General features: G+C 39.0%; 48 protein-coding genes, 1 tRNA gene and 4 pseudogenes. 32 read left to right on the forward strand and 21 right to left on the reverse strand.

Annotation, left to right across the window (positions count from 1 at the left end; all coding sequences use genetic code 11):
* Positions 1-79 precede the first annotated feature (79 nt).
* Positions 80-472 (forward strand): helix-turn-helix domain-containing protein, encoded by a 393-nt coding sequence (locus ACFIM6_RS02985; RefSeq protein WP_375611592.1) that lies wholly within the window; start codon positions 80-82, stop codon positions 470-472.
* A 674-nt stretch (positions 473-1146) separates the two neighbouring features.
* Here ACFIM6_RS02985 and dut (ACFIM6_RS02990) read toward each other — a convergent pair.
* The 3 genes and pseudogenes from dut (ACFIM6_RS02990) to ACFIM6_RS03000 all read right to left on the reverse strand — a co-directional run bounded on the left by dut (ACFIM6_RS02990) (position 1147) and on the right by ACFIM6_RS03000 (position 3395).
* Positions 1147-1717: pseudogene (gene dut, locus ACFIM6_RS02990) on the reverse strand (dUTP diphosphatase).
* A gap of 78 nt (positions 1718-1795) precedes the next feature.
* Entirely contained in the window at positions 1796-2326 is a 531-nt protein-coding gene (dut, locus tag ACFIM6_RS02995) for a dUTP diphosphatase (protein WP_375611593.1), read from the reverse strand.
* A 259-nt stretch (positions 2327-2585) separates the two neighbouring features.
* A complete protein-coding gene (locus ACFIM6_RS03000) occupies positions 2586-3395 on the reverse strand; it encodes a VIT1/CCC1 transporter family protein (protein WP_375611594.1) in 810 nt (269 codons plus the stop codon).
* Between the two features lie 1071 nt (positions 3396-4466).
* Between ACFIM6_RS03000 and ACFIM6_RS03005 the strand changes: the two genes are divergently transcribed.
* Both ACFIM6_RS03005 and ACFIM6_RS03010 read left to right on the forward strand, forming a co-directional pair.
* Entirely contained in the window at positions 4467-4817 is a 351-nt protein-coding gene (locus ACFIM6_RS03005; protein WP_375611595.1) for a hypothetical protein, read from the forward strand.
* A complete protein-coding gene (locus ACFIM6_RS03010) occupies positions 4786-5163 on the forward strand; it encodes a hypothetical protein (RefSeq protein ID WP_375611596.1) in 378 nt (125 codons plus the stop codon). Before ACFIM6_RS03005 ends, ACFIM6_RS03010 begins: the two co-directional genes overlap by 32 nt.
* A gap of 1514 nt (positions 5164-6677) precedes the next feature.
* On the opposite strand, the gene ACFIM6_RS03015 is transcribed toward ACFIM6_RS03010, so the two are convergent.
* The 3 genes from ACFIM6_RS03015 to ACFIM6_RS03025 form a co-directional block, all read right to left on the reverse strand.
* The gene (locus ACFIM6_RS03015; protein ID WP_375611597.1) at positions 6678-7202 is read right to left on the reverse strand and encodes a type II toxin-antitoxin system PemK/MazF family toxin; all 525 of its coding nucleotides are present in this window, start codon (positions 7200-7202) and stop codon (positions 6678-6680) included.
* 298 nt (positions 7203-7500) lie between these two features.
* Positions 7501-8073, reverse strand: a complete 573-nt coding sequence (locus ACFIM6_RS03020) for a disulfide bond formation protein B (RefSeq protein ID WP_375611598.1) — start codon at positions 8071-8073, stop codon at positions 7501-7503.
* Positions 8074-8085: 12 nt separating this feature from the next.
* Positions 8086-8691 carry a YqaA family protein gene (locus ACFIM6_RS03025; protein WP_273790911.1) on the reverse strand — a complete coding sequence of 202 codons (606 nt, stop codon included), beginning with the start codon at positions 8689-8691 and terminating at the stop codon, positions 8086-8088.
* 221 nt (positions 8692-8912) lie between these two features.
* Here ACFIM6_RS03025 and ACFIM6_RS03030 point away from each other — a divergent pair.
* Positions 8913-8997, forward strand: a tRNA-Leu gene (locus ACFIM6_RS03030).
* A gap of 724 nt (positions 8998-9721) precedes the next feature.
* The gene (locus tag ACFIM6_RS03035) at positions 9722-9895 is read left to right on the forward strand and encodes a hypothetical protein (protein ID WP_375611599.1); all 174 of its coding nucleotides are present in this window, start codon (positions 9722-9724) and stop codon (positions 9893-9895) included.
* A gap of 701 nt (positions 9896-10596) precedes the next feature.
* Here the strand turns inward: ACFIM6_RS03035 and ACFIM6_RS03040 are convergent.
* The 4 genes and pseudogenes from ACFIM6_RS03040 to fumC all read right to left on the reverse strand — a co-directional run bounded on the left by ACFIM6_RS03040 (position 10597) and on the right by fumC (position 14713).
* The gene (locus tag ACFIM6_RS03040) at positions 10597-11484 is read right to left on the reverse strand and encodes an outer membrane protein (RefSeq protein WP_375611600.1); all 888 of its coding nucleotides are present in this window, start codon (positions 11482-11484) and stop codon (positions 10597-10599) included.
* 625 nt (positions 11485-12109) lie between these two features.
* Positions 12110-12329, reverse strand: a pseudogene (locus ACFIM6_RS03045) (lyase family protein); the annotation flags it as partial.
* Between the two features lie 671 nt (positions 12330-13000).
* Positions 13001-13192 (reverse strand): hypothetical protein, encoded by a 192-nt coding sequence (locus ACFIM6_RS03050; RefSeq protein ID WP_375611601.1) that lies wholly within the window; start codon positions 13190-13192, stop codon positions 13001-13003.
* Positions 13193-13324: 132 nt separating this feature from the next.
* Positions 13325-14713 carry a class II fumarate hydratase gene (fumC, locus tag ACFIM6_RS03055; RefSeq protein ID WP_375611602.1) on the reverse strand — a complete coding sequence of 463 codons (1389 nt, stop codon included), beginning with the start codon at positions 14711-14713 and terminating at the stop codon, positions 13325-13327.
* Positions 14714-14940: 227 nt separating this feature from the next.
* On the opposite strand from fumC, the gene groES reads away from it, so the two are divergent.
* The 4 genes and pseudogenes from groES (at position 14941) to ACFIM6_RS03075 (ending at position 17483) form a co-directional block, all read left to right on the forward strand.
* Entirely contained in the window at positions 14941-15237 is a 297-nt protein-coding gene (gene groES / locus ACFIM6_RS03060) for a co-chaperone GroES (RefSeq protein ID WP_005774667.1), read from the forward strand.
* Between the two features lie 58 nt (positions 15238-15295).
* On the forward strand, positions 15296-16939 hold the full coding sequence (gene groL / locus ACFIM6_RS03065) for a chaperonin GroEL (protein WP_375606493.1): 1644 nt from the start codon (positions 15296-15298) through the stop codon (positions 16937-16939).
* Between the two features lie 72 nt (positions 16940-17011).
* Positions 17012-17217, forward strand: a pseudogene (gene groEL / locus ACFIM6_RS03070) (chaperonin GroEL); the annotation flags it as partial.
* 128 nt (positions 17218-17345) lie between these two features.
* Complete coding sequence (locus tag ACFIM6_RS03075; protein ID WP_375611699.1) at positions 17346-17483, forward strand: hypothetical protein; 138 nt, start codon at positions 17346-17348, stop codon at positions 17481-17483.
* A 774-nt stretch (positions 17484-18257) separates the two neighbouring features.
* Here the strand turns inward: ACFIM6_RS03075 and ACFIM6_RS03080 are convergent.
* The 7 genes and pseudogenes from ACFIM6_RS03080 to ACFIM6_RS03110 all read right to left on the reverse strand — a co-directional run.
* A pseudogene (locus ACFIM6_RS03080) lies at positions 18258-18427 on the reverse strand (integrase); the annotation flags it as partial.
* Positions 18428-18998: 571 nt separating this feature from the next.
* Entirely contained in the window at positions 18999-19211 is a 213-nt protein-coding gene (locus ACFIM6_RS03085; protein ID WP_375610233.1) for a hypothetical protein, read from the reverse strand.
* Positions 19212-19339: 128 nt separating this feature from the next.
* On the reverse strand, positions 19340-19576 hold the full coding sequence (locus ACFIM6_RS03090) for a hypothetical protein (RefSeq protein ID WP_375611603.1): 237 nt from the start codon (positions 19574-19576) through the stop codon (positions 19340-19342).
* Positions 19573-20235, reverse strand: a complete 663-nt coding sequence (locus ACFIM6_RS03095) for a lysozyme (protein ID WP_375611604.1) — start codon at positions 20233-20235, stop codon at positions 19573-19575. The genes ACFIM6_RS03090 and ACFIM6_RS03095 overlap by 4 nt, the downstream gene beginning before the upstream one ends.
* Positions 20236-20929: 694 nt before the next feature.
* Positions 20930-21856, reverse strand: coding sequence for a YopJ/AvrA family T3SS effector serine/threonine acetyltransferase (locus tag ACFIM6_RS03100; protein WP_375611605.1), 927 nt, complete (start codon positions 21854-21856; stop codon positions 20930-20932).
* A gap of 323 nt (positions 21857-22179) precedes the next feature.
* Positions 22180-23106: a YopJ/AvrA family T3SS effector serine/threonine acetyltransferase gene (locus ACFIM6_RS03105; RefSeq protein ID WP_375611606.1), complete on the reverse strand. Its 927-nt coding sequence runs from the start codon at positions 23104-23106 to the stop codon at positions 22180-22182.
* Between the two features lie 323 nt (positions 23107-23429).
* Positions 23430-24374 (reverse strand): YopJ/AvrA family T3SS effector serine/threonine acetyltransferase, encoded by a 945-nt coding sequence (locus ACFIM6_RS03110; RefSeq protein WP_375610230.1) that lies wholly within the window; start codon positions 24372-24374, stop codon positions 23430-23432.
* Between the two features lie 396 nt (positions 24375-24770).
* On the opposite strand from ACFIM6_RS03110, the gene ACFIM6_RS03115 reads away from it, so the two are divergent.
* Positions 24771-24995, forward strand: a complete 225-nt coding sequence (locus tag ACFIM6_RS03115; protein ID WP_375611607.1) for a hypothetical protein — start codon at positions 24771-24773, stop codon at positions 24993-24995.
* Between the two features lie 848 nt (positions 24996-25843).
* Here ACFIM6_RS03115 and ACFIM6_RS03120 read toward each other — a convergent pair.
* The gene (locus ACFIM6_RS03120) at positions 25844-26410 is read right to left on the reverse strand and encodes a hypothetical protein (RefSeq protein WP_375611608.1); all 567 of its coding nucleotides are present in this window, start codon (positions 26408-26410) and stop codon (positions 25844-25846) included.
* A 1852-nt stretch (positions 26411-28262) separates the two neighbouring features.
* Here ACFIM6_RS03120 and ACFIM6_RS03125 point away from each other — a divergent pair.
* The 16 genes from ACFIM6_RS03125 (at position 28263) to ACFIM6_RS03200 (ending at position 39221) form a co-directional block, all read left to right on the forward strand.
* Positions 28263-28784 (forward strand): hypothetical protein, encoded by a 522-nt coding sequence (locus ACFIM6_RS03125; RefSeq protein ID WP_375611609.1) that lies wholly within the window; start codon positions 28263-28265, stop codon positions 28782-28784.
* Between the two features lie 8 nt (positions 28785-28792).
* Positions 28793-29347, forward strand: coding sequence for a hypothetical protein (locus ACFIM6_RS03130; protein WP_375611610.1), 555 nt, complete (start codon positions 28793-28795; stop codon positions 29345-29347).
* 48 nt (positions 29348-29395) lie between these two features.
* Entirely contained in the window at positions 29396-29950 is a 555-nt protein-coding gene (locus ACFIM6_RS03135; RefSeq protein WP_375611611.1) for a hypothetical protein, read from the forward strand.
* Between the two features lie 260 nt (positions 29951-30210).
* Positions 30211-30441, forward strand: coding sequence for a hypothetical protein (locus ACFIM6_RS03140; protein WP_375611612.1), 231 nt, complete (start codon positions 30211-30213; stop codon positions 30439-30441).
* Between the two features lie 1232 nt (positions 30442-31673).
* The gene (locus ACFIM6_RS03145) at positions 31674-32180 is read left to right on the forward strand and encodes a hypothetical protein (RefSeq protein ID WP_375611613.1); all 507 of its coding nucleotides are present in this window, start codon (positions 31674-31676) and stop codon (positions 32178-32180) included.
* Between the two features lie 8 nt (positions 32181-32188).
* A complete protein-coding gene (locus ACFIM6_RS03150) occupies positions 32189-32740 on the forward strand; it encodes a hypothetical protein (RefSeq protein WP_375611614.1) in 552 nt (183 codons plus the stop codon).
* A 57-nt stretch (positions 32741-32797) separates the two neighbouring features.
* The gene (locus ACFIM6_RS03155) at positions 32798-33355 is read left to right on the forward strand and encodes a hypothetical protein (protein WP_375611615.1); all 558 of its coding nucleotides are present in this window, start codon (positions 32798-32800) and stop codon (positions 33353-33355) included.
* A gap of 199 nt (positions 33356-33554) precedes the next feature.
* Complete coding sequence (locus ACFIM6_RS03160) at positions 33555-33902, forward strand: hypothetical protein (RefSeq protein ID WP_375611616.1); 348 nt, start codon at positions 33555-33557, stop codon at positions 33900-33902.
* Positions 33903-34467: 565 nt separating this feature from the next.
* Complete coding sequence (locus ACFIM6_RS03165; RefSeq protein WP_375611617.1) at positions 34468-34719, forward strand: hypothetical protein; 252 nt, start codon at positions 34468-34470, stop codon at positions 34717-34719.
* A 161-nt stretch (positions 34720-34880) separates the two neighbouring features.
* Positions 34881-35075 (forward strand): hypothetical protein, encoded by a 195-nt coding sequence (locus tag ACFIM6_RS03170; RefSeq protein ID WP_375611618.1) that lies wholly within the window; start codon positions 34881-34883, stop codon positions 35073-35075.
* A gap of 387 nt (positions 35076-35462) precedes the next feature.
* A complete protein-coding gene (locus tag ACFIM6_RS03175; RefSeq protein ID WP_375611619.1) occupies positions 35463-35819 on the forward strand; it encodes a hypothetical protein in 357 nt (118 codons plus the stop codon).
* Between the two features lie 228 nt (positions 35820-36047).
* Positions 36048-36413, forward strand: a complete 366-nt coding sequence (locus tag ACFIM6_RS03180) for a hypothetical protein (protein WP_375611620.1) — start codon at positions 36048-36050, stop codon at positions 36411-36413.
* 228 nt (positions 36414-36641) lie between these two features.
* Positions 36642-37007: a hypothetical protein gene (locus ACFIM6_RS03185; RefSeq protein WP_375611621.1), complete on the forward strand. Its 366-nt coding sequence runs from the start codon at positions 36642-36644 to the stop codon at positions 37005-37007.
* 13 nt (positions 37008-37020) lie between these two features.
* Complete coding sequence (locus ACFIM6_RS03190) at positions 37021-38172, forward strand: DUF6990 domain-containing protein (RefSeq protein ID WP_375611622.1); 1152 nt, start codon at positions 37021-37023, stop codon at positions 38170-38172.
* A gap of 88 nt (positions 38173-38260) precedes the next feature.
* A complete protein-coding gene (locus tag ACFIM6_RS03195; protein ID WP_375611623.1) occupies positions 38261-38635 on the forward strand; it encodes a hypothetical protein in 375 nt (124 codons plus the stop codon).
* Positions 38636-38645: 10 nt separating this feature from the next.
* Positions 38646-39221, forward strand: coding sequence for a hypothetical protein (locus ACFIM6_RS03200; RefSeq protein WP_375611624.1), 576 nt, complete (start codon positions 38646-38648; stop codon positions 39219-39221).
* Between the two features lie 939 nt (positions 39222-40160).
* On the opposite strand, the gene ACFIM6_RS03205 is transcribed toward ACFIM6_RS03200, so the two are convergent.
* The gene (locus tag ACFIM6_RS03205; protein ID WP_375611625.1) at positions 40161-40676 is read right to left on the reverse strand and encodes a short-chain dehydrogenase; all 516 of its coding nucleotides are present in this window, start codon (positions 40674-40676) and stop codon (positions 40161-40163) included.
* An 18-nt stretch (positions 40677-40694) separates the two neighbouring features.
* Positions 40695-41258, reverse strand: coding sequence for an NADPH-dependent FMN reductase (locus ACFIM6_RS03210; protein ID WP_375611626.1), 564 nt, complete (start codon positions 41256-41258; stop codon positions 40695-40697).
* A 724-nt stretch (positions 41259-41982) separates the two neighbouring features.
* Here ACFIM6_RS03210 and ACFIM6_RS03215 point away from each other — a divergent pair.
* From ACFIM6_RS03215 to ACFIM6_RS03240, 6 genes are all read left to right on the forward strand, one after another.
* The gene (locus tag ACFIM6_RS03215) at positions 41983-42300 is read left to right on the forward strand and encodes a hypothetical protein (protein ID WP_375611627.1); all 318 of its coding nucleotides are present in this window, start codon (positions 41983-41985) and stop codon (positions 42298-42300) included.
* A 148-nt stretch (positions 42301-42448) separates the two neighbouring features.
* Positions 42449-42982 carry a hypothetical protein gene (locus ACFIM6_RS03220; protein ID WP_375611628.1) on the forward strand — a complete coding sequence of 178 codons (534 nt, stop codon included), beginning with the start codon at positions 42449-42451 and terminating at the stop codon, positions 42980-42982.
* Positions 42983-43274: 292 nt separating this feature from the next.
* On the forward strand, positions 43275-43853 hold the full coding sequence (locus ACFIM6_RS03225) for a hypothetical protein (protein ID WP_375611629.1): 579 nt from the start codon (positions 43275-43277) through the stop codon (positions 43851-43853).
* A 23-nt stretch (positions 43854-43876) separates the two neighbouring features.
* Entirely contained in the window at positions 43877-44167 is a 291-nt protein-coding gene (locus tag ACFIM6_RS03230) for a hypothetical protein (protein WP_375611630.1), read from the forward strand.
* Between the two features lie 380 nt (positions 44168-44547).
* Entirely contained in the window at positions 44548-44922 is a 375-nt protein-coding gene (locus ACFIM6_RS03235; protein ID WP_375611631.1) for a hypothetical protein, read from the forward strand.
* A 12-nt stretch (positions 44923-44934) separates the two neighbouring features.
* Positions 44935-46101 (forward strand): DUF6990 domain-containing protein, encoded by a 1167-nt coding sequence (locus ACFIM6_RS03240; RefSeq protein ID WP_375611632.1) that lies wholly within the window; start codon positions 44935-44937, stop codon positions 46099-46101.
* 918 nt (positions 46102-47019) lie between these two features.
* On the opposite strand, the gene ACFIM6_RS03245 is transcribed toward ACFIM6_RS03240, so the two are convergent.
* A complete protein-coding gene (locus ACFIM6_RS03245; protein WP_375611633.1) occupies positions 47020-47343 on the reverse strand; it encodes a hypothetical protein in 324 nt (107 codons plus the stop codon).
* Between the last annotated feature and the right edge of the window lie 554 nt (positions 47344-47897).

Consider the following 47897-nt stretch of genomic DNA (forward strand, 5'->3'; position numbering starts at 1 on the left):
TTCGCAATAATTGAAGAAAATCATAAAAAGATTTGTTAGAATCAGAAGAAAATATTTCTTCTCTAATAGGACTTTTTATATGGTTACATCTTTTGGTAAAATTTTACGGAAACTTCGCATTGATCACTCAGAACGCCTCTTAGATATGGCTAAGAAATTAGACATATCTGTATCATTTTTATCTGCTGTAGAAATTGGCAAAAAATCTGTTCCTGTAGGACTGGAGGAAAAGATAATTGAACTCTATGCTTTAGATCAAGAGGTAGCAGAAATTTTGAGAAGAGAATCGGATGCTTGTCGCAAAAGTTTTACAATCAAGACTTCTGATCCGTTGAGGCGTAAAACTGTTGGCATGTTTTTTAGAACTTTAAAAGATTTTTCACAAGAGGATTTAGAAGCATTCAAAACATTATTAGAGATGATTAGCGAAGCGCAAAGAAAAGAAAATGCTACTGTTGTAGACAAATGTTAGAAAATCCTATTCCCTAACTTTTATTTACGCGTCCCTCACAGTAAAAAAGCTGTATAAATACAGCAAGTTATTTTTACATAAAACTTACATGTTATCCATAAATGGTATAACGGTAAAGCCCCCGTAAAATAATCAAAAAACCTATCAAACATCACCATCTTTACGCTTAACAAAAGAGCAAGCGAGCACCATTATCGTATTTATATTTTTTTCCAAGACAGTGTTAATATACGTATTCATTGTAGGCATTTTTTCAGTTTTTATCTGTATGCTAGCCACGTTTGGAATGTGAGAAACATGCTTTTGATTGATTTAATATAAATAGGCTTGCCATAAAACAATCTTACAGTATTGAGATTTCTCATTTAAGTTGAAAGACAATTCATTATTATTATAAATCAATATGATGTATAGATTGTCGACATTACAAGCAGTGTGTGAACGCTCAATGGTTAGTGCCAATGTTTTTGTTATGGGGGAGGGGTATCTGGTGATAATGAAGTTTTGTATAGTGCACGAGACGTAATTGAGAGATGCTTGTTTAGAGGTGCGTTTAGTGAAAAAACTTTGAAAGCAAATGCGCACTCCTTCTGCACTTTAAAAGCTCAAAGAATTTCCAGTGAAAGAGTGGTTGGGTATGTGTTATTTTGAGAGTAGCGATTTTTCAGAGCTTCTTAAGTGTGTCCCGTTGAACCAAAACCTCCTGTTCCACGGCTCTCGTTATGGCTTTGGGTATTTTGCTCTGGTTCAATGGCGCAAACATTAACTTGGGATACAGGGGCGATGACTGTTTGGGCAATGGCGCGCATGCCCCGTTTAAATGGAAAAGTCTTCTTGGCCTAAATTGATAAGAAGGAGTTTGACTTCACTTCCGGATAGTCACACTCAATCGTTCTTGGAGTGTTGAGGCATGTAATGCCCGTGTTTTAAGGCTAAGCCAGAGCGTGGACGGATGCGTGCTTCAAACCCAAGGGATAAATGAAAAATGAGACCTGTTGGAATAAGAGCACGCTCCCCAGGTGCAAGAGTGAGCGTTTCTTCTTCTCCAATGGCGGCGCGTAGATCAAGGCCAGCAGAACCAGCCGTTGTATAGTGAGGAAGCTTTCTTGTCCCAAGTGTGGGATGCTGAACAGATAAAGTCTGGGCATGTGAAGGTTGAGAAGAGACTGGAGAAGAGTAAGGATACTTGTTTAGAGGTGCGTTTAGTGAAAAAACTTTGAAAGCAAATGCGCATTCCCTCTGCACTTTAAAAGCCCAAAGAATTTCCAGTGAAAGAGTAGTTGGGTATGTGTTATTTTGAGAGTAGCGATTTTTCAGAGCCTCTTAAGTGTGTCCCGTTGAACCAAAACCTCCTGTTCCACGGCTCTCGTTATGGCTTTGGGTATTTTGCTCTGGTTCAATGGCGCAAACATTAACTTGGGATACAGGGGCGATGACTGTTTGGGCAATGCGCATGCCCCGTTGGATTGAAAAGTCTTCTTGGCCTAAATTGATAAGAAGAACTTTGACTTCACCACGGTAGTCACTATCAATCGTTCCTGGAGTGTTGAGGCATGTGATGCCGTGTTTTAAGGCTAAGCCAGAGCGTGGACGTATTTGTGCTTCAAACCCAAGGGATAAATGAAAAATGAGACCTGTTGGAATAAGAGCACGCTGCCCAGGGCTAAGAACAAGCGTTTCTTCTTCTCCAATGGCGGCGCGTAGATCAAGACCCGCAGAACCCGCTGTCGCGTAGCAAGGAAGTTCTAAACCTTGTCCGTGTGCAAGACGCTGAACAAATAAAGTCTGGGCATGTGAAGATTGAGAAGAGACAGGATGGTTGTTTAGAGAGGCGTTTGTTTCAGTGTGCGACATGATCGAGGCATTTCCAAAATATGAGGTCTAGAAGAAAATGATACTTTAACAAAAGATATCTATAAAACCAAGTCGATAAAGGTGTGTGGATATAGGTTGTCCCCAGAGCTTGCTTATCATCTCTTACTGACCTAAAATATTCCACAACACCACCTAACATTATCAATGGCATTTTTCAATAATGGCATCATCAAGGATGGCTTATGCCTAGGGGCATGCGCTTATTTGAGATCTAAATTGTGGTTACAGATAAGATTTTTTAGATACTACCGATAAGAATACCCGTGGCAAAAACCAGAGCTCCCCCAATGATAACCTGTAAAGAGGCGCGCCAAAAGGGAGTGGACATGAATTTGTTCTGAATCCAGACGATGGCGCCTAGTTCAAAAAAAACAATGATAAAAGCAATAATTGTCGCTACATAAAAAGAGTTGATCAAATAGGGAAGAGTATGACCTAGTCCTCCTAATGTGGTCATAATGCCGCTGGCAAGGCCTCTTTTTAATGGCGAACCACGTCCTGATAATTTGCCGTCATCATGGGCTGCTTCTGTGAAACCCATCGAAAGTCCTGCACCAATTGAAGCTGAGAGCCCTATCAAAAAAGTTTGATGCGTGTCTCCCGTGGCAAAAGCTGCGGCAAAAATGGGGGCAAGGGTGGAAACAGAGCCATCCATTAACCCTGCTAGACCTGGTTGAATCCAAGTCAAAAGTGTTTGTCTTTGCGTTTTCGAAGGTTTTTTTATGGTGTGATTTGCCGCTGTTGTTTTTTGGGAGGGATGGCGGTTCTTGCCTTTCACAAGAGAAGTTTTGTCACATAATGAACCGATAGTGTTTGCACGATTATGGCAAGAAAGGCACAAAAGTTGCTTATAATTTTTAAGCTCTTGAAGCCCCATGGCGGTAAAAACCGCGGCTTCCTTAGAGGAATAAGGTTCTAGAGCTTTTGCATATTTTAAATAGAGCGCCGCATGTTGCTCTTTTAATTTGAGCGCTTTAAGTATCACGTTTTGTGCTGAACGAAAGGACAGAGCTTTACGTTGTACAAATGAAAAAAACGATCTCAACATTTTCTGTTCCTCTGCACTTTAGAATAATTCTAAAACATAAGAAAAATAAACCGAAAGTCAATCTAAAAGTTCAAAACTGAAAAATTGCAAAAAGGTTGCACTGAGAAAAAAGGTGCTGGGATGTTGAGAAAGTACAAGGAGATTTATCAAATGGAGACGACAGGGGCGCATGAAAGAAATGATTACGTGAAAAAATTTAAGAGACAATGTGCTTTATTTTGCTAAAGGGGCGTTTGAATGGAGCATTTCAATGTATTGATGCTCGAGAATATAGGAAAGGAATAAGCTAGCATCATCATTCATTTTATGCGTTCAAAAGACTGTAACAGCTCTTAGAATTTGAAATGATTCTTTTAAAGGAGATCTTTATTCAAGGGATAAAAGCCCATTTCGCGAGGGGGCCTCGTGAAGAGTATAGAAGGGTAGAGCGGCAAAATTTCCATGAAATAATATAAACTCCATTGAGTCTTCTTAATCTTTACGCTTCATAAAAAAGCAAGCCGGCATCATCATACACCTTAGCTCCCAGTGTTACGACAGTCTTTAGCACTGTTCATTATAGGCATGACATTTTATTGTACAGTTTTACGCCACTCATTCTGCTTGTGGAGGTGTAAGACAGTATTCTTATGATATTTACGCGCATTTTAGCGTTGTTACAGCTTTTGCATTTAGGTGGATTTGTTAGCGTGTAACGAATTATCTTTTGTGCTGTAATTGCGGGGACAGATAAAGGTGGGAGTGCATAAATGAAAGAGATATTATCATATCAAATTGTTTGATCACGCATAAAAATTTATGCTTTATGAAGGGGCATTTGTCGCCTTGTAACTTGCCTGATATCTTGTATGAAAGCCCAAAATTCAGTAAAATTCTCTCACTTCAAAACTTCTTATCTTAAATCAATTCAAATCATTTTCTTGTGTATCACAAGGAGGAGTGTGGGTGCTGTGTTTTTATTTAAAGTATGGGATGAATTGAAATGTGAGAAGTGCATAATCTCTACGCGTTAACAAACGTTTTTGATGTTTTTAAAAAAGAGCGAAATTGTGCAGAAAAAAGAGGAACTCTATGGACATTGATGATAGTTTAGAATGGTTTTTGGGTTTGCACAAACTAACAATACCGCAGGCAGCGCTTTTAATAGTTGGATTAAATCCAGGAAAGTGTTTGTTTCACGATGAAATGGAACCAGAAAAGAGTGATATTTACGAAGATAACCTTTCCGTATCATCAGAGAAAACTGCTTGTTTCCGAGGAGCTTATAATGCCATAGTTCAGGCAGGAAAAGACGATCAATTAAAGATAGAATGGTCGAGTTTTTCTAATTATATAGAGACATATTCCTCATATGTTCTCGTTGATGATTTAAAAGAATGGCTTTCGTCGCGTGGTCTACGTCCTGCGTTTTTTTTTTCCTGAGGATGATTCTGCTGAGACTAAGGATCAGAAATATTATGCGTTTCAAGATCCAACGCATCCACGTTATGCTCCAAAGCTTGCTGCTATTGTTGCGGCATGGGAAGCGGTGAGTGAGGCTGAGGGTGGTAAAACTGTTAAAGGAACGCTTATAAAGTGGCTTAGTGAACATGCCGTTCAGTACAAGTTGGTGGATGATAATAATTTACCAAGAGAGAAGCTCATTGAGGAATTAGCGGCTGTTGCGAATTGGGAACCTACCGGAGGGGCTCCTAAGACACCTGCCAGCTCTCTTTTATCAAAAGAAAAAAAAATAAAAAGATCACTAAAATTGTGCTGCTTTTTTTGATAATTTTGAAGGTAATCTCTTTTTCTGGGGGAGATTTTTACTTTTCTTCCCTAGATTATAAGTAATTGTTTTTCAATAAAAATAATTTTTATAATGTTCCAATGACTGTTCAGATGGGGAAAAATAGACATTTTGGGGCAGTAAAATTTACCCTGTAGTTTTCGTAACTTACCTCTCTATTTTTGTTTGATTTTTTTGGGCATTTTAAAATCCAAATCAATTAAAATGGAGTGCAACATGATTAAAGTTAATCTTTTTTTTACTATGCGTAAAAGTGTGAAAATTTTTCGAGGAAATGTACGGATATTTGGCAATGTGTTGCGGATGAGGTGGTACATAAATCGTTTAGAGTAGGTGTATTGTCGTGTTGGTTAAAGTTTGAACTTACCCTTGTTATGGAAAAGGTCAAAGCTGAGCGTCATGTGCGCTCTCCATAAAGAAATCTTGTCATCTATGAGCGAATGAGGATTTCTCTTGAAAAATTTGCACAATAGTAAAACTCGTTAGCAAAACCCGTTCTTTGGCGTAACAAAAAGGATGTCATAAATGATTATCTCATCATAAATATGCTTTAAGAATAACCCTTGCGTGGCGAAAGTCTATGGCGTAGTCGCTATAGACTTTTGCTCCGTGTGTGGTGATCAATGCTCTTGTTTATCTCTTGTCAATGCAAGTGCCCATGAAAGTGATGGGTGTCTATTGCTCCATTGTGATGCTTGGTTGTTCATGTTTAGAAACGACAAGTGTATTAAACGCGATAGGGCTGATAGAAAGGAAAACGTATCTTGTAAAAATAGGTGTGTCTTTAAAATAAAGCTGATAAACGAAATTATTTTTTTATCTACCTTTTATATGGTGAGAGAAAGGTATTCAAAGTGCAAGCATACGCAATTTAGCAGTAAATCCCAAAATAGCTTAACATATATCGTTTTTCGGAGAAGAGGGAAGAAAATCTATCTGCAAAAGCTATGTTAGGTCATGTGACCGGTGAAATAATGTGGTTAGGGCAATAAACAATTGTTTTTGGTGAAGAGATAGAAATCGGTTGGGTGTTGATTTCTGGTTTATTAGAGAATTTTCTTTGTTATCTCGTCAAATACGATCGTTTGAGGTGTGGTCATATAAAGCGAAGCTTTTTTTCAATCTTGGAAAGATATTCCCATTGCGGAAAATCATATAAAGTTTAAGCAACGGCAGCACGATTTTTTGTGCAATGAAATGATAAGTATGTACAATATCTCGGTAATCTCCATGGGAAACTTTACCGGATCCAAGGTGTGGATATTGTCTTCTGCTTATCCCAAATCGCAAATATTTCAAAACAACAACGGTGGAGAATGAATGTTGGATATGTTCTAGGGAAGGTTGCAAAAAATGGCAGTTTTCAAAAAAATACCAAAAATGACGAAAGGAGCGGTTTCCCACTCCTTCGTTCCTATCTCCCCTTGCGGGGAAGCGGCCACCATTACTGATGCCGTGTATGCTGATATAGGTACACTTATTTTTCTCAAAAGTCAATAGTGTAAATGCGGTAAATATTTGAGCATCAGAGCTACAACTTTATGAAAATCTTCGCAGGATAATCTTGGAACGGTACGTGAGCAACTTAAACGACTTACAGAAACTGTTGTGACATAATTGCAGATAATCCATGCTTTTTTATTCTCTATAGGAGATTGTATTGGATACGCAGCGGGATTATTGGGTTGTGATTTCGTTGAAAAAGGTAAAACTGTCACATTTCCATATAATTTTGCATTCTTAGAAAGCACTAAAACAGGCCGCTTTTTCCAAAATTCAGGGAGTATCGAATCATGAGGAAAATCACACCAAAAAACTTGTCTGATGCGTGGTGCCGATTTGATTCGTGGTTTTATATGAGGTGGTTTTTGGTAAGGCGCATTTAAATCTCTTTCTTTTATATGCTCACGCCATGCATTATGATCATGTTCCATCATAACACATGGTTCTTCAAGTTTGGTTATATCTAAGGAAATAGGTGATAGGGTAGAAGGCTCTGTGTTCTTATCTTCAGCCATAGCAGACCATTTATATTTATTGGTCCCCTCACTTATTATTTTACGGCTTTTCTATCACGAGTTTTTATCAAAATGTTGCTTATAAGTACAGAGAGGTGAAACCATAAAATGGATGTCTCTGCTTATTTTTGTCTTTTGAGTACAACGCTAGAGGAGGGATGTTGGTGACTCGTTGGTGTTGGTGGGTTGGTTTGGCGGTGGGTGGTTTTGGGTGGGGATTGGTGACTGGAGGGTTGGTTGGTTAGAGGGGAAGCGATTGGAGAGAACGAGTGTACGCGGTTTCGTTTCTATTTTATGGTTAGAGTTTTTTATGGATTGAAAGGAGCCCTTTTGAAGTAATATAGAGGCTTATAAGGGAGAAAAATAGGCTTGAGACGACATTCCAACCGGCAAATGAGAGAAAAAGAAAGCGTGCGGATGCTTCAGAACAAGAAGGGGGATGAATGCTATTTAATTGGTTAAGCAGCTGGTTAATGTCTGAGGTTTTTCTGACTGCGCTTAAACCACAGCTGAGGGGAGCTTCCCAAAAGCCATATTCAACACCCGCATGATAAACGGCTAAAACAAGGCTGATGCACATTAAGACAAAAACACAAAAAAATAAAAGTTGTATCCAAGCAGTTATGCGAAAAAAACATGCTCCAAAACCTGCTAAGAGCAAAAATGGTATGGCTCCATAATAAGGAAAACGCTCTATGAGACATAAATCGCAAGGAAGATATCCTCCGAAATATTCAAAACCAAGGGCAATACCTATTGTGGCAGACAAGCAAAAAGCGAGAAAAAAAGCCCATAAACTTTGTTCTTTTCTGCTGGGTTCAAGATGAAGGTGTTTGTGTAAAAGTGGGTGAGAAGACAAAACGCATGCCATTAAGTCTGTTCCTTATAAAAGCTTCCTGTTTAAAAAAGCTATGAAAATCCCATAAATTAAAAGGAGGCTAACACAACCAATGAGAACAATCCATTTGAAATGCTGTACTAGAAAATTCATTGCTTTTTGTCCAAAATGTTTAATCAGCCACGCGAGAAGATAAAAACGAGCGCCTCTAGAAAAAATACAAATAAGCATGAAAAGTTCAAGACGTACACTCATAACACCGGCCAAAATTGTGACAATCTTGATGGGGGGAAGATGAAAAAAACCTGATGTTATCAGTAAAATGATGAGAAACTGCAGGGTTGCACTATTTTTCAGAGATTCAAAACTTTCAACCTTACCATAAATTTCTAAAATGGGTTTGGCAAGGGTATCATAGGCAAAATGTCCGATAAACCAACCGGCAATGCCTCCTAATACAGAACAGATTGTCGCAATCAAAGCATAGCGATAAACCCGTTTTTGATGGATAAGAAGCATCGGAATATATAAAACATCTATGGGAATTGGAAAAACAGAACTTTCAATAAAGGCAATGAAACCAAGCCAGTGTGGTGCTGTACGCCGATTTGCTAAAGAAATCGTCCAAAGCTTTAATTTGTTTAATATCATGAGGCTTTTATAAGTTTAAGAGGTAAAGACTTTACAAATGAGATTGCTATAAATCCGGTAGAGAAATCCAATAAAGAAAGTATTTCATAAAATAGATAAGAAAATGATATGAATTCTTAAAAAATGAGAAGTCTTCTGTTGACGAATCTGTTCTTCTTCATATAGTGCAAAGGAATAATCGACAAGTCTGTCTTTTATAGTCCTGTCTTTTATAGCAGTGTGCGGGTGTGGTGGAACTGGTAGACGCGCCAGACTCAAAATCTGGTTCCGAGAGGAGTGTCGGTTCGAGTCCGACCACCCGCACCACTTCATAAATATTTCCCTTTATCCTGTTATGGCGCATCACTTTGGTTTATAAAACATGGGATTTATAGACCGTGTTCAATGTTTTGCATGTTGAATGAAAAACCTCGAATACCGTAGGATTCTCTCATTTCAAGTCTGCTTATAGTAAATCAACCAAAATCATGTCGCTCGTACGTTACAAGCTAGATGAGCTCTCGCGTGGAGTGAAATTTTACAAAAAATGAATAAAAATGCCTCTTATGCCGTTTCAAGGGCATCATTGGAGGTAAAGTGTATGATGGATGGTGCCAGCTTGCACTTTTATGAAGTGTAGAGATGGTGCTCTATAGATTTTATATTCTTGTAGGTGCTGTCGTAAAATGGGCTTGAGGGTTTTGAGAGCTGTTTCTTTAAAACACGCATGTGAATTGGCAATCCAAGTGTCTTGAATTTGAGTGTGTTTGGTTTGAAGCGTTGTCGTATGACATGAGGGGCGTGATCGCCAAAAAGATATGTGAGCAACAAAAACATGGGGTAGTGCGTAATCCCCACTCTTTAAAAGACAGGAGCTTTAGAGGCTTAAAAAATAGTGCTTTAGAGGCTTTATAGATTTTATATTCTTGTAGGTGCTTTCGCAAAATGGGCTTGAGGGTTTTTAGAGCTGTTTCTTTAAAACACGCATGTGAATTGGCAACCAAAGTGTCTTGAATTTGAGTGTGTTTGGTTTGAAGCGTTGTCGTATGACATGAGGGGCGTGATCGCCAAAAAGATATGTGAGCAACAAAAACATGGGGTAGTGCGTAATCTCCACTCTTTAAAAGGCAGGAGCATGAGAGGCTTAAAAGATTTTGCTTTAGAGGCTTTTGAAAGTCGTAAAGCAGAGGGAAATGGTAAGATTAGAAATTGGTTTTTACCTTGACAACTTCATGTGCTCCCTAAATGAAGCTGTCTCCCCGTTATAGAAATTACATAAACAGAGAACCGCAATATCCTCTCTCCACTCTGGCATACAATAGCGGTAAAATACTGTCGTTTGAAGTGTGGTCATATAGGGCATACTTCCTTGAAACGTTACAGTATTTTTTTCGGTGTGTGTTGGATATTCTTCAGTGTTTGTCTTGCTTGAGATTTAAGGGCATTCCATGAGGAGGAGCCCAAAGAAGCCCGCCCAATATCCCCCAATATCCCCCAAGAGTCTCCAAGGGTTTTTGTGCTTTTATAAACGGACATGGTGTTTAAGAATGGGTGTTTAAAAATGGGTGTTTAGAATCTTTATCCTTTAAGAGCGGGGAGGCCAAGTCAACATCATCTTATAAAACTGCAATTGATGCACAATATCCATATTTATTTTAAAGAAATATCTCTTAAATAACGGCTCTCATTTATTTTACGATGGCGCCCAGTGGTATGATGGTAAAGCTTTTATATTCCAAAGGCATTACATGAAAGGCTGAGAGGATAGAAATTTGCTTTAAGAGAGGGAGAGGCTTTATTGTTTCGTGACTATTTGTTTAAAGTTTAGTACAGGTTTTTAGAATCTACGTCTTTTTAGGGGGAAAGGGGCATTAAAAAACCCCGTTTTTAACAGGGTTTTTTAATCGTTCAACTTTTCTAAAAAACTTAGAATTTATAAGCGATACCAAAGCGAACATCATGCGTTTGAGAAGAGATTTTAAGGTTATCGTTTGCAAATTTCTTTTTAAAAAAATCTGAATAACGATATTCTGTCCGCATAATGATATTATCTGTCATTGCAAGATCAAAACCACCACCAACAGTGTAACCAAACATTGTTTTTGTCTCATCTAACACATTGCCAGAAGCAAAAATTGTCGAATCTTCTTGCGATTTTGATAAAAGTGACATGATATATTGCATCTGTCTATAGGCTATACCCCCTGCAATATAAGGCATAAGACGATGGGAAGCAAAACCTATGCGCGCGCGCGTGGCACCAGACCACGTTTCTTTCAATGTTACACTGCTAACAACAATGTCACCATAGTTGGATATCGTTTCACCCTGAGCTGCAGGTTTTATGATAGGAATCCCAGCTTTTTTAAAGGCAATGTTAATGGAGTTTGATTCATCTAGAATTTTCTTTCCATTGTCTGTTTGGGTGCTTTTCCTCCCAGACCAGACCATATCGGTATCAAAACTGAAAACAAGATCTCCCAGATCAATATTAGAACCTGCATACAAACCTGCTCTCAATCCTGATAGTTTCGGTGATAAATCTCTATCAACCCAAGCCCACTTTCCGTCCCTGGCTTCTTGTGCATAATTTAGAGTATTTTTATTGGAAAAATATCCAATTTGTCCTCCAAAATAAAAACCAGACCAAGAAAAAGGCGCAGAAACAGTAACCGGTGAAATACGTGATGACGAAACATCTTGCAATGAAACCTTCGGTTCTGATTGCTTAAAGATTACTGTATCTGCTGCTTGCGCTGTTGAAGCGGTAATGAAGGTGAAAATAGATAGTGCAACTAAACATTTTGTTTTCATAAAAACGTCCCCAATTTATTTCAGATACAAATCGCATTATATACGAATTGGTTAAAAAAATCTATATTTAATATCATTATGAAAACTAAAACATTCAAAAACTCTATAATTATCCATATTTAAGCGTTCTTGAAACTTGTTTTCATGCTATTATCCCGCGTTTATATTGATTTTTCAGTATTTTTATATACTCTTTCAGTGTTCTCTGTGTTTTAGAAAAAATTATAGTATAGTAAACAAGCTTTCTATTTGTTAAAAAAATATTACTTTATATACATTAAAACACTTTTTGTTATTAAGTGTATTATCCATTATGATTGACACCAATGTGCTTAAATATTCAATTTATCGTAAAAATGCATATTGGCACCGTCATATTCGTTGCTCGTTTTTGATATTGCATAGCTTTGTATTGCGATAGCCTTTTGAGCACTTGAGGGGATGGGCGACTTTATTTCTTTTTTATCTATATGCCACTTTTGCTTATAATAATCTAAGCGAATAGTTTTGATTGATTGAATGGAATACGAAGAATCAGAAGGAGTAAAGTGCGAGAATCTCAAGTCTCATGAGGTTTCTTATGCGCCATGTAAAACGGATAAACTCTCCGTTCCGTTCGCTTAAAGCCGGAACGTGGATGAGAGCCTAAAAACTGAATGTCGTTGGCTATTTTAAAGAGATTAGCGCGTGCATTCAGGTTTTTGTGGAAATGGGTGAGGGCGCCATAATGGGCAAATGCCTCCAATTTCTTGCGAGCTGTCAAGGATATCCCCGTTAGAGAGCTGATTGTTTCAGCAAAGGTCAAAACCTTTCGGTGCATTGAATTTTGTTCCAACAGCTGTTCCTCTATTGAGCACCCCCATCTTCACGCTTCATAAAAGAGACATTTTTCAATGTTCCTAAACCCATTTCATGACAGCGATTGTGAATGATATAATAATAAATCTATTGAGCACTCCCATCTTCACGCTTCATAAAAGAGACATTTCGCAATGTTCCTAAACCCATTTCATGACAGCGATTGTGAATGGTATAATAATAAATCTATTGAGCATCTCTTTTACGCTTCATAAAGGAGCACGCCGGTACCATTACTATATTTGCCAGTTCGTGGGGTGTTGTGACAGTCCTCTCCACAATGTTGTGACAGGAGGCCCCTTTGTCCGTTGTGACAGTCCTTGGCACTTGAGGTGGTTCATTAGAGGCGTTTGTAGTTCTTATCGGATACAATTTCTATTCACATATTCATTGCGTTTGTGATGTGCAAGTCAGTGATTTTGATTGATGCAACATGGGACCGATTTAAAATGAGAAAATCTTACGGTCTTTAGGATTCTCATTCAATATGGATAACGCTAGATTATCATTATAAATAAACACATTATCTCATTGAGATAAGAGTTATCTACCCAATGTTATCAATAATGATAACATTGTAAAGCGTAACTACGATGAATTCATTAATCTTTTTATACTTCGATTGAAATTATGTCTATTAATACCGATTTTTTTGAGCTCATTCTGTTTGGTTGATAGCTAATAGATTTTCAAAATCAAAACGCGAAGCTAGAATGAAAAACACCTTAAGGTCATATCCATTTAAATCACTTTCTGCCAGTATAGCCATTGGGTGTTGAGCTATGACTATCCATGCCTTTGCAAAACCGTTGTGCCTTTTAAGTACAATATAAGCAACAAAACCACCCATAGCATAAATGCGGATCAGAGCCTAAAATGAACGCTGTGGGTAATTGTTATCGGTCATCATCGGGGTGTTTACACCCCGATCTTTTGACAGAAAGATTTGTTTAAGATGTTTGCATCTTTTTTAGTGGGTTGTTTATTGGGGAGCAATCATCTTTTTAGGATCAACTAATCGGTCATAATCCTCTACAAAAACACCTGCTTTTAATGCTTCGGTGCGCAAAGTTGTATCATTTTTATGCGCTGCTTTGGCAATTTCAGCAGCTTTTTCATAGCCAATTTCTGGTGCAAGAGCTGTGACTAACATGAGTGAGCGCTCCATGAGTGAGTGAATATGAACACGATTAGCTCGTAATCCTTGAATGCAATGCATATCAAAAGAACGCATGCAATCACCAAGAAGGGTAATTGATTGTAAAACGTTATAGCCAATAACAGGTTTATAAACGTTGAGTTCAAAATGTCCTTGGCTTGCGGCAAAGGTTACGCTGGTGTGATTACCAAAGACTTGGCATGCGACCATGGTTAAGGCTTCACATTGCGTGGGGTTGACTTTGCCGGGCATAATAGAAGATCCTGGTTCATTTTCAGGAAGACTGAGTTCCCCTAAACCGGAACGTGGACCAGAGCCTAAAAACCGAATGTCATTGGCAATTTTAAACAGATCAGCAGCGAGAGCATTCAAGCTCCCGTGGAAATGCGCAAGGGCACCATGATGGGCAAGTGCTTCAAATTTATTGCTGGCAGTTTGGAACGTTATTTCTGTGAGAGTGCTCACTGTTTGCGCAAAAGCAACGTCAAAACCTTTTGGCGCATTCAGCCCTGTGCCAACAGCCGTACCACCTTGAGCAAGCATTTGGACATCGGTTAGAGCATTTTCAATACGCTGAAAATTGGCTTCTAATGCGGCACGATAGCCTGAAAATTCTTGCCCTAAGGTTAAAGGGGTTGCATCTTGCGTATGGGTGCGGCCGATTTTAATGATATCTGCAAATTCTTGCTCTTTTTGTTTTAATGTCGCAATAAGAGCTTCAAGGATTGGCAGTAAGTGTTGGCGTGTTTGCAACGTGGTGGCAATGTGAAGCGCCGTGGGAAAGGAATCGTTCGATGATTGGCTCATGTTGACATGGTCATTGGGATGAACTGGTTTTTTGCTTCCAAGTTTTCCTCCCAAAATCTTACTAGCACGATTAGCAATGACTTCATTGACATTCATATTGCTTTGTGTGCCAGAACCTGTTTGCCAGACGGACAGTGGAAAATGCGTATCAAAATCGCCAGCAAGCACTTCATCAGCGGCGGCAATAATTGCTTTTCCAATATTTTCTGGTAGTTTTCCTTTGCCCATATTTACAATCGCTGCTGCTTTTTTGACAAGGACTAAGGCATAGATGATGGCAAGAGGCTGCTTTTCACTGCCAATATTAAAATTATGCAGAGAACGTTCAGTTTGTGCGCCCCAATAACGATCTTGACGTACCGAAATCGTTCCAAAGCTATCCGTTTCCTGACGTGTTTCAACCATGATAAGATCCTTTTTTGTTCACGGGTTCTCAAAAAAGATAGATAACGCGAAAGTGCAATAAGAGGCAAGACTTTGAAGCTTCATTTAGAGAAATTATTTTTATGGCTATTCTTGACATTGAGAGATGCCGATTTTATATCTAACACATGCTAGCACTCGTAATTTGAGAGTGCTAGCAAGAACTTTTAAGATTAATTCAATTATGTTCAGTTTTAAGGATTTAAAACATGGCTAATATACAATTCCGCCCACTTCACGACCGTGTCGTTGTCCGTCGGGTTGAATCTGAAAATAAAACGGCTGGTGGGATTATCATCCCTGATACAGCAAAAGAAAAACCCCAAGAAGGCGAAGTGATTGCTGTTGGCAATGGCGCTCTCGATGATAACGGAAAGCGCGTGCCTTTAGAAGTCAAAACAGGAGACCGTATTTTGTTTGGAAAATGGTCTGGAACTGAAGTCAAGATTAATGGGGAAGACCTCCTCATCATGAAAGAATCTGACATTATGGGAATTATGGGCTAATTGAAGCACTTAGTTTTTCATTGTGTACTATTTTGAGAAAACTCCAAGGAGAAATTAAATGGCTGCTAAAGAAGTCAAATTTGGCCGTGAAGCGCGTGAGCGTTTGTTGCGCGGTGTCGACATCCTTGCTAATGCTGTTAAGGTGACACTCGGCCCTAAAGGTCGCAATGTGGTGATTGATAAATCATTCGGTGCGCCTCGTATCACAAAAGATGGTGTATCCGTTGCAAAGGAAATCGAACTGGAAGATAAGTTCGAAAATATGGGTGCACAAATGTTGCGCGAAGTTGCTTCTAAAACCAATGATATCGCTGGTGATGGAACAACAACAGCAACTGTTTTAGGACAAGCTATTGTGCAAGAAGGTGTTAAAGCTGTTGCTGCGGGCATGAACCCAATGGATCTTAAACGTGGGATTGATGCTGCTGTTGAAGAAGTGGTGGCAAACCTCTTCAAAAAAGCAAAAAAAATTCAAACTTCAGCAGAAATTGCACAGGTGGGAACAATTTCCGCTAATGGCGCTGCTGAAATCGGTAAAATGATCGCTGATGCTATGGAAAAAGTGGGCAATGAAGGCGTCATTACCGTGGAAGAAGCTAAAACCGCTGAAACGGAATTAGAAGTCGTTGAAGGAATGCAATTTGACCGTGGGTATCTTTCCCCTTATTTTGTCACAAATGCTGAGAAAATGGTCGCTGATCTTGATGATCCTTACATTCTCATTCACGAAAAGAAATTGTCTAATTTGCAATCTCTTCTTCCTGTGCTTGAAGCTGTTGTTCAGTCTGGAAAACCACTTCTCATTATCGCTGAAGATGTGGAAGGTGAAGCTTTGGCAACGCTCGTTGTCAACAAATTGCGTGGTGGTTTGAAAATTGCTGCTGTAAAAGCTCCTGGATTTGGTGACCGTCGTAAAGCAATGTTAGAGGATATCGCTATCTTGACATCCGGACAGGTTATTTCTGAAGATGTGGGCATTAAACTTGAAAATGTCACTTTGGATATGCTTGGACGTGCAAAGAAAGTGAATATTTCTAAAGAAAACACCACCATTATTGATGGTGCTGGACAAAAGGCTGAAATTACTGCTCGCGTCAATCAAATCAAGGCTCAGATTGAAGAAACAACTTCTGACTATGACCGTGAAAAATTGCAAGAAAGACTTGCTAAACTCGCTGGTGGTGTTGCTGTTATCCGTGTGGGTGGTGCAACAGAAGTTGAAGTGAAAGAAAAGAAAGACCGTGTTGATGATGCTTTGAATGCAACACGTGCTGCTGTTGAAGAAGGTATTGTTGCTGGTGGTGGTACCGCATTGTTGCGTGCAGCAAATGCGTTGACCGTTAAGGGAAGTAATCCTGACCAAGAAGCTGGTATTAGTATCGTTCGTCGTGCTCTACAAGCACCAGCGCGCCAGATTGCAAGCAATGCTGGTGAAGAAGCCGCTATTATTGTGGGCAAAGTGCTGGAAAATAATGCTGACACTTATGGTTACAATACCGCAACTGGTGAATTCGGTGATTTGATTGCTTTGGGAATTGTTGATCCTGTGAAAGTTGTGCGCTCTGCTCTTCAGAATGCGGCTTCAATTGCGAGCCTTCTGATCACAACAGAAGCAATGGTTGCTGAAGTTCCAAAGAAAGATACACCAATGCCTCCGATGCCTGCTGGTGGAATGGGTGGAATGGGCGGAATGGATTTCTAAGCTCTTATTCCATAGAAGTAATAAAGAAACGGGCCTTCTGTGCCCGTTTTTTTTTATGCTTTTTCATGTTTTTCAACCGGTGAATTCGGTGATTTGATTGCTTTCAAGAATTGTTGATCCTGTGAAAGTTTTTGCGTTCTGCTCTTCAGAATGCGGCTTCAATTGCGAGCCTTCTGATCACAACAGAAGCAATGGTTGCTGAAGTTCCAAAGAAAGATACACCAATGCCTCCGATGCCTGCTGGCGGAATGGGTGGAATGGGCGGAATGGATTTCTAAGCTCTTATTCCTAGACGTAATAAAGAAACGGGCCTTCTGTGCCCGTTTTTTTATGCTTTTTCATGTTTTCCAATCGGTGAATTTGGTGATTTGATTGCTTTCAAGAATTGTTGATCCCGTGAAAGTTTTTGCGTTCTGCTCTTCAGAATGCGGCTTCAATTGCGAGCCTTCTGATCACAACAGAAGCAATGGTTGCTGAAGTTCCAAAGAAAGATACACCAATGCCTCCGATGCCTGCTGGCGGAATGGGTGGAATGGATTTCTAAGCTCTTATTCCTAGACGTAATAAAGAAACGGGTCTTCTGTGCCCGTTTTTTTATGCTTTTTCACGTTTCATACAGTTTTTCCTTTTATGACAGTTCCTTTATCTTATAGGATTGTTCTATTCTCCACTGGTTGATCTACCGTCATTGTGAATGAATCTCACTCTTAATCCATAGCTTTTTCTCTTGTTTTTATGAAATGTTTCTATTGTGCGGGGATCGTGGTTTCCTTTGAAAATATTTTGCTAATAAAAATACAATTCTTTGATTTATAGTCAGTTATTCCTAATACAGTTCTGTTTTTTCATTTCAGATTTATGCCTGCACCGTTAAAAAATCTTGGGTTTGTGCTTCATAAGGTGAGAGGTCACTACGGTTTTTATGAACCAACGCAATCATTAAAAGTCAGTAGTTAAGAAGAGTCAGTAGTTAAGAGTTAGTACCTATTGAGCGTTGGAAAGACAGAGTTGAAAAGAGCATGATGGGGCTGGTTTGTTTTTTATGAATAAGATGCTGGTATTTCAAGCTTTTGCATAGGAGAATAAGCATCTCTCTGTTTCGTTGATCTCTGAAATGGGGAGACTGCTCCATTTGAGAAGCTTAAAGATAAAAGCTAATTTTTCGCCTTGCTCTCATCTTTTTTTCGGTAAGCTCATCACCTAAACTGGAGCCAAACCCATATTGTTATACTCAAGTTCTGTTTGTTGCCTATATTGTGACAGAAAATTCTTGAGTGGGGAGCCATTTTTGAACTAAGGGGACCATGACAGTTAGCCGAAAAAAATCATGACAAGACAGTAGACGTGCTTGTGTTAGAATTTTTAATGCTTCTGATGATAAAGGCACGCGAAATTCTGTTGTAGCCTCATGCCTTCTTTTCATATTTTCGAGCCAAGGATTTTCCATATATTCTCTTCAACTTGACCTTTATGCATAGAACATAAGGGAATTGGGAGGGTGGAAATTGAGAGGCAGGGTATTGGGAGGGTGGAAATTGGGAGGCAGGGAATTGGGAGGGTGGAAATTGAGAGGCAGGGAATTGGGAGGCAGGGAATTGGGAGGCAGGGAATTGGGAGGCAGGGAATTGGGAGGCAGGGCATTGGGAAGGTGAGAGGAGCCGGCTTGCTTTTTTATTCAACGTAAAGATGAGAGGCTTTATGTAAGGCTACCATTACATTGCTTGTTTATGCACTTCTTTAAAAGAAATGTCTTTTAATACAAATTCTTGGCAATGCTATTTATGAAGAGTATAAAATCATTTGGATATCAATAGTTTATTAAAAAAATGTATGTTGGTATGATCCTTTTCTTATGTTACCAAAGTTGCTGACTTACGCGTTGGTTAAAAATCTCTCTTCATACCCCTAAATTCATTTCATGAAAGTGTTTGTGAAGAGTGTATAAAAATTTCTCGTGAGACATGAAAAATCATCAATAAAATCTCCATGTTTTCAAAAAATAACGAATGGCTTTTTATCTTTTTAAAAGATTTAACACGTCTCACGTTTTTTATTTATTTTAGAGCTGAATATTCGATTTTTGTGTAAAAATACTTCCCAGCACATCTACGATCCGTGAAAAATCAAGTGCTAATAAAAAAATGATGAATATAATCCATTTCGTATAGCGTGACATCATTTTTACACTTTTATACGTTGTGATGATTTCTTGTAGGACTTCTTTTTCCTTTTCTGTAAGCTCTGTTTGTTTTTCCGTTTTTTTTCTAGCCATGTTTCCACCCACACATGTGTTCCCCTTGTTTGTTATGCTTTAAAATATCTCTTGCGAGATTTGAACTGATGATATTGTGATCTTTGTTGTCTAAATAAATGGGCATCCAACCAACGCAAGAAAAATGCTCATTGATTGTTTTTATCGCGCAACCAGTGAGTAAGAGCAGCGCGTATATCAGCATCACTTTTTTGATTAATTTCATTTTCCACCTCTAGCCGTGTTGTTGATGACTTTAGCGTTTTTTCTATTTGCTTTTGTTGTTCAACCTTCTTTCCAAGAGTGAAAGCTTTTGCTAAAGCGATAAAAAAAGCGGTCAGAGCCGCTCCTGTTATCATCAGATTTTTTTTCAACCACCACATCATAAGCGCTGCTCCCGAAACCGTTTTGCCACAAAGAAAATGCCAACGCAGGCGGCTAAAACCATAATGGTTGCTAATGCCCATTGGATGGGACCATTGCCTGCCAATAAGCCCCCAAGTCCAGAAAAAGAACCAATAATCGGTGTAAGCGCTTCTGCTTTGAAAAATCCCATTGGAGCTTGCGTTTCTACAGTTTGGTAGTTGGGAGAAACATAAGCCCCTTTTGCCCATAATCCCGATTCTGCTGCACGACGGTGCACTAAACCGTGAAGACGTTTTCCTCCTGCTTTAGTCCACTTTTGTAACTCAGCAGGGACGGCTTCATATTCGCCATTATTGAGTTTTTTGAGCAGGGTCGAATTACAAAAAGCCGATGTTCCTATATTATAGCAAAACGATACGAGCGCGGCGAATTGTTCATCCGTTAAAGAAACCGTCACATGTTTTTCAACGGTATTTTCAAATTGTCTTAAATCTTGAGAAAGAACTTCTTCTGCTTGTTTTTCAGTAATGATCATGCCCTTGTGAACGAACGGTTTACCAGCCGCGCTGGTATGACCATAGCCAATTGTCCACACCCCGATGGCATCTTTATAGGCTTGTAAACGCAATCCTTCCCATTGTTTAATGAGCGCAAGCCCTGCTGATGATATTTTTCTCATTTGCTTCTCCATAAAATAAAGCCTCACGTTAACGTGAGGCTGGTTGACAGATTAAAAATGAATTTTTCACGCTTCAAAAACAGAAGAGATGTGAAACTTTTATGAAATCAAAAGGTTGGTTATGACATCTTAGGGAATGGGGGAATGGTTGGTCAAAAGGGATAATAGTTGGGTAAGTGGAATAATGGCTGGGCAAGAGGAGTAATAGTTGGGCTGGTGTTTTCCGTTAAGAGAGGTTGTAGATTTTAAGAGCTTTTCCTGGTGTTTTTGATGGAGCCTTCTTGGGGTGCGGGCGGTTGTTTGGTTGATGCACGATAAGTGTGGTCTATTGCGGTTGTTTGGTCGTATGGCATTGATGTGGGGGTGTTTGAGATACGAAGTGGATACTCTCAGAAAAACAAGACATATGCTTTTACTGAAGACGAAAGCATTAAATATTTTATGTATCAAACGTTTTGCTTATCCAAAGAGTCTCATTGTTACACAGAGCTTTGGGCTAACAAGAGCTGTGGAATTTTGATACAATTTTAAGAGGGGCTGGTTTTTATAGGACAATGGTGCTTTTTCTTTAAGAGGAAAGTTGTTTGTGCTATTTTTGTTTTATGAGCGCAAAAGCTGGTTTGCTTAGAGAAATCTTAGCCGTAAAGCAGCATCTCTTCGTTCTTTGATGAATAGGAATATGGAAAAGCCTCAATTACATCGTTAAAGATTTGTATTCAGTAATCCTTTTTTGGTGAGAGGAAATAGAAACAGTTTTTCCCTCTGTTGTTTTTAAGTTTTTTTCAAATCTCTCTCTCAGGGTTTCGCCTTTTTTGTTGACTGTTTCATGTTCAGCTTCCGGATGGACTTTTAAATATTGTTCTAGACGTCTTCTTCCTTGCGCATGTTTATAAAAAGTGGTTGGAAGATAGGAATCTAACTTTTCAGCAGATAAAGATGAGTTGGGTTCACATAATACACCCTTAACATTATCTTTGTGCAATCTTGCTAATTTATCAGATTCAAGATGAAGCTTTTTGGCAAGGCTTAAGCTGAACATCCCGCATTCAGAAGAGCTTCGCTGAATATCCATTTCTGCCGTGGTAAAAGAATAAGGAGGCAGTTGAAGACATTGAAGGGTTTGATTTATTTTTATCCCTAGTTTGCAAGCTGTGATATTCTGAAATGTTGTAGGTTCAAGCATAATCAAAGAGATTTTGTCATCAACTTTTTGATAATCAAGGACGGCAAAGTGGATTTTGCTTCCCGAATTGACTATAAATCGGGCAGATTTTGCGTCGCTCTCAACGACTTCTTTTAGTGCGTGCGAAAACTCTTCTGCTGTAAGAGCCAATTTGAGATTCATTTCTGGATATTTGCTGTTTGCTTTTTCTACGAGAGCCGGCATCAATCTAATATCTGTGTTTTCATAATAAGCGTTAATCCAACGGCCGGTGACAAGATCATCTTCTAAGCCTGTAATAATATCTTTTAATTCGTCAGAACTCGGTGCAACATGTTCTTCTTCTGTTTGGATGGAACTTTGCATCAAACGTGCAATAAGGTCTTCTAAAGATTCATTTGCACCTGCTCCTTCTGGTGTTTGTGAGGAATGAGGGAGGGAAGAATCTTGTGGCTTCATAATCTTAGCCTCTATATTGATGATTGATAAATGATATTATTTCTTCAATTTTGGCTAAACAATGTTTGCAGGAAAGATTTTTATCTAAAAAAACAAAGAGATGAAATCATCTTTATTTTAAAAAATTTTGTTACGAAAGACAAAATCCCCCGCTTTTCAGAGTCAAAGGTAAGGTATCTTTTTGTCTTTTAAGAGGTCACGTTGCTTACTGTTTGCATCTTTACCTCAAAAGAAGATTTGCTAACAGCAACTTATATCTTACCGTAAAGCCGCAGAGCTTCATTCTTTGTGGATGTGGAATATGGCTATGGCCAAAACGCTTATTACATCATTAGAGATTTGTATTCTGTTGCTCTTTTTCTGTGTTGTGAAACAGAAACAGTTTTTGTCTCTGTTGCCACCAAGCTTCTCTCAAATCTTTCGGTTAGGGTTTCGCCTTTTTTGTTTACTTTCTCCTGTGCTGCTTCTGGATTGGCTTTTAGATATTCCCCAAGACGTCTTCTGCCTTGCACGTGTTTGTAAAAAGAGGTTGGAAGATATGTATCTAATTTTTCAGCAGGTAAAGGCGTGTCTGGTTCACATAACACATCCTTAATATTATCCTTATGCAGTCTTTCTAATTTATGAGCTTCGAGATAAAGCTTTTTAGCGAGCGCTAAGCTGAACATTCCACATTCAGAGGAACTGCGTTGAATATCCATTTCTACCATGGCAAAAGAACAATTGGGCAACTCATGCGCTTTAAGAGCCAATTGTGTTCTTAATGCCAGCACTGCTGGTTTCATATTGTTGAGTGTTGTAGGTTCAAAAAATATCACGGAGGTTTTGTCATCGATGGTTTGATGATCAATCACTGAAAAATGGATTCCCCTGTCCTTTGTGTGAATGATAAATCTAGAAGATTGAACGCCGTTTTCGATGGCTTCTTTGAGTGCAAGGGCAAAGTCGTGAGATGACGCTGCCAATTGAAGACGCATGCCGGGATATTTACGATTTGCCTGATCTACCAAGGCTGGCATTAGTTTAAGGTCTGTACTTGCATAATCAGCTGTGAACCAACGACCCGTTGAGATATCATTCTCTAAACGGGCAATGATACTTTTTAATTCTTCACGATTGAATGGGATATTTTTGCCTTTTTCGCTACTGGGTTGTTCTAAATGTGCAGTAAGAGTGTCTAACGATGCATTTGCACTTGCTCCTTCTGGTGTTTGTGAGGAATGAGGGAGGGAAGAATCTTGTGGCTTCATACTATTAGCCTCCATATTGATAATCGATAGGTGATATTATCTTCTTCAATTCTGGCTAAACAATGTTTGCAGGAAAGATTTTTATCTAAAAAAACAAAGAGATGAAATCATCTTTATTAAAAAAAATGGTTACGAAAGACAAAACCCCACGCTTTTCAGAGTCAAAGGTAAGGTATCTTTTTATCTTTTAAGAGATCACGTCGCTTACTGTTTGCATCTTTACCTCAAAAGAAGATTTGCTAACAGCAATTTATGCCTTACCGTAAAGCCGCAGAGCTTCATTACTTTGTGAAGGTGGAATATGGCTATGGCCAAAACGCTTATTACATCATTAGAGATTTGTATTCTGTGGCTCTTTTTCTGTGTTGTGAAACAGAAACAGTTTTTGTCTCTGTTGCTACCAAGCTTCTCTCAAATCTTTCGGTTAGGGTTTCGCCTTTTTTGTTTACTTTCTCCTGTGCTGCTTCTGGGTTGGCTTTTAGATATTCCCCAAGACGTCTTCTTCCTTGCACGTGTTTGTATAAACGAGCTGGAAGATATGGATCTAATTTTTCAGCAGGTAAAGGCGTGTCTGGTTCACATAACACACCCTTAATATTATCTTTGTGTAGTCTTTCTAATTTTTGAGCTTCGAGATAAAGCTTTTTGGCAAGGCTTAAGCTGAACATCCCACATTCAGAGGAGCTTCGTTGAATATCCATTTCTACCATGGCAAAATGAATATTCGGAAATTGGTGATGTTCAATGGATTGTCGCGTTCTTAATGCAAGTAATGCGGGAAGCGTGTCACGCAGTAAGGTCGGTTCAAAAAAGATCAAAGATGTTTTATTATCAATGGTTTGATGATCGACAACCGCAAAATGAATTCCCCTATCTTGTGCGTTAACGATCAGCCTAGAAGATTTTATGCCCTTTTCGAGCGTTTCTTTGAGTGCAAGGGCAAAGCCGTCAGGGGGGCTTGTAAGTTTGAGATTCATCTCTGGATATTTACGATTTGCTTGATCGACCAAGGCTGGCATCATGTACAGATCTAAAATATCATAATAATTTTTGATCCAACTGCCATCGGCATTATGCTTTTCTAAACCGGCAATAATATCTTTTAATTCTGCACGATTAAAAGGGGTGTTTTTTATTTTTTCAATGTTAAGCCGTTCTAAATGTGCAGTAAGAGTGTCTAATGATGCATTTGCATGCGCCCCTTCAGGTGCACTTGCACCTTCTGGGGTTTGTGAGGAATGTGGTGGGGGAGAATCTTGTGGCTTCATAATCTTAGCCTCTATGTTGATGATCGATAAGTGATATTATCTTCTTCAATTCTGGCTAAACAATGTTTTGAAAAACAAGCCTTTGCATCTTGAAAGGTGAGGCGATGAGAGCATAATAATGCTGTTTTCATATTTTTATGCGTGTATTGCTCATCATTGCTGTGATGTATGATATTGGTATTTTATGGGGGGATTATTAGGGCGTTCTATTGAGAGCCCTTATTGAATACCACTTGTTTTGAAAATCTCAAAATTATAGAGTTGTTGGTGATGCAAATTGTGTAATGCAAAAGAAAACAGTCAGAAAAGGACGAAAGATACCTTCAAACCGTAAAGTTTTAAACATTGCCGCGAAACACACTGTTTTATAACAGTCTATGATAATGCGAAAATTTTATGATGAAATCTGGACGCAGAAAACCCCTTACCGCATCTACCATTAAATACGATTTTTCATATTCTGTCAACCGCAAAACGATTATTTTTCCTCCTTTATCGCGGGAAAAATCTACAGAAAAAAGCTCATTCATTAGCTATGCAGCAAAATATCTTGTTTTAATGGAAAAGTTTTTGATGTGGCAAAAAACATTTTCTCCTTTGAGAAAGGCGTGGACAAGATGAAGGGAGAATTGTGGTTTTGAAATCCGTGGTATTTTATTGATGGAATTAGGAAGGCGGTGGTTGGAAGGTGTTTGTGGAACAAAGCTTTAGGTGTTGGCGATTTGTGGGGGTGATTGGGGTTGTGCTGGCTGTCGTATTAGTGGTGGTGTGATAGGTGTGGAGGGTTATCGGTGCAGTTGTTGATGAGGGAGGAGATTGTTGGTAGGGGCTTTTTCTTTCGTTTAAGGGATGATGCTTTTAATTGTGTCAAAAATCAACGGGTTGTTTTAATGATAAGCTATTGATTTATAGTGGATATTTTATCGTTATTTATCTTGAATGAGAAACCCAGATTATGCTGAAATAAAAGCCATAGCTCTTGTCCGTCATAAGATCAGAAGAGCCATATAGAATTGTACAAGAAAAGACGTAAAATGACGATAATGAATTGTCTGAAGAGCTAAGGATGTTGCGATATTGGGTGAATTGTATGATGAGGGTGGTTTGTTACAATGGGGGTAGAGGGAAGAATGTTGCTGTTTTTTAAAGAGGGGGCAATATTTATCCTGTCCATGCCGTGAAATATTGTCCTTTGAGGCATGGATTAAGTGAGGCACTGGTAGGTATAAGGTTAAGTCTCTTTGACAGTTGAAGTATTTTTTTAAAGGGCGTGGTGGATATTTTTAAGCTTGTTTGTTGTGCGCTTTAAGCTTGTCAATCCCATGAAATTTTATGAAAGGGCAAGCTCAGAGGTTCTCAAGTGTCATTTGCCAAAGGGGGACTTTATAAAGGCGCTGGTTATAAAGAGGCATGTTATAAAAGAAGGGGGAGAATCTTTATCCTGTGAGGGGGAGGAAATGATGGGTGTTTTAGCCAAGGCTCTTTTGGGTAGAACTGTCAAAATGTTTATAAAGGGCATCAAGAATAATACGCAACGAGCCAACAAGATTAGGCAGCGGTTGATCTTCTATAACAAGATAGTGTAATGCCGCATGAAAGTTGTGTTGACGATGTAGATATTGTGCTTCTTTAATCGCTTCTTGCATAGCTTCATAGTGTTCCGTTGCTCTTTGGATCCATTGCTTTTTTGCTTTCTCATCTGATGCGCTGTGCGTAAAACCATCATAATAACCGTTTGGTAAACCTTTTGCACATAAATAGTCGTTTCTAATTTGCAAGTATTGTTGCGCCGTGTCATATTGCTCTTTACTGATGCCTGATGAAGCCTCTTTATAGCCAAGCAAACAAAGACGCCCAATATAGGTTCCGACAAGCGGATTTTTCGCTTCTTCGAAGCTTAAACCAAAGTGTTTTGCACGCATTTCAATCGCAGATTGAAGCGCAGATTCGCTGGAATTTTGGGCACGTGAAATACGGCCTTTGGGCTCTCGCTTTCCTGTTATTTTCGATCTACCGCGTTTTTTACGTATTTTCATGAACTTAACCATTTGAATGAAAAAGAAACTGTCTGTTGATGGGGGACAGTGATGTAAAAAGCACTTGGCGCAAATATTGGGGGGAGCAAATACTTAAGAGGGGGAAAATACTTAAAAAGAGGAAAATACTTAAAAGGGGGAAAATACTGGGGGGGGGGAGTGAGCAAATACCGGGAAATATCAGCCGTTGCAGATCAAAAAACAAACGATACTAAAGGCGTTTTAAATGCAAAGAAAAGCAACGGTGTGGGGCGAAAAAATCATCTTTAAGGTGGTTTCTTACCTTTTTTATCTTATCCCTATCAGTCTTATCTTCCGCCCCTGTCATGCTTATTTTTTTATTGCTAGCGGATTATTTGCTTTCTAAATATTTCTTAACTGTTCTTGAGAGATTGAAGGAAAATTTTTGTCAAATGTGAATGAAAAAATAACAATGGATTTCAAGGGCATGTCATCGTCTTTCTAATAGGAAGTTTTTTCTAATGGGATTATTTGTCTCTTTTTTCACGAGCGCTTTGTGGAAATTTTTCAATTCCACTTTTGAAAGGTCATTGTTTTCTTAAGTTGGAAGCTTTTTATTTGGGTTCTCTTATTTTTTTGTTGTTGGGCGCTTTCCCAAGATATTTGATATACATCACGCTGTTAAGCATACTTTTATCCTTTATAGGAGATATATTGTCTTCTGTTGAGTGGCAGAGAGCGGCAAAAAGCAAACCTCCGCATTCTATTATAATAGCATAAGATGCCCTATATTTTCAAATAAAATATCGTTTATCGGCTTAAAATAAACTGTGAATGATCTCGCTATTTTGTTTGGTGTATCCTTTGTAAGTATCCTTTATAGAGTATAAGTTTTCCGTTTTAATGGATCTCATCATAAGACGAGGGGATGTCGTTTAAAGGACGGAATGCATTATCGAAAGAGGCTGTTTTTATAAGAAGAAAATGCCTTTATAAAAAGATGCTTTTATAAGAGATGCCTTGATGAATGTAGGGGCTATACAAATGTAGGGGCTGTGAGATATTTCATCTTTAATGAAGAATTTTTAAAATGAAGCCTTTTTGATTAAGAAGCTTTCAAATGAGGATTAAGGTTGTTTGTCGCACGTTTTTTATACTGGATAATCGATTGCTTGTTTGACTTTGTTTTGTGTTGTGTTGCTTTTTAAAGAGCCATGTCTTAGGGCTCTCTTTTGCCCATTTTTCAAGGGTGCTCATGAAGGGTATAACGATAAAGTCCCCAATGAAATCCATATAAAGTTTGAATAATATAAAATCTATTGCACACTTCCATTTTTACGCTTGTGAAGAAGAAAGTCTATAGCATCACACATTTTGCCAGTTCTCATTGTTGCGACAGCCCTTGGCATTTGAGGCGCTTCCTTAGAGGCATTTATCATCCTTTCTTAATGTTTTACTCTATACGGCTCTTTCTGCTTGTAACGCGCAAGAGACATGGTTTGGGTTGATTTAATATGGAATAGGTTTGGAATAAGACAATCCTACGGTATTTAGGGTTCTCATTTAATATGAAAAACAATAAATTGTTATAAATCAGCGTATTGTTTGTAAACTTTACACATCAGATATTTCTTAGATTGAATATTTTTGCTTGTTGAGTTTTGTGAAACATTGTCTTTTGAAGTGTGGGTAATAGATAAGAGGATACAATGGCATTTGTGCTTGTAAGGTTTAGGGATTGTATGTTGTCACGTATGAGAAATTTTAAAAATAGACTTAAAGGGGCTTATAGCGCGTGTTTCATGGTGAAAAGAGTGCTAGATAAACCGGTTTTGCTGGTTGCATGTTCTCAAAGAGTGAGTGGGCATGTTAGAAGTGAGAAAATATCCGTATGATCGAAGATAAATCACAACACCAATCTGCCCATAAGGGAAATACGGCTTTTGCGTCACAGCTCGTGTTAAATCAGTGTGCGGTTTTCAAAAAATGGACGGCTCTCTCAAGAAAAGATTACGTCATCATTTTGTGTTTGGCTATCCTCTTGTTGGTGCTTTTTGCCGCGACTGTCTATATGAATCCTTTGGAGTTTTTTCACGTTATATCCAAAGAACAGTTTCAAGCACTGGGACAAATGGAACAAGGAGATCTTCGAAAAATGATTAAGGAGATCTTGAAACAGCCTTTTGAAAATAATCCTGCAATCGTGTTTTTGCGTGACGCGGGATGGAATAGTGTTTGGGCTTTTTTATGTCTCTTGCCGCAAATGATTTTTGGTGTTCTTGTGGTGTTCTTTCCACTCTTTTTTGTCTTTAACGCTATCTCTAAACGGGAGGTGAAGGAAATGATGAAGCTGTGGGATACATTGCCAGAGCAGCAACAGCTAGACAACCAATTTCTCAACAGAACACAATAGGAAAATAAGTGGCTGCTTCTTTTATAAGTACTTTTGTAATTTTGACCACAGTATGGTGGAGTACTGTCATGTTTCTCGGGGAGATCATGATACTTTTTTCTACTCTGATGACAATCTTGGTACTTTATTATTCTTTGATAAAACGGACAATATTGTTGTGTGGGATGCGGCGGAAATTAAAAAAGGGTGCATTACAGAATTTGGGGCATAATCAGAAAGTCAGCATAGGACAAAATACAGTTTTTGCAACAGAGCTCAGCTCCCTTTCTTTTAAAGAATCTTTGGAACTTTCAAGAAAAGATTATTGTATCATCTTTTTTCTAGCTTTCATTGTGATTGTGGTTTTCGCAGTTTTGCTCGCTTTTTTTGCTTTTTTTCCAAAATCTGTGATTTTTTTACACAATTATATGCCTCTATTGTTTAAGGTTGGCGTTTTTGGCATGCAGCTGCTGTTTTGGTTTTGTGCGTGTATTGTTGTCGCTTTACCTGTCATTTTAATCTTCCATAGTCTCCTTCATTATGGCGTGAAAAAAACAATAAAGAAATTAGAAATGGTTGCTTGAGAAGAGAATAAAAATGATGATTTCACATCAATGCGATAGGGGAAACACGTGACTATTGTTATAAAATTTTTGGCTTTTTTAGGGTTCACCATCATTGCCATTGTAATGTTTATGGTTATGATCCGGCTTCCTTACCGGTTGATCAAACATATCAGGTTATCTTTTAAACTCTCTCAAGACTTGAAAAAGAGTACAACGCAAAAAAAGCAAGCCATACAACAATTGTGCAATGATCTGGGAGAAATAAAAAGACACAATCTCGCCCATAAGACCCTTGATGCGACAATGCGCTTTCTTAACTTCAAAGAATTTCTGCCTCTTTCTTCAAAAGAATGTAAAATAATCTTTTTTATCTTTATCCTCTTTACTGTTTTGCAATCTGCTTTCTTTGTCGCAAATTTGGTATGGTGGAAGAGCGATATGGTCGGCGTTATCATGCAGCTGTTGAGCATTCTATGGTTTGGGCTTCTTCTCTTTTTTCCGATCATTGGGATCATGTGTATAAAATTAACGAGAAAATTGAACAAAAAACTTCAACAATTGAAAGAAGCAATACAACAACGCGATCAGGCAATTCGTATGAAGAATGGGCGTGGAGGATAAAATGACCAGTAGTCTTATAACATTAATGGCCTTTTCTTTCCTGTTCTTTATGGTCTTAAATGTTTTATTGTGGGTGCCAATCGTTGTCATTTATTACCTGTTTATCAAGCGTGCGCGGTTGTATTGCCGCGTGAAAAAGGAACTGAAATGCGTGCTGAATGAACGCGATATCGCCTTAAAACAGATCTCTCAAAAATAAAAAACAGCTTTCTCTTGTTTGGCAAGACTATAAAAAAATATGCTATCTTTCTACGGTCATAGTGACAGCTCCAACGGTTATAACTGTTGTCGTTAAGATATGGAGAGGGCAGGACTTTGTTTCTTTTGTCGTATTCGAGCCATTGGCATGGATGTTTGCCTGTACTTTTTTATTCTTACCGATTGTTTTTATTATGCGCTTTATCGTGACACGTCAGTTGAACAAAATGATACGGCAATTAGAAGAAGAGGTTGAGCAGAAAGGAGCTCTCCCATCATATTATACGGTGTGAGTGAGGGGAAAAGTGAGTGAGGGGAAAAAGTGAAGAGAGGCTTTCGTTGAGCCTTGCTTTTGACTTGTTCATTAAGGAGCATGGGGTGCACTTCTCGTTTTATGCCTTTTTATATTTGTGTCGTGTTTTTTTAAAGAATTGAGGCTCTTGCTTGAGTTGGTGCTCTTGCTTGAGTGCGAGAGGAAAGTGAAGAGAGGCTTTCGTTGAGCCTTGCTTTTGACTTGTTCATTAAGGAGCATGGGGGACACTTCTCGTTTTATGCTTTTTTTATATTTGTGTCGTGTTTTGAGAAAAATTGAGGCTCTTGCTTGAGTTGAGGCTTTTGTTTGAGTGGGGCTTTTGCTTGAGTAGGATTCTTGCTTGAGTGCTGAGGGGAAAGTGAAGAGGGGCTGCTCTTGGGTTTCACTTGCTGTTTCTGTTCTCTTAAAGAGAGAAAATCTTGTAACTTATTTTCTTTTTATCAAGCATAAAAATGTGTTTTACCAAGCGATATTGAGAGCGAAAAATCTATACTTAAAGCAAAAGATATTCTGGTGTTTGGGGAAGAAGAGCCCATTTTCTTGCAGGTGGAGAGGTAAGACGCATAGAGAAGACGCGCCAAAAGCACACGTTTTGCTCCATAGAAAGTGTAACAGTGCTTTTAAAGAGCCTGGGGTAGAGGGGGAAATTGAAAGAAAAGAGGGACATCTATTTATTTACGAGACCGTGAAGGACAGTTTCTCTCTCTCTGGATGAAAAAGGTTTTGTGCAATTTGGTTATGGAATTGTGAGAGACGCTGGTATCCATGCGGCGGCTTGCCAAATGATTAATCCTTATCATTTTAGGGCTTTATCATTTTGGGGGGCCAGATTGACAACGAGGCATTGAGGCAAAGGGGTGGATTTTAAGGCAAAGAGATTGAAAATTTTTGAGGAAAAGGTAAGCGTAAGGCGTTTACGTCGTGCACTTGAGGAAGCTTGAGATAAGGGCAATGAATGAGGTTGATTTGGGACTGAGGTTGATCTTGTCTGCGTGCTTGGCTTTCAATAGAACACCCTTCCTTGGGAAAAGGGGTGTTTTGGGGCTTGTAAGCGCGCATGTATAAGCGCGTATAGGGCAAATGAATAAAATACGTAGAGGGGATTTATAGTACTTGCATTACTCTGAGAAGGGTGCTAAGCGAATTTACCGCGCTGGTGGCGTGCTATCAAATATTGAAGAGTGGGAATTTTAGAAGTGGGGGAGTATCCGTATGATCGAAGATAAATCACAACACCAATCTGCCCATAAGGGAGATAAGGCTTTTGTATCGCAGCCAGTGTTGGATCAATCGGCAACTTTCAAAAAATGGATGATGCTTTCAACAGGCGATTATATCATCATTTGTTGTTTGGCTATCCTCTTGTTGGTGCTTTTTTCCGCGTCTGCCTATATGAGCCCTTTGGAATTTTTTCACGTTATATCCAAGGAACAGTTCCAAGCACTGGGAAAAATGAAACAAGAAAGTTTTCAGGAAAGTCTTAAACACCCATTCCAAAATCCTATAATTCAGCATGTTCTTGATGCGGGGTGGAATAGTGTTTGGGCTTTTTTATGTCTCTTGCCGCAAATAATTTTTGGCGTTCTTTTTGGGTTGTTTCCGCTCTTTTTTGTCTTTAACGCCGTATTTAAACGGGATGTGAAGGAAATGATGCTACAATGGGAAAACTTACCAGAGCAGAAACAGCTAGACAACCAATCTCTTAACAGAAGACAATAGGGGGAAAAGTGAGCGCTTCTTTAATCATTGGAATGTTGATTGCCGTAGGGACGGTAATTTTTATTTGTTCTGCAATTTTTATGGTATTCCTTTCTACCGTGGTGACAATCGTTGCACTTTATTATTCTTTGATAAAACGGACAATCTTGTTATTGGTGACGCAGCGAAAATTAAAAAAGGGTGCAGCGCAGAATTTGAGGCATAATCAGGCAGAGGGTAGGGGACAGAATACAGTTCTTGCAACACAGTTGCGTGCCTTTTCTTTTCAAGAATCTTTGCTTCTCTCAAAAAAAGATTATTTTATGATCTTTTCTATCGCCTTCGTTATGGTTGCACTTAGCACAGGTGTTGTCGTTTTTTCAGCTTTTCTTCCAAAATCTGCGGTTTTTTTGCACAATTACGTGCCTATGATAGTGCTTCACATTATTGATTTTGTCATGCGACTGCTGTTTTGGGTCTGGACATGTATTGTTGTTTCTTTACCTGTCATTTTAATTCTCCATAGTCTCCTTCAGTATGGCGTGCAAGAAACAGTAAAGGAATTAGAAACATTTGCTTGAGAAGAAAATAAAAATGATGATTTCACATCAATGCGATAGGGAAAAAAAGGGAGCATTATGATGCAGCATTTGGCTTTTTTAGGGTTCATTATCATTGCCATTTTAATGGTTATGGTTATGGTTAGGCTTCCTTACCTGTTGATCAAATATATCAGGTTATCTTTTAAACTCGCTCAAGGCTTGAAAAAGAGTACGACGCAACAAAAGCAAGCCATACAACAATTGCGCAATGATCTGGGAGAAATGAAGAGACACAATCTCGCCCATAAGACCCTTGATGCGACAATGCGCTTTCTTAACTTCAAAGAATCTCTGCCTTTTTATTCAAAAGAATGTAAAATAATCCTTTTTATCCTTATTCTCTTTTCTGTTTTGCAATCTGCTTTCTCTATCGCAAATTTTGTATGGTGGAAAAATGATAGTGTTGCCTTTATCATGCAGCTGTTGAGCCTTATATGGTTAGGGGTTCTTCTCTTTTTTCCGATCATTGGGATCATGTGTATAAAATTAACGAGAAAATTGAACAAAATACTTCCACAATTGGAAGAAGCGATCCAACAACGCGATCAGGCAATGCGTATGCAGAATGTGGAAGGGGGACAAAATGACGAGTAGTCTTATAACATTAATAGCCATTTCTTTCCTGTGTTTTACGCTCTTAAATGTTTTAATATGGGCGCCAATCGTTGTCATTTACTACCTGTTTATCAAGCGTGCGAGGCTTTATTGTCGCGTGAAAAAGGAACTGAAATGCGTGCTGAATGAACGCGATATCGCCTTAAAACAGAACTCCCCAAAATAAAAAAGCAGCAGAATGTTTGATAAAAAGCAGCTTTCTCTTGTTTGGCAAGACTATAAAAAAATATTCTATCTTTCTACGGTCATGGCGACTGCTCCAATAGTTATAACTGTTGTCGTTAAGATATGGAGAGGGCAGGACTTTGTTTCTCTTGTCGTATTCGAGCCACTAGCATGGATGCTTGCCTGTACTTTTTTATTCTTACCGATTGTTTTTATTATGCGCTTTATCGTGACCCGTCAGTTGAACAAAATGATACGGCAATTAGAAGAAGAGGTTGAGCAGAAAAAAGCACCCGTCATATTATACGATGTGAGCGAGGGGAAAGTGAGCGAGGGGAAAATGAGCGAGGGGAAAAAGTGAAGAGAGGCTTTTGTTGAGCCTTGCTTTTGACTTGTTCATTAAGGAGCATGGGGTGCACTTCTCGTTTTATGCCTTTTTATATTTGTGTCGTGTTTTTTTAAAGAATTGAGGCTCTTGCTTGAGTTGGTGCTCTTGCTTGAGTGCTGAGAGGAAAGTGAAGAGGGCTTTTATTGAGCCTTGCCTTTGACTTGTTCATTAAGGAGCATGGGGGACACTTCTCGTTTTATGCCTTTTTATATTTGTGTCGTGTTTTGAAAAGAATTGAGGCTCTTGCTTGAGTAGGATTCTTGCTTGAGTGCTGAGGGGAAAGTGAAGAGGGGCTGCTCTTGGACTTTACTTGCTGTTTCTGTTCTCTTAAAGAGAGAAAATCTTGTAACTTATTTTCTTTTTATCAAGCATAAAAATGTGTTTTACCAAGCGATATTGAGAGCGAAAAATCTATACTTAAAGCAAAAGATATTCTGGTGTTTGGGGAAAAAAAGCCCATTTTCTTGCAGGTGGAGAGGCAAGACGCATAGAGAAGGTGAGCCAAAAGCACACGTTTTGCTCCATAGAAAGTGTAACAGTGCTTTTAAAGAGCTTGGGGTGGAGGGGGAAAATTGAAAGAAAAGAGGGACATCTATTTATTTACGAGACCGTTATTTATTTACGAGACCGTGAAGGACAGTTTCTCTCTCTGGATGAAAAAGGTTTTGTGCAATTTGGTTATGGAATTGTGAGAGGCGCTGGTATTCATGCGGCGGCTTGCCAAATGATTAATCCTTATCATTTTAGGGCTTTATCATTTTGGGGGGCCAGATTGACAACGAGGCATTGAGGCAAAGGGGTGGATTTTAAGGCAAAGGGATTGAAATTTCTTGAGGAAGAGGTAAGCGTAAGGCATTTATGCTGTGTACTTGAGGAAGTTTTTGATGAGGGCAATGAATGAGGTTGATCTGGGACTGAGGTTGATCTTGTCTGCGTGCTTGGGCTTTCAATATGGGGGCACCACCTTGGGGAAAGGAAATTGTTCTATCTCTCAAGTGGCTTCTTCTTTACTTGCACACCCTTGTGGTTTTGACATTGCTTGGTGATGTTAACATTTGGCAGCTTTCTCATAAAAGCTTTATGGAAGATGAAAGTTTGGGTTTTGAAAAAAATATCGAAAAAATCAATTTGGGCCGGTTTTGTTGATGATTTAAATCGTCATAAAGACAAAGCAACCTCGTTACGATTTTCTTGCACTCGTTTGCTTCTTCTTTGGAAAGCAGCTTATCTTCCTGAAAATAAAAAGAGCACTTAGAATTTTAGAGTCAGAGACCCAAATTTGTGCAATAGAAGAAGATATTTTTATGAAAATTTGATCGAGGAGAAAAGAGAAGCCTTAAGATAATAGGGGGTACACTGTGAGTGATGAAAACATGATGTTTGAAGTTGATGAAAAAAAAGCACCCCTGATATTGTCTTTATAAAAAATGAGGGATACAAGCGCTTGATATTGATGAACCCTCATTCATTGTGAGGACGAAAGCTTCGGTTCATGAAAATGGCTTAAAAATTGAGACAAATGAGGGGTAAAAAATGAGGGGCAATGGAAAAAATGCACCATTGGATGAAGAATTACGGTCTTTTTCGCTGGAAGAAGCGTTTCTGACACGCAAAAATTATAAAGTCATCTTTTGCATTGCTTTCATTGTGTCAGCTTTTATAATGGCATTCTTTATGTTTTTTAAGTGGGATTTGACAGGGTGGTGGAATTATATCCTGTTCATTTTAACATTAATATTGGTTTTTATATCAGCGCTTCTTTTTGTACTCATTCCTGTTGCCTTTGTGGTCGGTATCATCTTTACGCGTTTGTTGAAAAAAAAGATCGATAAGTTGGATCAAGAAATCTGGCAGAGAAGAAAAACGGCTTACCAACAAAACAGCGTGTGAAGGGAGGGCAGAAAATGAATACTGGTCTTTATATATTCTCATGCGTTGTAGGAGAGACCTTCTCTTCGTGCGATGTTTGAAGGTGATGAAAAAATGCACCCTTGATATTGTCTTTATAAAAGATGAGGGATACAAGCGTTTGATATTGATGAACCCTCATTCATTGTGAGGACGAAAGCTTCGGTTCATGAAAATGGCTTAGAAATTGAAACAAATGAGGGATAAAAAATGAGGGGCAATGAAAAAAATGTATCATTGGATGAAGAGTTACGGTCTTTTTCGCTGGAAGAAGCGTTTTTGACAAGCAAAAATTATAAAGTCATCTTTTGCATTGCTTTCATTGTGGCAGCTTTAAGAACGGCTCTTCTCTTCTTACTCGTGTGGCTTGAGTGGAAGTTGGCGGGGTGGGAAGGGAATGTCATAACAGTTCTCTTTTGCATCGTGCAGGTTATATTAGATTTAATTTTTGTACTCATTCCTGTTGCCTTTGTGGTCCGTATCATCTTTACGCGTTTGTTGAAAAAAAAGATCGATATGTTGGATCAAGAAATCTGGCAGCGAAGAAAAACCGCTTCTCAACAAAACAGCGCGTGAAGGGAGGGCAGAAAATGAATACTGGTCTTTATATATTCTTATGCGTTGTAGGAGCACTTCTCTTCGTGCGATGTTTGAAGGTGATGAAAAAAAATGCACCCTTGATATTGTCTTTATAAAAGATGAAGGATACAAGCGCTTGATATTGATGAACTCTCATTCATTGTGAGGACGAAAGCTTCGGTTCATGAAAATGGCTTGAAAATTGAAACAAATGAGGGATAAAAAATGAGGGGCAATGGAAAAAATTCACCATTGGATGAGGAATTACGGTCTTTTTCGCTTGAAGAAGCGTTTCTGACACGCAAAAATTATAAAGTCATTTTTTGTATTGCTTTCATTGTGGCAGCTTTAAGAATGGCTCTTCGCTTCGTACCCATGTTGCTTGGGTGGAAGTTGGCGGAGTGGGAAGGGGATGTCGTGGCAGCTCTCTCGTTAATTATGGAGCTTATATCATGGTTTATTTTTTTGTTCATCCCTGTTGCTTTTGTGGTTCGTATCATTTTCACGGTTCTGTTGAAAGAAAAGATCGATATGTTGGAGCAAGCAATCTGGAAGCGGAGAAAAACCGCTTCTCAACAAAACAGCGCATGAAGGGGCGGGGAAAATGATAGATATTAAAATAATGGATATTGTTGTTGTACTCTCGTGGGGTGTGGGCTTGACGCTTTTCACGCTGCTTTCTGCCGTGGTCATGATGTTTATTTGGGCATTGTATTACTCTACTTTCAAGCGGGTGAGGCTGTATTGCCAAGTGACAAAAGAATTAAGCCGCGTGCTTGAACAACCTGTCGTTTTTGAGCCGTCTAGTGGGGAAATGCCGATGATTAAGCCGTTATCTGAGGAAAAAGAGTTTTCTCTTTCTGATGAAGAAATCTTAACGATGGAAAGTGCAACGGCGCTTTTAAAGAGTTTGGGGTGGAAGGTGGAAATTGAAGGAAAAGGAGATCATTTGGCCACCTATTATTTACCAGATCGTGAAGTGCAGTTTCTTTATAATGCTGAGAAGGGGTATCCGCGATTTGATTGTGCAATTGCAGTGGTTTCTGGTATCCATGCGGCGGCTTGCCAAACGATAGACCCTTATAATTCTGGAGGCTTGGTTGCTCTTGAATTGAGTTTTGATGTGAAGGGGTTGGAAATTTTTGAAGAAAAGGTAAGCGTTGGATGTTTACGTCGTGCACTCGAGAAAGCTTTAGATGAGGCAATGACTGAGGTTGATCTTGGCAAGATGCTTCACTCTCAATATAGAATCCTGCCTTGGGAAAACAAAACTGTGGTCCCTCGGTTGGCTTCTTATTCCCTGCGTTATCTTGCGGCTCTGGCTTTGATGGGCGATGTTGAAACTTTACACTCTTATCAGAAAAGCTTTATGGAAGGTGAGAAGCTGGGCTTTGAAACAAGCATCGAAGAGGAGCATCTGGAACGCGCAATGGTGATTGCTCAGGCGGTAGAAAAGACAAAGCAACCCAGTTACGATTTGCTTCAACAGGCGGCAAAGGATTTTTCCATGGAGGTAGAGAGCTATGAATGTTTTAGAGCTACAGATCCCAATTTGTGCAATAGAAGAAGAGATTCTTATGAAAATTTGATCGAGGAAAAAAGAGAAGAATTAAGGCAACAGGGATATTTTGTTTACGAAAAGGACGCGATTTGTGAAGTTGATGGAAAAAACTATCGTCCTCATATTCTTTACATAAAGGATGGGGAGTTAGAATATATGGATGTAGAAATTAGGATTGATGAAAAAATTTATTGAGAAAAATAAAGAGTTTAGATAATTTAAAAAGAGCTTAAACCTAAAAATAATGCGTAAAAAGCGCGAAGCGTAAAAGCAGAGGGGAACAATGCAGGAGAAAAAAGCAACATTTGAAGAGTCTTTCTTTTCATTTAGAAAATTTATGGTGTCTTCAGTGGAAATGCGTAAAGGGGTGGGACGGTGTAAAATAATAGGGCACCGCTTTTTTATCATGTTTTGTACATGTCTTATCATGATGGCTTTAGAAGTTCCTGCGGGTGCAAAGTCTCTGGTACAGCCGTTGCAATGGACAAGATGGGAAGGAATTGGTTCTCTTATTTTTCTCTTACCAGTGTTGATATGGTTTTGTCTTCTCACACCCCTTCCTATTTTGTGGGGGATTTGTCGTTTTAAAGAACGTAAATTGGAAAAAATAAAGAAAAAACTAAAAGAAAAAATAAAGCAGCAAGAGATTAATCAATGAGGTTATACGCATGAGGGGTGAGATCGCGTTTTTTATTTTGTTTCTGCCAGTTGAATATTTTCTTCTAAATGCAGTTACAGTTTTTGCCATTTTTGTGAATATGATTATTGTGGCGCCTTATTATTCTTTAATCAAGCGTTTGAGGCTCTATTACAGAGTGAAAAAACAAAGAGGTTTGATGAAAGAACATCCACAGCGTTTTTGTTTCTTTGAAAAAAGCGGAAAAGGGAAAGAGAGAGTGCCGCAAAACTTAGCACTAGAAACAAAGATAAGTTCCTATTCGTTAAAAAAATGGCTCGCTTTTTCACGCAAAGATTATATCCTCCACGCATGCCTCTCTTTCATCATTATGTTTTTCAAAGCTTATGTCTATGTGATTTTCTCTAAAGGGATAGCTGCTAAGGTAGATGAGAGCAGATTTGAATATATTATCATTCTCTTGTTTTTCTGGTTTTTTTTATCGGTATGTATTTTTGCAACGATCCCTGTTGTTGTGATCCTTCGTGAAATTTTAACTCATCGATTGAAAAAGAAGATTCAGCAGTTGGAAGAAGTGACTGAAGCAACCCAATCAATCAATTTATAAAGGGAAGGGGATAAAATGCATTACGAAATAGCGGCATTTTGGACGGTGATTTTGATCATTCTGCTGGGGGGTGTTTTTGATTTTTTCTTAACAATACCCATTGTGGCACTGTATATTTCTTTTATCAAGCGTTTGATCTCGTATTACAAGGTTACCAAACAATTAAATGCAGCGCTGAAAAAGCGCATGTAGTGCTCGTGTCATGGGGGGCATAAGTTTTAGATCATGCCATTGCTTCATGACTTGGGAGGAGGGCATCGATTGTTTTTCTCATTTTACGCTGATCTCTGGGGGAAAAGGGCTGTTGGCAATGAATAGGCTGGTGACAAGCTTGTAATAGGCTTGTATAGGCTTTAATGGGGCGGTTTATCGGAAGTTTTGTTGTTTTCTGTGAATTTGCAAAATCGTAAAAACGTGAAACTGCAAAAAGGCGTGTGGTTGCTCAAGAGCCGTGATGGTTGTGGGGAGGATATGGGGAGAAAAGGTGCCAATGGAGGCGTAATGGTTGGATTGTGCAATGCGTCAAAATTGGAATGGGGTAATGGGGAATTGGGGTAATGGAGGGCGTTGGGGGAAAAGGGTTGATGGCAATGAATAGGCTGGTGACAAGCTTGTATAGGCTTTAATGGGGCGGTTTATCGGAAGTTTTGTTGTTTTCTGTAAATTTGCAAAATTGTAAAAACGTGGAACTGTAAAAAGGTGTGTGGTTGCTCAAGAGCCGTGATGGTTGTGAGAGGGGGATAAGCCCGTGTGAGAAGGGTTAGAAAAACGTTTGGTTTTGGAGCTGTTGATATAGGCATGCTGTTTAGAGGCGTAAGGGAGGGGGATTGTTCGTTCTCAAAGCCTATGATGTAAGGAGAGTATGGGCTATTCAAGAGGGTGTTCGGGTATGGATAGAGATTGAAGGGGCACTGCTTCTTTGCAAAGCAGAGGTATTGATCATAAGTTTTGTTTATTCATATGGTTTTTTATGGCATCCAGTACCTGTTGGCTTATCTCCTTATGGGTCAGCCATCGTAAACCTTTGGGCGTTGTTTTTTGTCCTAATTGAATGGGGATAAAATCAACCTTGTTTTTGCGCGCGCACTCGAGGATCATTTGATCATGCATGTTGGAACCAAAAATATGAAGAATACATGGCGGTTTAGGCAAAAGAGCCAACTGCTCAATTAATGCGCAAGAAAATGCATAGGCGGGCGAATGAATCCATAATATGCAATATTTTAGATCATGCCATTGCTTCACAGCTTCTAAAAATTGCGCCTTTGATGCCGCACAATCATAATCCAACGACACGCACAACTGTTTGTTGTGCAATGCCTCAAGCTGGACTTTATGGGAAAGAAAGCGTGCAGCAATAATCACTTCTTGCGGCTCTAGTAATTGATACAAAGGGGCTAGCATCCCTGTGCCCCCTACCACTAAATAACGATAGTGCGCATCCTTTTTTTTCATGCCCCCTCCCTTATTACTTTAAATCCCACCTCTTTGCTTTAAAAATGTGTACATTTCATCAGCAAGTCTTTCACAACGGGTTTGTACCTCTTCACTTATAACTTTCCAAGTACGACCTTCATCATCTGAGGAAAAATCTTCGTTGGAAGAGGCGATTTGACATTGGAGTGTATAACCATAAAGCGTGTGCACCACCGGCACTAAATGTTCACACGGTTGTGCGCATTTTTTGGCCGTACTCCCATGAGAGATAAGTCCAACAGGTTTATTTAAAAAGGCATTATAGCTCAAATTATCAAGAGCATTTTTTAAAACACCCGAATAAGATCCTTGATAAACAGGGCTTGCTAGAATAACGCCATCAGCCGCGGCAATGGTTTTGACAAACTCACGGACCGCAGCACTTGGATTAGCCTCTACCTGCTGATGATAATCGGGATCTGTCATCGGCAAGGGCTGTTCACGCAAATCAACCCAATGAAGTGATGCACCCCGCTTTATGAGGCAATCCGCTAAATAACTGGCTAAAGTTCTTGTTAAGGAAGGTTGACGCACAGACCCCAAAATAATTGCTATATTCAACAGGATTCTCCTTTATCTTTTCCCCACAAGCCTATAACGCAAGGCTTATAAAGAAGTGTGAGTAAAATGGCGCGTATCATTATGCTGTTTATAAAGAGCAATTGTGATGATATCGCATGATCATAGAATCAATCCATGCTAACAAGATTGTTGACAAAACAATACCTCAAATTTGCAAGGGAATGTTAGTGCTTTCATTAATATTAAAATGCTTGATCTCAAGAATTGCGGCTGTCTCTCTGTCTTAGAAGCGCTTTTATGAATATATTCTAAGCTATTGGCTTGCAAGAACTCTAATGAAAAATGGAATGTATCGTCATATTTTGAATGTTCATTGATCCTTTTTAATTGGAATAAGAAAGTTGTAAGATTTTCTCATTTCAAATGCTCTTATTGCGCGATCAATTTGCGCATCAATGGAAGTTGCTTTTTTCATGTCTTAAGTGGGCGGAAAACAATAGAGAAAAGAATAAAAATGCTTCTGTCTTTTCAAGGGATAAAGGCTATCGTAGAAGCTAGATAGGGCTGTTTGTAGGGGGCAGCGGTATGGCTGTTGTAGGGGCAGAGCGGTATGGCTGTTTGTAGGGGGGGTGCGGGTAAAGGCTGTTGTAGAGGCAGCGGTATGGCTGTTGTAGGGGCAGTGGTATGGCTGTTTGTAGGGGCAGAGCGGTATGGCTGTTTGTAGGGGGCAAGTGGGTATGGCTGTTTGTAGGGGCAGAGCGGTATGGCTGTTTGTAGGGGGCAGAGCGGTATGGCTGTTGTCGGGAGCCTTAGGGTAATGGGGGGGGCCGTGTTGAGGAACGAGTTATGGCATGGCTTGTTGCAAGGGGAGGATAAGGCTATTGTAGAGGCTGCAGGGGGCGTATATGAATGGTGCTGGATTACATTTTTTATTGAAATAATAGGGGTGATAGAGTTTATAGTAAGGGGATATATTCATGAGAGCGCTATTGTTATCCCTTTCATGGGGGATGTTCATGAAATGGGGGTGATGCGCGTTGGTTTGCAAGTGTTGAGAGATTTCTTTAAAACAAGCACGTGAATTGGCAAAAATATTGGCAACATGAATATGCAATACGAGTATTCTCTGAGGTATTCTGTTTGACCATAATGGATGCAATTGTGCTTGAGAGATTATGCGTGTCCTTATAAAAGTTAGGGACAAACAGTTGCATAAAAGGGAAGAGCAAATGAAGGGGGAAAATTCCACATTTTATAACAAACGGTGCTCTCTTTTTTTTGGAAAATCATTTCGTTCTTATAAAGATCATATGATTATTTGTCTTATTTCTATCCTTGTTGGGATAGGTTATAAAGCTCTTTTGATTCCATTAGAAGCCAAGTGGCCGTTGAGTGTATCACAGGATAGCACTCTTTTGGCGCTCTTTGTGCTGCGTGAAGTCATCATGGTTGTTGTTGTTGCCTTGATGCCTGTTTTATTGGTGCTTTATCTCATCTTAATGTATTTGTTGAAAAAAAAGATTCAGCAGTTAGAAGAGGCTATCCAGCAACGGGGTCACACAATCGATCAACAAAATAATCCAGTAAAAAACAATAGAGAAAAAATAATCTGTTTTTTTATCGTATACTTTTGGTTGATATTTCTGCTAAACGTCTTTTTTCCTGCGGGTGTTGTCATGCTCATTTTAGAATTTTATTATTTTGTTTTCAAGCGCGTGAGAACGTATCGTAAAGTGAGACGGGCATTAAAACGCGTAAGATAAAGAGAGTGACAAGGCGCTTTTGTAGCTATCGTGAGGGGTAAGAGGCAATGTTTAGAAGCTCTCGTGACACAAGAAGAGGGGATGGTTGGAAAATCATCAGGCAAAGAAGAGAGTCTATTTTCGTTTGTAATGAGGAGGATGCTCTTAATCATTGGGAAGAGCAACCACGCTTTTAGAAAATTGGGGTTTTTTGTTGAAAACAAGGGAAGCGCCATGCATCGCACTTTTCGTGGTTCTTAAAAGAGCGGGCATGAGATAAAGAAATGCGTTTTTCATAAAAAAAGGAAGAGCAATGAAGGGGAAAAAGTCAGAATTTTATTCAGCATTTTATAATGAACTACGCTATTTTTTTGGGAAAGATTATTTTTCTGTGCGAGAGCATGTTGTCATTTGGTTCCTCTCGCTCATTATTGAGTTGTGCAACAGGATTTTCTTTCTCTCATCTTTGGGTAGCCAAGAGAACTTGACAGGGTGGTGGGATACACCTCTTTTTCTCTCTCTGTATGCGTTTTGGAAAGTTATTACAGTGTGTGTTTGGGTCTTGTTTCCAGTTCTGTACATACTCTTCATAACATTGTGGCTTTTGTTGAGAAAAAATACTCAAAAATTGAAAGAAATAAACCAGCAACGGGGTAAAATAACCGATCAAAAGGATTGGTATAAAAAAGGCGATAGAGAAAAATGGAGTGATATTCTTGTTACAATATTCGGTCTCGTGCTTATGTGCGTGACATTGGTGGTTGCTTGTATTCCTATGATGATTTTACAACTTTATTATGGTGTCTTTAAGCAGGTGAGAACGTATCGCTGTTTAAGAAAAGAACTGAAAAACGTCTTGCAAGAACAGGATACAGCGCTTGAGAAGTCATGAGAGGGAAAAATAATGAAGAAATTATGAGAGATTCAGCCTTTATAGGGATTGCTCTCTATACCATTTTGCCTTTGATATGTTTTGGTGTTTTTTATGGGGTGTCCGTAAACATTGCTTTAAAGGAGCAGTGTTGGGTGGCATTGAGTGGAAGAAAAGCCGATTATGGATCAGTGTTGATTAAAGGGAATAAGAGCCCATGGGGTTTAGAGCCTAGAGTGAGCGCTTGGGACTTACTTTATCGTTTGAGGCGTGAGGAAGGAACGGTTTTGCTCGTAGGGGCGCGCGGTATATGGGTTGTTTTCGTATTTTTATGAGCCTTGTTCATTCAAGCTTTGAAATGAATCCTATTGAAGTGGGGATGCAGGGTCATTTTCTTGAAAATAGGAGAATTTTTAGGAAGAAAAAGCTGAATTGTGACTATTGTTTATAGATTGGTACGGTTTGAAAATCTTTATTGTTTGCAATGTGAGGAAGGTAAGAGGGTAGCAAGGTAGCAGGAATATTATAGTTTTTATTATGACGTAAGCCATAACGACCTGTGTACTTTTCTTGATTTCGGTGATATTTGGGTTTTGCATCATCATAATGCGTAAATTGGAAAAAAAGATCCAGAAACGAGAAGAGGCAATCTCTGTGTGATAGCAAATAAGCTCTCTGTCACACGGGGTCTTTTCAAAGAGTGAGAGGGGAATACATGAAGGAGCAAAATTGGGCATCAGAGCAAGAAACGCATAAAGGAGCGCATTCTTTTTCGCTCCAGCACGTGTTGCTCTCAGCAAAGGATTATAAAATTATCTTTGCTATTGCGGTTCTCATTGTCATGTGGAGAATGGTTCTAGAAATACCAGGTGTATTAAATTGGCAGCTGACAGGGTGGCAATATGTTGTGCATGCCGTTCTCTTTAAAACAACGGTCGCCATAACGGTCTGTGTCATTATTTTTATTCCGGTTATGTTACGGCTTCGCACCAAAGTGACGGGTGAGTTGCAAAAAAATATTCAGAAACTAGAAGAAGCAATCTCGGTGCGAGAGCACATAAGCTCTCTGTCGCACGGGTTGTGTAAATAGTGAGGGGGGAACATGAACTTTGATCCTATAGCCGTATTTCTATTAGATCCCGAGTTCTGGGTATTTATTGTTATTTGCATGATCATTATCATGCTTGTTTTAGCTCTTTATACCTCTGTCTTTAAACGGATGAAAATGAATTTCCAAGTGAAAGGCGAGCTGGAAAGAGTGCTTCAAGAAAATGATCTTGCAACGCAGCAGTTTTGGAAAGATGAAGCCGTGCTGCAGGAGAGGCGTTTGCAACTAAAGGAAAAGGAAAAAGAACCCTTTGTCGGTTATGATGATGATGAAATTCTCACGATAGAAAGTGCAACAGCGCTTTTAAAAAGCTTGGGGTGGTCTGTGGACATCGAGGGAAAAGGAGATTATTTGGCAACCCTCTTTTTACCCGATCGTGAAGTGCAGTTTCTTTATAACGAAAAACACGTGGAAGAATTTTCCCCGTTTGATCGCGGGCTTTTAATTATGAGCGGTATTTTTGCGGCGGCTTGTCAGACGATTAATCCGCATAATTCTGGGATTTTGCCAACAGTATTTATAAATTTTGTGTCCAATGGATTGGAAATTTTTGAAGAAAAAGTGAGCGTCCAGCTTTTAAAGAAAGCACTCGATACAACTTTAAAATGGACAATGGAAGATGATTCTTTGCTTGAAATGTTTCGCTCTCAATATGGTATTCCCCCTTGGGAAAAAGACTCTTTATCTTGGGCACCGGATGCTGACGTAGAGTTTGCACCTTATGCTTTGCTGCATCTTGCTGCTCTTGCTTTGCTGGGCGATGTTGAGACTTTAGCTTCTTATGACGAAAGTTTTACGGCAGGGGAGAAGCTTGGCTTTGATGAAACCATTGAAAAAGTTCATTTGGAACGCGCGATGGTGATTGCTCAAGAAGTGAAAAAGGAAGGAAAGTTCAGTTACGATCTACTGGAACGGGTTGCTGAGAAGTGGTCTATAGCCATGGACTATCAGTTTTTCAGAGTGAGACCCCCTGATACGTGTAATCAAAAACGAGATTTTCATAAAAAAATAGTCGAGGAGAAAAAACAAGAATTAAGGGAACAAGGATATATTGTGAGTGATGTACCATGCGTCTTTGCAGCAGAAGGGGTAAAACATTCTCCTGATATTACTTATATTAAAGATGGTAAAATCGCATTTATGGATATAAAAATTGATTAGTTTATTCTCCTGTTGAAGAAAAGCACTTTTATTTAAAAGATGTGAAAGCGCCATGATTGAGACGCTTTCACACCTTTCTTACCAGAGCAAAATAAAGGGCTCGAAAAATCAAGAATAATAGCCAAGATTTTAAAAAATAGACTGGAAATGGCTTGATCCTCAAGAATAGGGGAAAAAATCAATTATAAATTCTACTCTCTTCTTTAAGATGGTTTTGTTGTTTTGTTAGAAAATTCTCATAAATCATTGCTTATTCAAGCGCCTTATTTAAGCGGTATGAGGGGAAGGTCCATTGACTAAAGGCGCTATGGGGAAGCTCTATTGACTAAAGTGCTATGGGAGGGAAGCTAGGGGGTAGAGCCGAGGGTAGAGCCTTTGTCATTTGAGGTGAGAGGAAGGCAAAAAATGGCATTTTTGAGCAGTGTTAAGCTCTTTTGCCTTTGAGGTGTTTTTTGTCTTTCTAAGAAGTCCTTGCCAATGAAGCAGCGCTTGTTAAGCTTCAACAGTGTTTCAGTATGGTGATATTGATATAAAAAGTTATGGTGTTTTTGTGTTTTTCAGTCTGTTTCATGGAGATCTGGAAGCCAATTCGATGACGTAGGGGATGCATGGTCATTTTCTTGAAAACAGAAGAATTTTTGGGAAGAACAAGAAGATTGCGGACCCTTATTTACTAAAGTGCTATGGGAGCGAAGCTAGGGAGTTAGAGCCTTTGTCATTTGAGATGTGAGACAAGTAAAAATGGCACTTTTGAAGGCGATGATATTTGGCCAATAAAAATAAAAACACAATAAAAACTAAACTAAAACAAAGGAAAAATTAAACTAAAAAAGGCCCTATTTTATAAAGGGCCTTTTTATTTAAATTTTACAATATATACAAAATGTATATAACCTTACTTTAAGAACTTTTTGTATCTTATATTCTAGTAGCAACAAGTTGTACGAAATATATAATAAGTGATCCTAAAAAACCAGCTAGTGCATTCAATAAATTTTCTGCTTTATCGTATATATCGTCGATTGATGCTTGTTCTGATGCGCTTCTATTACTGACTCTCAGTATATTCAATGTATCCGATGTGTCCCTTACTTGTTTAACAAAATGTAAATTTGTTTTATCAATAGTATAAGGAGCAACAATAGGAGAGGGTTGTTTATTGACTATACGATCAGATTTTTGAATCGCGAGAGCTAAACCACTTGTAATAGCCCCAGCTATGAAAAAATATCTGATATTCATAGTTTTTCTCCTATATTTATTTCGATAAATAAATATCGATACGTATCATATATAAATTCGATTTAAATAACTATAGTAAAAATACAACAATCACAAAAAAGAATAAACTTTGTCTATATTTTGACAAAATTTACTCTTAATTGCCTTAATGAATTCTTTCAGATTCGATTTTATGAAGGCGTAAAAAAGTTTGAAAGCTCTGTAGGCAAGTGGAATCCCATAAGGTGGGTGATACAATGGTTGCTAGCAAACTTCTTTTTGTGCCTTTGACCAAGGATTCATAAAAATGAGGGTTCATAAAAATGAGATGCGATGAAAATTGAGTAAAACCCTTGAAGGGAAGGATTCACTCTATTGAAGGCGGAGTGCATCTTTTCCATGGATTGGATACTGCCTTATGAGGGTTGAGGCGGTCTCCGTTGAGGGGAAGGATGCACTCTTTTTGAGGGCTAGAGTGCATCCTCTTATAGATTGGATACTGCCTTTATGAGGGTTGAGGCGGTCTCCGTTGAGGGGAAGGATGCACTCTTTTTGAGGGCTAGAGTGCATCCTCT

Source organism: Bartonella sp. AA9NXGY, assembly GCF_042196845.1.
Classification (GTDB): Bacteria; Pseudomonadota; Alphaproteobacteria; order Rhizobiales; family Rhizobiaceae; genus Bartonella.

Coding starts and splice junctions, on each gene's coding strand:
- ACFIM6_RS03000 (WP_375611594.1), bottom strand. CDS start 3,395: ATGTTGAGATCGTTTTTTTCATTTGTACAACGTAAAGCTCTGTCCTTT.
- ACFIM6_RS03185 (WP_375611621.1), top strand. CDS start 36,642: ATGAGGGGCAATGGAAAAAATTCACCATTGGATGAGGAATTACGGTCT.
- ACFIM6_RS03200 (WP_375611624.1), top strand. CDS start 38,646: ATGAGGGGTGAGATCGCGTTTTTTATTTTGTTTCTGCCAGTTGAATAT.
- ACFIM6_RS03040 (WP_375611600.1), bottom strand. CDS start 11,484: ATGAAAACAAAATGTTTAGTTGCACTATCTATTTTCACCTTCATTACC.
- ACFIM6_RS03025 (WP_273790911.1), bottom strand. CDS start 8,691: ATGATATTAAACAAATTAAAGCTTTGGACGATTTCTTTAGCAAATCGG.
- ACFIM6_RS03225 (WP_375611629.1), top strand. CDS start 43,275: ATGAAGGGGAAAAAGTCAGAATTTTATTCAGCATTTTATAATGAACTA.
- ACFIM6_RS03145 (WP_375611613.1), top strand. CDS start 31,674: ATGATCGAAGATAAATCACAACACCAATCTGCCCATAAGGGAGATAAG.
- ACFIM6_RS03155 (WP_375611615.1), top strand. CDS start 32,798: ATGATGCAGCATTTGGCTTTTTTAGGGTTCATTATCATTGCCATTTTA.
- ACFIM6_RS03230 (WP_375611630.1), top strand. CDS start 43,877: ATGAGAGATTCAGCCTTTATAGGGATTGCTCTCTATACCATTTTGCCT.
- ACFIM6_RS03170 (WP_375611618.1), top strand. CDS start 34,881: ATGGGGGCACCACCTTGGGGAAAGGAAATTGTTCTATCTCTCAAGTGG.
- fumC (WP_375611602.1), bottom strand. CDS start 14,713: ATGGTTGAAACACGTCAGGAAACGGATAGCTTTGGAACGATTTCGGTA.
- ACFIM6_RS03105 (WP_375611606.1), bottom strand. CDS start 23,106: ATGAAGCCACAAGATTCTTCCCTCCCTCATTCCTCACAAACACCAGAA.
- ACFIM6_RS03005 (WP_375611595.1), top strand. CDS start 4,467: ATGGACATTGATGATAGTTTAGAATGGTTTTTGGGTTTGCACAAACTA.
- ACFIM6_RS03120 (WP_375611608.1), bottom strand. CDS start 26,410: ATGAAAATACGTAAAAAACGCGGTAGATCGAAAATAACAGGAAAGCGA.
- ACFIM6_RS03125 (WP_375611609.1), top strand. CDS start 28,263: ATGATCGAAGATAAATCACAACACCAATCTGCCCATAAGGGAAATACG.
- dut (WP_375611593.1), bottom strand. CDS start 2,326: ATGTCGCACACTGAAACAAACGCCTCTCTAAACAACCATCCTGTCTCT.
- ACFIM6_RS03085 (WP_375610233.1), bottom strand. CDS start 19,211: ATGGCTAGAAAAAAAACGGAAAAACAAACAGAGCTTACAGAAAAGGAA.
- ACFIM6_RS03035 (WP_375611599.1), top strand. CDS start 9,722: ATGAGGGGCGTGATCGCCAAAAAGATATGTGAGCAACAAAAACATGGG.
- ACFIM6_RS03215 (WP_375611627.1), top strand. CDS start 41,983: ATGGCTGTTTGTAGGGGGCAGAGCGGTATGGCTGTTGTCGGGAGCCTT.
- ACFIM6_RS03175 (WP_375611619.1), top strand. CDS start 35,463: ATGAGGGGCAATGGAAAAAATGCACCATTGGATGAAGAATTACGGTCT.
- ACFIM6_RS03205 (WP_375611625.1), bottom strand. CDS start 40,676: ATGAAAAAAAAGGATGCGCACTATCGTTATTTAGTGGTAGGGGGCACA.
- ACFIM6_RS03115 (WP_375611607.1), top strand. CDS start 24,771: ATGATGAAATCTGGACGCAGAAAACCCCTTACCGCATCTACCATTAAA.
- ACFIM6_RS03190 (WP_375611622.1), top strand. CDS start 37,021: ATGATAGATATTAAAATAATGGATATTGTTGTTGTACTCTCGTGGGGT.
- ACFIM6_RS03090 (WP_375611603.1), bottom strand. CDS start 19,576: ATGATGTGGTGGTTGAAAAAAAATCTGATGATAACAGGAGCGGCTCTG.
- ACFIM6_RS03220 (WP_375611628.1), top strand. CDS start 42,449: ATGAAGGGGGAAAATTCCACATTTTATAACAAACGGTGCTCTCTTTTT.
- ACFIM6_RS03195 (WP_375611623.1), top strand. CDS start 38,261: ATGCAGGAGAAAAAAGCAACATTTGAAGAGTCTTTCTTTTCATTTAGA.
- ACFIM6_RS03240 (WP_375611632.1), top strand. CDS start 44,935: ATGAACTTTGATCCTATAGCCGTATTTCTATTAGATCCCGAGTTCTGG.
- groL (WP_375606493.1), top strand. CDS start 15,296: ATGGCTGCTAAAGAAGTCAAATTTGGCCGTGAAGCGCGTGAGCGTTTG.
- ACFIM6_RS03245 (WP_375611633.1), bottom strand. CDS start 47,343: ATGAATATCAGATATTTTTTCATAGCTGGGGCTATTACAAGTGGTTTA.
- groES (WP_005774667.1), top strand. CDS start 14,941: ATGGCTAATATACAATTCCGCCCACTTCACGACCGTGTCGTTGTCCGT.
- ACFIM6_RS03015 (WP_375611597.1), bottom strand. CDS start 7,202: ATGGCTGAAGATAAGAACACAGAGCCTTCTACCCTATCACCTATTTCC.
- ACFIM6_RS03180 (WP_375611620.1), top strand. CDS start 36,048: ATGAGGGGCAATGAAAAAAATGTATCATTGGATGAAGAGTTACGGTCT.
- ACFIM6_RS03235 (WP_375611631.1), top strand. CDS start 44,548: ATGAAGGAGCAAAATTGGGCATCAGAGCAAGAAACGCATAAAGGAGCG.
- ACFIM6_RS03050 (WP_375611601.1), bottom strand. CDS start 13,192: ATGGGTGGTTTTGTTGCTTATATTGTACTTAAAAGGCACAACGGTTTT.
- ACFIM6_RS03110 (WP_375610230.1), bottom strand. CDS start 24,374: ATGAAGCCACAAGATTCTCCCCCACCACATTCCTCACAAACCCCAGAA.
- ACFIM6_RS03095 (WP_375611604.1), bottom strand. CDS start 20,235: ATGAGAAAAATATCATCAGCAGGGCTTGCGCTCATTAAACAATGGGAA.
- ACFIM6_RS03100 (WP_375611605.1), bottom strand. CDS start 21,856: ATGAAGCCACAAGATTCTTCCCTCCCTCATTCCTCACAAACACCAGAA.
- ACFIM6_RS02985 (WP_375611592.1), top strand. CDS start 80: ATGGTTACATCTTTTGGTAAAATTTTACGGAAACTTCGCATTGATCAC.
- ACFIM6_RS03020 (WP_375611598.1), bottom strand. CDS start 8,073: ATGGCATGCGTTTTGTCTTCTCACCCACTTTTACACAAACACCTTCAT.
- ACFIM6_RS03160 (WP_375611616.1), top strand. CDS start 33,555: ATGTTTGATAAAAAGCAGCTTTCTCTTGTTTGGCAAGACTATAAAAAA.